This is a genomic window from Mesorhizobium sp. SP-1A (assembly GCF_032460275.1).
In the GTDB taxonomy this organism is placed as follows: Bacteria; Pseudomonadota; Alphaproteobacteria; order Rhizobiales; family Rhizobiaceae; genus Mesorhizobium.
Genome location: NZ_JAVXZD010000008.1, coordinates 114,512 through 169,806, shown reverse-complemented (window position 1 = coordinate 169,806; position 55,295 = coordinate 114,512). Strand labels below are relative to the sequence as shown.

General features: G+C 60.6%; 54 protein-coding genes (1 of these 54 cut by a window edge). 42 read left to right on the top strand and 12 right to left on the bottom strand.

Annotated features, from left to right (window positions below; all coding sequences use genetic code 11):
• Both QU595_RS26510 and QU595_RS26505 read right to left on the bottom strand, forming a co-directional pair.
• On the bottom strand, positions 1 to 213 hold a 213-nt coding region (locus QU595_RS26510; protein ID WP_315927633.1), incomplete at its 3' end, for a hypothetical protein.
• A gap of 284 nt (positions 214 to 497) precedes the next feature.
• The gene (locus tag QU595_RS26505; protein ID WP_315927631.1) at positions 498 to 1,175 is read right to left on the bottom strand and encodes a helix-turn-helix domain-containing protein; all 678 of its coding nucleotides are present in this window, start codon (positions 1,173 to 1,175) and stop codon (positions 498 to 500) included.
• 438 nt (positions 1,176 to 1,613) lie between these two features.
• Here QU595_RS26505 and QU595_RS26500 point away from each other — a divergent pair, with 438 nt between their 5' ends.
• From QU595_RS26500 to QU595_RS26350, 31 genes are all read left to right on the top strand, one after another.
• On the top strand, positions 1,614 to 2,513 hold the full coding sequence (locus QU595_RS26500; RefSeq protein ID WP_315927629.1) for an ABC transporter permease: 900 nt from the start codon (positions 1,614 to 1,616) through the stop codon (positions 2,511 to 2,513).
• Positions 2,510 to 3,481 carry an ABC transporter permease gene (locus QU595_RS26495; protein ID WP_315927627.1) on the top strand — a complete coding sequence of 324 codons (972 nt, stop codon included), beginning with the start codon at positions 2,510 to 2,512 and terminating at the stop codon, positions 3,479 to 3,481. The genes QU595_RS26500 and QU595_RS26495 overlap by 4 nt, the downstream gene beginning before the upstream one ends.
• A gap of 130 nt (positions 3,482 to 3,611) precedes the next feature.
• Complete coding sequence (locus tag QU595_RS26490) at positions 3,612 to 5,156, top strand: sugar ABC transporter ATP-binding protein (protein ID WP_315927626.1); 1,545 nt, start codon at positions 3,612 to 3,614, stop codon at positions 5,154 to 5,156.
• Positions 5,157 to 5,262: 106 nt separating this feature from the next.
• Complete coding sequence (locus QU595_RS26485) at positions 5,263 to 5,463, top strand: hypothetical protein (RefSeq protein WP_315927623.1); 201 nt, start codon at positions 5,263 to 5,265, stop codon at positions 5,461 to 5,463.
• Positions 5,464 to 5,518: 55 nt separating this feature from the next.
• Positions 5,519 to 6,016, top strand: a complete 498-nt coding sequence (locus QU595_RS26480) for a GNAT family N-acetyltransferase (RefSeq protein WP_315927621.1) — start codon at positions 5,519 to 5,521, stop codon at positions 6,014 to 6,016.
• 136 nt (positions 6,017 to 6,152) lie between these two features.
• Positions 6,153 to 6,548 (top strand): hypothetical protein, encoded by a 396-nt coding sequence (locus QU595_RS26475; protein WP_315927619.1) that lies wholly within the window; start codon positions 6,153 to 6,155, stop codon positions 6,546 to 6,548.
• Between the two features lie 2 nt (positions 6,549 to 6,550).
• Entirely contained in the window at positions 6,551 to 6,868 is a 318-nt protein-coding gene (locus tag QU595_RS26470; protein ID WP_315927617.1) for a hypothetical protein, read from the top strand.
• 11 nt (positions 6,869 to 6,879) lie between these two features.
• Positions 6,880 to 7,278, top strand: coding sequence for a cupin domain-containing protein (locus QU595_RS26465; RefSeq protein WP_315927615.1), 399 nt, complete (start codon positions 6,880 to 6,882; stop codon positions 7,276 to 7,278).
• The gene (locus QU595_RS26460; protein WP_315927613.1) at positions 7,275 to 8,123 is read left to right on the top strand and encodes a nitrilase-related carbon-nitrogen hydrolase; all 849 of its coding nucleotides are present in this window, start codon (positions 7,275 to 7,277) and stop codon (positions 8,121 to 8,123) included. Before QU595_RS26465 ends, QU595_RS26460 begins: the two co-directional genes overlap by 4 nt.
• A gap of 30 nt (positions 8,124 to 8,153) precedes the next feature.
• Positions 8,154 to 9,044, top strand: coding sequence for a cyclase family protein (locus QU595_RS26455; protein ID WP_315927611.1), 891 nt, complete (start codon positions 8,154 to 8,156; stop codon positions 9,042 to 9,044).
• Between the two features lie 10 nt (positions 9,045 to 9,054).
• On the top strand, positions 9,055 to 9,579 hold the full coding sequence (locus QU595_RS26450) for a carboxymuconolactone decarboxylase family protein (RefSeq protein ID WP_315927609.1): 525 nt from the start codon (positions 9,055 to 9,057) through the stop codon (positions 9,577 to 9,579).
• 130 nt (positions 9,580 to 9,709) lie between these two features.
• Positions 9,710 to 11,938 (top strand): malate synthase G, encoded by a 2,229-nt coding sequence (locus QU595_RS26445; protein ID WP_315927607.1) that lies wholly within the window; start codon positions 9,710 to 9,712, stop codon positions 11,936 to 11,938.
• Between the two features lie 74 nt (positions 11,939 to 12,012).
• On the top strand, positions 12,013 to 12,339 hold the full coding sequence (locus QU595_RS26440; protein ID WP_410000575.1) for a phosphoribosyl-ATP diphosphatase: 327 nt from the start codon (positions 12,013 to 12,015) through the stop codon (positions 12,337 to 12,339).
• 98 nt (positions 12,340 to 12,437) lie between these two features.
• Complete coding sequence (locus tag QU595_RS26435) at positions 12,438 to 12,887, top strand: carbon monoxide dehydrogenase subunit G (RefSeq protein WP_315927603.1); 450 nt, start codon at positions 12,438 to 12,440, stop codon at positions 12,885 to 12,887.
• A gap of 47 nt (positions 12,888 to 12,934) precedes the next feature.
• Positions 12,935 to 13,882 (top strand): nitrilase-related carbon-nitrogen hydrolase, encoded by a 948-nt coding sequence (locus tag QU595_RS26430; RefSeq protein WP_315927601.1) that lies wholly within the window; start codon positions 12,935 to 12,937, stop codon positions 13,880 to 13,882.
• Positions 13,883 to 14,077: 195 nt separating this feature from the next.
• The gene (locus QU595_RS26425; RefSeq protein WP_315927599.1) at positions 14,078 to 15,175 is read left to right on the top strand and encodes an aromatic ring-hydroxylating dioxygenase subunit alpha; all 1,098 of its coding nucleotides are present in this window, start codon (positions 14,078 to 14,080) and stop codon (positions 15,173 to 15,175) included.
• Positions 15,176 to 15,195: 20 nt separating this feature from the next.
• A complete protein-coding gene (locus QU595_RS26420; RefSeq protein WP_315927597.1) occupies positions 15,196 to 16,200 on the top strand; it encodes a PDR/VanB family oxidoreductase in 1,005 nt (334 codons plus the stop codon).
• Between the two features lie 54 nt (positions 16,201 to 16,254).
• Positions 16,255 to 16,521: a hypothetical protein gene (locus QU595_RS26415; RefSeq protein WP_315927595.1), complete on the top strand. Its 267-nt coding sequence runs from the start codon at positions 16,255 to 16,257 to the stop codon at positions 16,519 to 16,521.
• A gap of 305 nt (positions 16,522 to 16,826) precedes the next feature.
• On the top strand, positions 16,827 to 18,251 hold the full coding sequence (locus QU595_RS26410; RefSeq protein WP_315927593.1) for an aminomethyl transferase family protein: 1,425 nt from the start codon (positions 16,827 to 16,829) through the stop codon (positions 18,249 to 18,251).
• 74 nt (positions 18,252 to 18,325) lie between these two features.
• Positions 18,326 to 19,192, top strand: a complete 867-nt coding sequence (gene purU / locus QU595_RS26405; RefSeq protein ID WP_315927643.1) for a formyltetrahydrofolate deformylase — start codon at positions 18,326 to 18,328, stop codon at positions 19,190 to 19,192.
• Between the two features lie 87 nt (positions 19,193 to 19,279).
• Positions 19,280 to 19,870, top strand: coding sequence for a methylenetetrahydrofolate reductase C-terminal domain-containing protein (locus QU595_RS26400; RefSeq protein WP_315927591.1), 591 nt, complete (start codon positions 19,280 to 19,282; stop codon positions 19,868 to 19,870).
• 58 nt (positions 19,871 to 19,928) lie between these two features.
• A complete protein-coding gene (locus QU595_RS26395) occupies positions 19,929 to 21,011 on the top strand; it encodes a methylenetetrahydrofolate reductase (protein WP_315927589.1) in 1,083 nt (360 codons plus the stop codon).
• A 79-nt stretch (positions 21,012 to 21,090) separates the two neighbouring features.
• Positions 21,091 to 23,085 (top strand): acetoacetate--CoA ligase, encoded by a 1,995-nt coding sequence (locus QU595_RS26390; protein WP_315927587.1) that lies wholly within the window; start codon positions 21,091 to 21,093, stop codon positions 23,083 to 23,085.
• Positions 23,086 to 23,141: 56 nt separating this feature from the next.
• Complete coding sequence (folD, locus tag QU595_RS26385) at positions 23,142 to 24,080, top strand: bifunctional methylenetetrahydrofolate dehydrogenase/methenyltetrahydrofolate cyclohydrolase FolD (protein WP_315927585.1); 939 nt, start codon at positions 23,142 to 23,144, stop codon at positions 24,078 to 24,080.
• 167 nt (positions 24,081 to 24,247) lie between these two features.
• Positions 24,248 to 25,195, top strand: a complete 948-nt coding sequence (locus QU595_RS26380; RefSeq protein ID WP_315927583.1) for an ABC transporter substrate-binding protein — start codon at positions 24,248 to 24,250, stop codon at positions 25,193 to 25,195.
• Positions 25,196 to 25,269: 74 nt separating this feature from the next.
• Positions 25,270 to 26,097 carry an ABC transporter ATP-binding protein gene (locus QU595_RS26375; protein ID WP_315927581.1) on the top strand — a complete coding sequence of 276 codons (828 nt, stop codon included), beginning with the start codon at positions 25,270 to 25,272 and terminating at the stop codon, positions 26,095 to 26,097.
• Positions 26,094 to 26,891, top strand: a complete 798-nt coding sequence (locus tag QU595_RS26370; RefSeq protein WP_315927579.1) for an ABC transporter permease — start codon at positions 26,094 to 26,096, stop codon at positions 26,889 to 26,891. Before QU595_RS26375 ends, QU595_RS26370 begins: the two co-directional genes overlap by 4 nt.
• Positions 26,892 to 26,909: 18 nt before the next feature.
• A complete protein-coding gene (locus QU595_RS26365; RefSeq protein WP_315927577.1) occupies positions 26,910 to 27,767 on the top strand; it encodes an FAD binding domain-containing protein in 858 nt (285 codons plus the stop codon).
• Positions 27,764 to 30,097: a xanthine dehydrogenase family protein molybdopterin-binding subunit gene (locus tag QU595_RS26360; RefSeq protein ID WP_315927575.1), complete on the top strand. Its 2,334-nt coding sequence runs from the start codon at positions 27,764 to 27,766 to the stop codon at positions 30,095 to 30,097. The genes QU595_RS26365 and QU595_RS26360 overlap by 4 nt, the downstream gene beginning before the upstream one ends.
• Position 30,098: 1 nt before the next feature.
• Complete coding sequence (locus tag QU595_RS26355) at positions 30,099 to 30,599, top strand: (2Fe-2S)-binding protein (RefSeq protein WP_315927573.1); 501 nt, start codon at positions 30,099 to 30,101, stop codon at positions 30,597 to 30,599.
• Positions 30,596 to 31,351, top strand: a complete 756-nt coding sequence (locus QU595_RS26350) for an ABC transporter permease (RefSeq protein WP_315927572.1) — start codon at positions 30,596 to 30,598, stop codon at positions 31,349 to 31,351. Before QU595_RS26355 ends, QU595_RS26350 begins: the two co-directional genes overlap by 4 nt.
• Positions 31,352 to 31,489: 138 nt before the next feature.
• On the opposite strand, the gene QU595_RS26345 is transcribed toward QU595_RS26350, so the two are convergent.
• Positions 31,490 to 32,089 (bottom strand): cupin domain-containing protein, encoded by a 600-nt coding sequence (locus QU595_RS26345; RefSeq protein WP_315927570.1) that lies wholly within the window; start codon positions 32,087 to 32,089, stop codon positions 31,490 to 31,492.
• Between the two features lie 331 nt (positions 32,090 to 32,420).
• Between QU595_RS26345 and QU595_RS26340 the strand changes: the two genes are divergently transcribed.
• The 7 genes from QU595_RS26340 (at position 32,421) to QU595_RS26310 (ending at position 40,454) form a co-directional block, all read left to right on the top strand.
• Positions 32,421 to 33,350 (top strand): zinc-binding alcohol dehydrogenase family protein, encoded by a 930-nt coding sequence (locus QU595_RS26340; protein WP_315927568.1) that lies wholly within the window; start codon positions 32,421 to 32,423, stop codon positions 33,348 to 33,350.
• A gap of 304 nt (positions 33,351 to 33,654) precedes the next feature.
• A complete protein-coding gene (gene cofG / locus QU595_RS26335) occupies positions 33,655 to 34,764 on the top strand; it encodes a 7,8-didemethyl-8-hydroxy-5-deazariboflavin synthase CofG (RefSeq protein ID WP_315927641.1) in 1,110 nt (369 codons plus the stop codon).
• A gap of 20 nt (positions 34,765 to 34,784) precedes the next feature.
• The gene (gene cofH / locus QU595_RS26330; RefSeq protein WP_315927566.1) at positions 34,785 to 36,035 is read left to right on the top strand and encodes a 5-amino-6-(D-ribitylamino)uracil--L-tyrosine 4-hydroxyphenyl transferase CofH; all 1,251 of its coding nucleotides are present in this window, start codon (positions 34,785 to 34,787) and stop codon (positions 36,033 to 36,035) included.
• Position 36,036: 1 nt separating this feature from the next.
• On the top strand, positions 36,037 to 36,996 hold the full coding sequence (gene cofD / locus QU595_RS26325) for a 2-phospho-L-lactate transferase (protein WP_315927564.1): 960 nt from the start codon (positions 36,037 to 36,039) through the stop codon (positions 36,994 to 36,996).
• A gap of 1 nt (position 36,997) precedes the next feature.
• Positions 36,998 to 38,362: a coenzyme F420-0:L-glutamate ligase gene (cofE, locus tag QU595_RS26320; RefSeq protein ID WP_315927562.1), complete on the top strand. Its 1,365-nt coding sequence runs from the start codon at positions 36,998 to 37,000 to the stop codon at positions 38,360 to 38,362.
• A gap of 39 nt (positions 38,363 to 38,401) precedes the next feature.
• Entirely contained in the window at positions 38,402 to 39,409 is a 1,008-nt protein-coding gene (fgd, locus tag QU595_RS26315) for a glucose-6-phosphate dehydrogenase (coenzyme-F420) (RefSeq protein ID WP_315927560.1), read from the top strand.
• Between the two features lie 43 nt (positions 39,410 to 39,452).
• Positions 39,453 to 40,454, top strand: coding sequence for a TIGR03842 family LLM class F420-dependent oxidoreductase (locus QU595_RS26310; RefSeq protein ID WP_315927558.1), 1,002 nt, complete (start codon positions 39,453 to 39,455; stop codon positions 40,452 to 40,454).
• Positions 40,455 to 40,541: 87 nt separating this feature from the next.
• Here QU595_RS26310 and QU595_RS26305 read toward each other — a convergent pair whose 3' ends face one another.
• The 6 genes from QU595_RS26305 to QU595_RS26280 form a co-directional block, all read right to left on the bottom strand.
• The gene (locus tag QU595_RS26305; protein ID WP_315927556.1) at positions 40,542 to 41,030 is read right to left on the bottom strand and encodes a hypothetical protein; all 489 of its coding nucleotides are present in this window, start codon (positions 41,028 to 41,030) and stop codon (positions 40,542 to 40,544) included.
• Between the two features lie 90 nt (positions 41,031 to 41,120).
• Positions 41,121 to 42,347 carry a gephyrin-like molybdotransferase Glp gene (gene glp / locus QU595_RS26300; protein ID WP_315927554.1) on the bottom strand — a complete coding sequence of 409 codons (1,227 nt, stop codon included), beginning with the start codon at positions 42,345 to 42,347 and terminating at the stop codon, positions 41,121 to 41,123.
• A 143-nt stretch (positions 42,348 to 42,490) separates the two neighbouring features.
• Positions 42,491 to 43,372, bottom strand: a complete 882-nt coding sequence (locus QU595_RS26295; RefSeq protein ID WP_315927552.1) for a macro domain-containing protein — start codon at positions 43,370 to 43,372, stop codon at positions 42,491 to 42,493.
• 3 nt (positions 43,373 to 43,375) lie between these two features.
• Positions 43,376 to 43,876: a TIR domain-containing protein gene (locus QU595_RS26290; protein WP_315927550.1), complete on the bottom strand. Its 501-nt coding sequence runs from the start codon at positions 43,874 to 43,876 to the stop codon at positions 43,376 to 43,378.
• Positions 43,877 to 44,159: 283 nt separating this feature from the next.
• The gene (gene gltA, locus QU595_RS26285; protein WP_410000574.1) at positions 44,160 to 45,425 is read right to left on the bottom strand and encodes a citrate synthase; all 1,266 of its coding nucleotides are present in this window, start codon (positions 45,423 to 45,425) and stop codon (positions 44,160 to 44,162) included.
• Positions 45,426 to 45,529: 104 nt separating this feature from the next.
• Positions 45,530 to 48,421: a Tn3 family transposase gene (locus QU595_RS26280; RefSeq protein WP_315927546.1), complete on the bottom strand. Its 2,892-nt coding sequence runs from the start codon at positions 48,419 to 48,421 to the stop codon at positions 45,530 to 45,532.
• Positions 48,422 to 48,546: 125 nt separating this feature from the next.
• Here QU595_RS26280 and QU595_RS26275 point away from each other — a divergent pair, with 125 nt between their 5' ends.
• On the top strand, positions 48,547 to 49,161 hold the full coding sequence (locus QU595_RS26275; RefSeq protein ID WP_315927639.1) for a recombinase family protein: 615 nt from the start codon (positions 48,547 to 48,549) through the stop codon (positions 49,159 to 49,161).
• Between the two features lie 90 nt (positions 49,162 to 49,251).
• On the opposite strand, the gene QU595_RS26270 is transcribed toward QU595_RS26275, so the two are convergent.
• The 3 genes from QU595_RS26270 to QU595_RS26260 form a co-directional block, all read right to left on the bottom strand.
• Positions 49,252 to 50,637, bottom strand: coding sequence for an MFS transporter (locus tag QU595_RS26270; RefSeq protein WP_315927544.1), 1,386 nt, complete (start codon positions 50,635 to 50,637; stop codon positions 49,252 to 49,254).
• Positions 50,638 to 50,698: 61 nt separating this feature from the next.
• Entirely contained in the window at positions 50,699 to 52,726 is a 2,028-nt protein-coding gene (locus QU595_RS26265) for a cation-translocating P-type ATPase (RefSeq protein WP_315927542.1), read from the bottom strand.
• 16 nt (positions 52,727 to 52,742) lie between these two features.
• The gene (locus tag QU595_RS26260) at positions 52,743 to 53,018 is read right to left on the bottom strand and encodes a metal/formaldehyde-sensitive transcriptional repressor (RefSeq protein ID WP_112590812.1); all 276 of its coding nucleotides are present in this window, start codon (positions 53,016 to 53,018) and stop codon (positions 52,743 to 52,745) included.
• 141 nt (positions 53,019 to 53,159) lie between these two features.
• Here QU595_RS26260 and QU595_RS26255 point away from each other — a divergent pair, with 141 nt between their 5' ends.
• The 3 genes in view from QU595_RS26255 to QU595_RS26245 are tightly spaced (at most 46 nt apart) and all read left to right on the top strand, a layout consistent with a single transcriptional unit that may run on beyond the window.
• Positions 53,160 to 53,702: a Chromate resistance protein ChrB gene (locus QU595_RS26255; protein WP_315927540.1), complete on the top strand. Its 543-nt coding sequence runs from the start codon at positions 53,160 to 53,162 to the stop codon at positions 53,700 to 53,702.
• Position 53,703: 1 nt separating this feature from the next.
• Complete coding sequence (locus QU595_RS26250; protein ID WP_315927538.1) at positions 53,704 to 54,966, top strand: MFS transporter; 1,263 nt, start codon at positions 53,704 to 53,706, stop codon at positions 54,964 to 54,966.
• 46 nt (positions 54,967 to 55,012) lie between these two features.
• Positions 55,013 to 55,295, top strand: the 5' portion of a protein-coding gene (locus tag QU595_RS26245) for a phosphatase PAP2 family protein (protein WP_315927536.1). Its footprint extends 275 nt past the window's final position; only the first 283 of its 558 coding nucleotides appear in the window; the start codon lies at positions 55,013 to 55,015; its stop codon lies beyond the right edge, outside the window.

Here is a 55,295-nt window from a genome sequence, read left to right as displayed (position 1 = left end):
GCGGTGCTGGCGAGGCGCGTGGCCGGTCGGTGTCTTGGCGTCTGGCTCGTCGAACCGAAAGGTCGGTGCGAGGTCAGGAAAGGCCGCGAGGATTTGATCGAGGGGAATTTGACGAGGCGCTTCCGCGATGCGCTCGCTTAGCCGCCTGTCGCTGCACGAGCCGGCAAGAGCGAGTCCTCGTAGCAGCATGTTGACCAGACGAGGAAGTGCCATTTGTAATGCCCTGGAATTTTGACAACATTGACATTCATTTCAATGTATGTAAACATCAAATTCGTGATTCAGGCGCAAAGGCAATGGCGGGCCGGGCGTCCTCCCAAGCACAGTCGACCGCAATCCGCCACCTCCTGCGTGTGATCAAGCAGGAAGAGTGCGGTCGACAAGATTCTACGATCGTGTGAGTTTTTCCTTGCGGCCAATTCTTTGGCGCAAGGGAGTTTACTTAGGGCGTTTCGAGGCTGCCGCGATGACGCCTAGTCTAATGATTTCGAGGTTTCTCACGAACCCTGGTCTTCCCCCGTCAGTGGGTCAGTCGCATTCCGGGTCGAGGGACGCCCGGTCGCATACATATTGAACCAGATCGCCCTGGTGATGCGCTTGCCGTGGTTCCAGAACCGATGCGGTCGGCGCGATTGAAATGATATGAAGTCGCCAGGCGAGGCGAGGTAGCTCGTTCCGTCGAGATCGACGGTCAGCTCGCCTTCTAGTATGTAGCCGAATTCTATGCCGGCATGCAGCATCTGGCGGCCGGAACTGCCTGTATCGGGCTCATATTCGTTTATCGTGACATAGACACCACGAGCCGGATCTTCCTTTAGAAGTCGCGTTCGAACATGGTGCTTGGCCTCTACGGCTGCCGAATCCGCCTTTCTCAGAACCACCTTCTCGCTCGCACCGTGACCCACGGGCACCAACTCGGCCATAGTCGCGTTCAAAGCGCTGGCGATGCTGATAAGGGTACCAATCGACGGTGCCGTCAGCCCACGCTCGAGCAAACTCAGCATCGAGGTGCTGACGTCGGTTTCCTGAGCCAAATCCTGAAGCTTCATGTTGCGTGCCGTCCGCAATTCACGGATCTTGGCGCCAACGATCGCCATCACGTCGGCAATCGGCGTCGGTCCCTCAGGTGGCGGCGTTGCGTCCTTTTCAGCGGTCGTCGTCTTTTTTCTCGGCATCAGTCCCAGTCCTAGGCCTTACAGGTGCGTGCAACGATCTCGGGCATTGTTGCGATGTGCATTTTTTCAATCTCATAAAATTCACTTGACGTTTATTAAATCGGAATGCAGTGTCGTTGCCAATCAGCACGTCGCCAGCGGGCGATTGCAATAAATCGGGAACATGTCGCCAACCGTTGTGGCGGTGGTGGATAAATAGTCGTGTTGCGCAACATGATGGTCGACTCAAAAAATAGCTCGCCAGATTGGCAACGTTGCAGGTGGACGAGCCCGTGTCCAGCGATGATGTCGTTTGCGCCTTAAGCGGGTCGCAGCGCTGCACCGAAAGTTAACCGAGACAGTTGGATTTAAGCCTTGAACGCAACGACTTCACCGCAGGCAAATCCCCGCATACGATCGTTGCGCAGCGTCCTCGGTCCCTGGATACAGGGATACGGCGTGTGGTTTGTCCTGGCCCTGGTCGTGGTCGCAGCGTCCATAGCGTCGCCCGAGTTCCGCAATGCCGACAATGCCGCGAACATTCTCAAGCAGTCCGCGGTCCTCGGCATTCTGGCCGTGGGTCAGACATTCGTGGTCGTCGCCGGAATGCTCGATCTTAGCGTCGGTATGGCCGCAGGCCTGGTGGTGGTTATCATCTGCGCGCTGACCGGTGCCAACTCGGCCTTTGTCGCGCCGGCGGTCGGTCTCATCCTGATCGGCGGCAGCGTGCTCGGTTTGATCAATGGCTATCTAATCGAAAAACTGCGGGTCCATTCCGTCATTTATACTTTTGGAATGTTGTCGATCCTGCAGGGCCTTATTTTCACCTATACCGACAGCACCGTCGGTACCGCTCCTGAATTTTTGAAAGAACTCTCCGGCGGCGATCTCTTCGGCTTCCCATTGGCCGCAATCATTCTGCTCGTTTTGGCGGCCAGCGCGCATTGGCTGCTCGAGCGCACGCGCTTCGGCTATCACCTCAAGGCGGCCGGCGGTAACCCTCAGAGCGCGACGCGCTCCGGTTTGAACGTCACGCGGTTGCGCATGCTGGCCTTCGGCATCTGCGGTCTGAGTGCAAGCGCAGCCGGACTGATGCTGGCAGGCCGTCTGGGGGCCGGATATCCGCTGGCTGGCGTGGGCTTGGAGTTGGATACCGTCGTCGCAGTCGTTCTCGGCGGGACCACGCTTGCCGGAGGGCGTGGCAACGTCATCAACTCGGTTGGAGGCGTCCTGGCGCTCACGGTGATGTCCAATGCGCTCAATCTCCTTGAAATATCGTCCTTTGTCCAAATGTTCCTAAAGGGTGCCATCGTCGTGCTTGCTATACTCGCCAACCGATCGGAGCAGAGGCAGTCATGAGTGTCGCAGCTGTTCGAAATGATCGTAAGCCGTGGTTCGCAAGCATTTCCAGCTATGGGATCTTCCTGGTGCTGGCGGCGGTCTATGCCATTGCCATCCTGAGCTCGCACGCATTCCTCAATCCGACATACATCTTCAACATCGTGCGGCAGGCAGCTCCGGTCGGTATCGCGGCAATCGGGGTAACCTACGTCATGATCCTCGGCGAGGTCGATCTGTCGGTCGGCGCCGTGATCTCAGCCGCGGTCTTGGTCGCGGCGGCTCTTATGAACGGCGATGCCTCGAACATTCCGTTGGCAATCATCGGGACCTGCCTCATGGGTGTAATCGTGGGGGGCATAAACGGCTTCCTGGTCGCCTACGGGCGGGTTTCTTCCTTCATCCTGACGCTCGGCACCGGCCTGGCGCTGTCGGGCCTTATACAGGTCTATTCGGGCGGCACCGCCAAGGGCGTCGTTTCGCCCGGGTTCCGCGAGTTCTTCAATTTCAGGGTGTCCGGCATGGTTCCAGTGCTGGCGATTGTCTTTCTTGCACTCGCTGTCATCGGTGCTCTCTATCTGCGCAGGAGCCAGTTTGGGCGGCGCCTGTATCTATGCGGCAGCAACAGGATGTCCGCCACGCTTTCGGGTCTTCCGGTGCGGCGCACCATTCTGGTCGCCTACATGTTTTCGGGTTTTTTCGGGGCGCTTGCGGGATTGGCTCTGGTTGCTCGCTCGGGCGTTTCTTCGACGCTTGCCGGGCAAGGCCTTGAGTTCCAGGTCCTGGCGGCCGTCGTTCTCGGAGGGACCACTTTCGACGGCGGGCGCGGCAATGTTGGCGGCACGATTGCGGGATGCCTTGTGCTGCTCATCGCGTTCAATCTGGTCAACGTCGCGGGACTGTCGTTCTACGCTCAGCTGATCGTCATGGGGGTCATCATCATCGCGGCCTCGACGATCCATGGAAGAGTGTCCGCGCGGTCGACGTGAGCAGGCCGGTCACCTTCGGAAGGCGCCGCGGCCGAACCCCTTCCGCCACACCGGGTAAGTGCCGAATGCCAGCACATGGCGCGGTCATCAGAACAGAAATTCTACCGCTTGCCGTTGGAGTATCGCCAAGATGAGCTCGAAAAATCTGCCCGGTTTCTTGGCTGACCCTCTGCTGAGCGTGCAGGGCATAACCAAACGCTACCCCGGCGTTGTGGCGTTGGAGGGGGTCGATTTCACGGCGCAGGCCGGCGAAATCCATGCTCTGGTGGGAGCCAACGGCGCGGGCAAATCGACACTGATGAACATCCTTTCCGGCGCCATTGTTCCTACGGAGGGGGCAATGAGTATCGGTGGCAAGACGGTTCGCTTTTCGTCACCGGCGGACGCCAAGGCCGCGGGCGTATCGACCGTCTACCAGGAATTCAGCCTCGTCCCGCAACTGTCTGTCGCCCGCAATATCTATCTCGGTCGCGAACCTTTGAACGCCTGGGGCGCGGTTGACGAGAAGAAGCTGTTACAATCGACCAAGGAGCTTTTCGACAAGCATCAGATCGATCTCAATCCGCGCTCAGAAGTGTGCGACCTGACTGTCGCCCAACAGCAAATGGTCGAGATTGCGCGAGCACTTTCGGTGTCGTCGAGGATCCTGATCCTCGACGAGCCGTCCGCCGTGCTGTCGCTGGCCGAACAGGAGAAGCTCTTCAAGATCATGCGGGCCCTCAAGGAAGCCGGGGTCCTGATCCTCTACGTGTCGCACCGTCTCGAGGAAATCATCGCGATGGCCGATCGGCTGACCGTGCTTCGCAATGGCAAGCTGGTCGCCACCCACACGGTGGCAGGCCTGAAGGTCTCCGACATCGTCAAGATGATGGTAGGTGGCGAAGTAGAGCGTTCATACCCGCGCGGAAACAAGGTTGCCGACGCCAAGCGCTACGAAATAACCTACCGGACCGGTCGGGGCGAGTCCCAGCTTACGTTGCATGCCGGCGAGGTCGTTGGTCTGGCCGGCCTTGTCGGGGCGGGACGAACGACGTTTGCAAGGGCTCTCGCCGGATCAAAGATGTCGAACGCATCCGTCCAGCTGCGCGTGGACGGCGCAACGCGTTCCTTCGTTTCGCCGGAGGAAGCGCTGAAGTCAGGTATTGTCTACCTTACCGAAGATCGTAAGAGGGATGGCATCTTCGCCAATCTTGGGTTAGTCACGAATGCCAGCGCGTCCTCGCTTCCTTCGGTTAGCGCGTTTGGTTTCATGAAGCCGCGCCAGGAAAGGAAATCGGCTGGAGATGTGCTCAAGCGACTGCGCTTGGTTGCCCGCGACCTCCAGGTGCCGATCTCGACGCTGAGCGGCGGCAATCAGCAAAAGGTACTGTTTGGCCGGGCAATCCTGGCCATGCCTAAACTGTTGATCTGCGACGAGCCAACCCGCGGTGTCGATGTCGGCGCAAAAGCCGAGATCCACGCCATCCTTCATGAAATGGCGGATCGCGGCTGCGCGGTTCTGATCATCTCGTCCGAAGTGGATGAATTGATGGTGACCAGCAGCCGTATCGTGGTGATGCGCGACTACCGTTTCCTACAGGAATTTGATGCCAGCGCGGCCACCGAACGCATGATCCTGGAAGTGGCTTCGAGCGGACGGGCCATCGAAGGTCAAGGCGTCCAGACGGTGCACTAGGGCCTTGCGACAGTGCGGTTCACAAGACATCGCCATAGGCCCCACGAATGATGAACGAACGGGTTCGACGCACCGTCTTCCCGAGCCCATGACGGGAATCGCACAGATGTCCGAGACCGAGTTCGACAAGGGGTCCAGGTTAGGCGCAGGCCTTGTACAATTGAGAGCATTGCTCCGATCGATGGCCTACCGATTGGAATGGGAAAGCGAGGGCGAGCTGGTGCTTTGCACCCCGCTGAGCGGCCGCAAGACGGCCGTTGCGCCGGAACACGTCGACTATGTTCTTTCCCGGCTGTTTTGTCCGTGACGGTGGTGTCCGCATGTGCTGCCGAACCTAAGCCTCGAATCTAGCAGAGGGCTTGATGGGCGAAGTTCATGTCAAGGTCGCGGACCGCAACGATGTCGACGGGATTCTTCGGCTGCAAGCGGCAAACCTCCATTCCGCGGGCGGAATGCTCTCAGCCGAATTTCCTCGGGCCTGGTTTGAGAGGTGGCTGGACGTCATGCCGGTGCTGGTCGCACGCGATGGGGTGAGCGTCGTGGGCTATCTCATATCCTCGACAGTAGCTGCCAACAGCGACGTCGGAATCGTACAAGCCATGCTGCGCGAGGTTGATCTGGAAGAGCAGCATTTCATCTATGGGCCGATCTGCGTTGACGAATATTACCGACGCAAGGGGATCGCGGCGGCGCTTTATAACAAGCTGCGGGAGATCCTTCCGGGAACGACCCCTATAACCTTCATCCGACGGGACAATTCGAAATCACTCGCGGCACATCTGGCCCTTGGAATGATTGAGGTCGCGACCTTCACGCACCTTGGCCGGGCCCACGCCATCTTGCAGGCGTCTGAGGCTTGAACGGTTATCCCTCACGGGCTGGTCCAGTTGCATAGCAGCGATCATCCAGCCACTCAAAGATCCATTTTTCGCTTGCCTCCCGTCCTCTTTGATACTACTAAATAGTATGTAAATAATATTCAATATGGTGAAGCCGATGAGTGGGACGACTGAAGGCGCGGTGCGCGTCATCGACAGTGCAGTTGACTGTCCTCGATTGCCAATCATCGTAGGGGAGGGAACCGCTGTTGCGGCGATGTGGCCGGGCAACGGCGCGAAATGGCGCACTTTCAATGTGCTGGATATCAAGGCGGGTTCGCAAACCATCGACCTGCAGCATCCATCCGATTCCGTCTACTACGTCAGGGCCGGGGCAGGTGTCGTAATCGACATTGCCACGGGGCGTGCCACCCAACTCGCCGAAGGCACCATGCTGCACATCGATCGAGGCGACGCTTATCGCTTCGAGGCGGCCAGCAATCACGATCTGTTGGTGATTGGTGGACCCTGCCCGGCTGACGAGCGCCTTTACCAGCACCTCAAGGGGGCCTGATCATGTCCGTTCGAGCTTTCGAAGAGGGTGATCCGGCGGTGCCTTTGTCGCTGATTCCGGAATTTGAGATCATCGATTTGGCGTCCGGCGCATGCACCGCGGATATGAAGCACTCAGCAGGCTCCATCTACTATGTCGATGACGGCGCCGGCGCTGTCATCGATGTGACCAAGGGCATCCAGACCCCTCTGTCGGAGGGAACGGTGGTGCATATTGAACGGCATAGCCGCTATCGGTTCGAGGCTGCCGACGATCAGCCGCTGGTGTTGATCGGCGGGCATGGGCCGACGAATTCAGGCGCGAACGAGCAACATCTCTAGGCGGTATCAAAATGGCCATCCGAGCGTTTCATCGCGACAATCCTTCCATGCGCTTGCCTTTGATCTCCAAGGACGCGCGGTTCATCATCTGGCCAGGCACCGACGCCTGGGTCGCAAATCTGAACTACGTCCTTCTGGAGCCAGGCGAAGCCAACAAGCCGCACGTTCACACGGAGTCTGAAGACACGATCTTCATCCTCGACGGCGAGGGAACCATTTACGACTATACCAACGACATCAGCCTGCCTTTCCATGCCGGCTGCGTAGTCCACGTACCGGTTGGCGTGAAGCATGCCGTCCACGCTGATCGCGGCAAGGGCATCGTCAGTGTCGGTGGTCCAAGCCCCGCTGATGTTCCATTGCTGAAAGCCGTCGGGGCGCTGCCAAAAGATGCGCTTCCTCCAGAATGAGCACGCTCGTCGCGGCAGCCCAGTTCACGGCCGAGCCTGGTCGCTGCGATGAGAATCGCACCCGGACCCTTCGGCTTGTCGAAGAGGCTGCGGGTCGTGGTGCGAACCTTGTCGTTTTGCCGGAGCTGGCCGTGTCCGGCTATACGCTCAGAGGCGAAATACTTTTTGCTGCGGCCGAGCCCTTGGATGGACCCACCTTGCGAGCATGGACGGATGCCGCCCAGAAGCATTCGCTGCTCATAGCGGGGGGCTTCTGCGAGGTTGAAGGAGACCGCCTGTTCAATTCAGCCGTGCTCGTCGGTCCGCAAGGCATGCTTCTGCACTACAGGAAGCTGCATCTCTTCGATCGCGAGAAACTGGTATTCGCCAGGGGCGACAAGGGTCTTGAGGTGGTCGATACGTCTATTGGCCGCATCGGCATGTGCGTCTGTTACGACCTGCGCTTCGTCGAGGTCATGCGCGCGCTGGCTCTTGCGGGTGCCGATATCGTCGCCGTGCCGACGGCCTGGGTCGGAGGTTTCGACAAGGTTCCGCGCGACGGCGACGGGCTGATCGGGCAGGCGCGGGGCGCGATCGTCCAGGCAAATCTCAACCAGACCTATGTGGTTTGCGCATCGCAGGGCGGTAGCGCGGACGAGATCAATTTCCTGGGGTCATCGCTTATCTGTGATCCCTATGGCGCCCTTCTGGCCGGCCCGGCGTCGGATGACATCGAGGAAACCATCATCGCGCCGATCGACATCGCGAATGTGCAGAAGGCCCAGCTTCGCAGCGATCTGATCAGGCCGCGGGCGGACCGGCGGACCGATGTCTACGGGTTGAAGCTAGGCGACCGGAATCTCTAGTCAGTAACACCAAGGAAAAGGACCGCGTCCATGAAAATCACCGATATGTCCCATCTCATGAACGTGCATACCCCTGGATGGGTCGGCTATGCCGGGAACAAGATGTACTATGCGCAGAACCTGCAGACGATCCACATCGTTGCACAGCGCATCGATTCCGCTCTCCACGTCGGCACTCATATCGACGGCGCGATGCATGGCACGGACGGCATGGGCGACATGGCGTCCTACCCGCTGGACTTCCTTTGCGGTCCCGGCGCCGTGGTCGACGTATCACAACATATGGAAGACTGGGCGGTCATCACCCCGGAGATGATCGAAAGCGCTCCGGTCGAAGTGAAGGATGGCGACATCCTGATCATTCACACCGGCTGGCATCGCTATTGGGAAGGCAAGCCACAGCAGGATCTGGTGAAGTACTTCTGCATGCATCCGGGCGGCAAGCAGGAGCTGCTGGACTGGATGCTCAAGAAGAAGATCAAGTGGTTCGGCATCGATTGCGGTTCGGGCGACCATGCCATGAACACCACAATCCGCCGCATGCGTCCCGACCTGGCTCGCCAGTTCGAGGAAAAGGTCGGCATGAGCTGCGACGAGTTCTTCGGCAAGAACAGCTACACGCACAAGCGCTCCGGCCGCAAGGTCGTGGAGGATTACTTCCCCTTCCATTCGCAGGCGTTCCAGGAAGGTCTGATCCACGCAGAGAATGTGGGCGGCGACATCGAGCTGCTGTTGAACCAGCGCGGCATCATCGGTGCCTTCCCGTGGCGTTATGAGGGCCTCGAGGCCTGCCCGTGCCGCATCGTTTGCTTCCAGGGCGTGGAAGAGAACGTGGAGGCTGTGGGCGACGTCGCAAAGGCAATCTTTGGACCTCGCCAGATCGCTTCCGGCATGATGTCCGGCGGCCCTGACGGACGCTGAGGGCCGGATCATGCTGATCGGTGCCAACGATCTGGGCGCGATGTCGCCTGAGCAGCGGCGCGTCTATGACCAGATCGCGTCGGGACCTCGCAAGGACGTGCCGCTGCCCTTTCTTGCGATGCTCGACGCCCCGCATCTGGCGGATTCGATCCAAGCGGTAGGTTCGGCAATCCGGTTCTCCGGCGCCTTGGCTGACGACCTTCGCGAGGTGGCTATCTTGGCCGCGGCGGCCGCGTTCGGCTCCGGCTACGAATGGGGCTATCACGAGCGGATTGCCAAAAGCATGGGCATGCGAGACGACTGGCTCGCGGCGTGTCGTACCGGTAAGGTGAGCGGCCTCGACGACAGCAACGTCGCCGCGATCGTGGAAACGTGCTGGACGGCAATCAAGGAACGCAGGGTTCCCCCCGAGCGTCTTGCCCATCTCGCGCAATCGCTTGGCCGCGGCGCAGCGAGCGAGGTGGTTGCGATATCGGGCTACTATCCGTTGCTGGCGTTGTTTTTGTCGGCGGGGGAATTGGACTCGGCCATCTGATTGATCCGCATCTCCCCCTCCGGGTACTTCGCTCAACGCATATCCCGGCGGGGGCCTAGCCCCCATCCTTGTGCGCCTGGCATTGCCAGGGGGCCTTGGTCGGCTTTTACCGCACCTAGGGAAATCGCTAATGACAAACGCTCGCCTGGCCCGCCCGCCGCAGGATATCGCTGAGAGCAGTTCCCCAGCGCGAACGACTCGGGCCGGCCTGAGCGTCGAAAAAAGGCTGCACGACTTTGTCGCTCGGGAAGCGGCTCCCGGCACAGGTATCGACCCGGAAAAATTCTGGGAGGGCTTGTCGGCGATTGTCCGCGACCTTTCGCCGAAAAGCCGCGCCTTGCTCGCCAAGCGCGACGCCATGCAGGAAAAGCTCGACGGCTGGTATCGCGCGAATGGCGCGCCAATCGACATGGCGGTCTACAAGAATTTCCTGAAGGAGATCGGCTATCTGGTGCCGGAAGGCCCGGCCTTCAGCGTCTTGACGGAGCACGTCGATCCCGAGATCGCCGTCGTCGCCGGGCCGCAGCTGGTCGTGCCGGTGATGAACGCGCGCTATGCGCTGAACGCCGCCAATGCACGCTGGGGCTCGCTCTATGACGCGCTCTACGGCACCGACGCCATCCCCGAGACTGGCGGCGCTGAGAAGGGCAAGGGGTTCAATCCCAAACGCGGTTCGAAAGTTGTCGCCTGGGTGAACGCCTTTCTCGACGGCGTCGTCCCGCTGGCGTTCGGCGCGTGGCGGGACGTGAACGGTTTGTCGGTTGCCGGTGGGGAACTTTCGGTCGCAATAACTGGCGGCTCGCGCGTCAGGCTCGCAACCAGTACGAAGTTTGTTGGCTATTCGGGCCAACCGGACAGGCCGATGTCCGTGCTGCTTCGAAACAATGGCCTTCATATTGAGATAGTGGTCGATGCGTCGTCAGCCGTAGGTCGAGCGAACCCTGCAGGCATTGCGGACGTAATCGTCGAATCTGCCGTCACGACGATCCAGGATCTCGAGGATTCCATCGCTGCTGTCGATGCCGGAGACAAAGTTGCAGCCTACCGCAACTGGCTCGGCTTGATGAAGGGCGATCTGACGGAAGAGATCACGAAGGGCGGCAGGAGTTTCGTGCGTTCGCTCAACCCGGACCGCCGATATACCGCACCCGACGGCGGCCAGCTGCTGCTGCCGGGCCGCTCCTTGATGCTGGTCAGGAATGTCGGCCACCTGATGACCAATCCGGCGATCCTCGACCGCGACGGCCACGAGGTGCCGGAAGGCATCATGGACGCGGCCATCACCGCGCTGATCGCGCTGCACGACGTCGGCGACAACGGCCGCCGTGCGAATTCCCGCGCCGGCTCGATGTATGTGGTGAAGCCCAAGATGCACGGGCCGGAAGAGGTCGCTTTCGCCGTCGAGATCTTCGACCGCGTCGAGGCGCTGCTCGGCATGGCCAGGAACACCATCAAGATGGGCATCATGGACGAGGAGCGGCGCACCACCGTCAACCTCAAGGAGGCGATCCGCGCCGCTAGGGAACGCGTTGTGTTCATCAACACCGGCTTCCTCGACAGGACAGGCGACGAGATCCACACCTCGATGGAAGCCGGCCCGATGATCCGCAAGGGCGACATGAAACAGGCCGCCTGGATTTCCGCCTACGAGGCCTGGAATGTCGACACCGGGCTGGAATGCGGGCTCGCCGGCCATGCCCAGATCGGCAAGGGCATGTGGGCGATGCCGGATTTGATGGCGGCGATGCTCGAACAGAAGATCGCCCACCCGAAGGCCGGCGCCAACACCGCCTGGGTGCCTTCGCCGACGGCCGCGACGCTGCATGCCACGCATTATCACAAGGTGGATGTGCACGCCGTGCAGGCGGCGCTGAAGAGCCGGCCGAAGGCCAAGCTCGACGACATATTGTCGGTGCCGGTCGCCGTGCGGCCGAACTGGACGCCGGACGAGATCCAGCGCGAGCTCGACAACAATTCGCAGGGCATCCTCGGTTACGTCGTGCGCTGGATCGACCAGGGCGTCGGCTGCTCGAAGGTCCCCGACATCAACGATGTCGGCCTGATGGAGGATCGCGCCACGCTGCGCATCTCCTCGCAGCACATCGCCAACTGGCTGCGCCACAAGGTGTGCACATCTGACAAGGTCATGGAGACCATGAAACGCATGGCGGCGGTTGTCGATCGCCAGAACGCCGGCGACCCGCTTTACCGGCCGATGGCTCCCGATTTCGACAATTCCGTCGCCTTCCAGGCGGCGTGCGATCTGGTGTTCAAGGGAACGAGCCAGCCAAACGGCTATACCGAGCCGGTGCTGCACAAGCGGCGGCTGGAGGCGAAACAGAGCTTGCCGCCACAATGAGCAAGGAAGGCGACACGGCGCAGGCAGCTGCCGAAGCTGGTCCCTGGACGCGCGCCGCCCAGGAGAGACCCCGCATCCTCCCCAGTTTTTCGCTTGCCGAGCTCGAAACGACGATCGCGCGGCGAGGCAGTTCCGGCGATCCAAATTCATGGACCGCCAAGCTCATCGCAAAGGGGATGGCCGCTGCTGCCCAGAAACTCGGTGAAGAAGCTATCGAGACTGTTATCGCCGCCGTCGCCCGCGATCGTCGCGAGTTCGTCAAGGAGAGCGCGGACCTGCTTTATCATTGGCTTGTAGTGGCTTCGATTGCCGGTGTGCCGCTGCAAGAAGTCCTGGCCGAGCTGGAGCGTCGGATCCATAGGTCGGGTATCCAAGAAAAAGCAGCGAGGCCTCCGCGCTGACGTTGCGTTGGACTGGACATTAGCTCATTGTCACTTTATACTCATTAAAAATGATTGATAATAGTTAAATAGGCCGTCATTGGGAAGGAGCTGGTCGCATGGCGCTGACGATGAGAGGGCAGGTCGATCTGGACGCTGATCGCAATCGCGTCTGGGATGCCCTGAACGACCCCGAAATTTTGAAGAAGTGCATCCCTGGCTGCCAGGAGCTCGAGAAAGCGGACGATCGTCGGTTCAACGCCACGACCAAGGTCGCGATCGGCCCGATCAAGGCTACGTTTTCGGGCAGCGTCGAGCTCACGGACATCGACGCTCCGAATGGCTATACGATCTCGGGCGAGGGGCGCGGCGGCATCGCGGGCTCGGCCAAGGCTGGCGCCACCGTCAAGCTGACGGACCGGCCGGAAGGCGGGACTTCGCTTGTCTACGACGTTAACGCCAATGTCGGCGGGAGGATTGCCCAACTCGGTGCGCGCCTTATCAATGGTGTTGCCAAATCCTACGCCGATCAGTTCTTTTCGAGCTTCGCAAAAGAAATCGGCAGCTAAACCAAACCGCGCAAAACGCGCATTCTGTTCGAAACTGGGGAACTAAGATGGAAAATCACCAGAGACAAAACTTCAAGAAGATCCGCGTTGCCGGCGTCCAGGCCGAGCCAGTCTTTCTCGATATCGATGGGACGACCAACAAGGCCATAAGCCTCATCGAGCAGGCTGCAGCAGGTGGCGCCGACCTGATCGGCTTTCCCGAAGCGTTCATCCCAACCTTCCCCAATTGGTACGAGTCGATCGGCGAGGGAATGCAGGCGCGTAACTTCGACAAGGAATTGTTCAAGCATTCCGTCGAGGTGCCCGGAGATCACATTCAGGCAATCGCCGAAGCTTGCCGTAAGGGCAACATCAATGCGGTGGTCGGCATCAACGAGCGCCTCAACTCGACGACCGGCACCATGTACAACACCCAGGTCCATATCACCCGGGATGGCACGATCGCGGGCAAGCATCAGAAGTATGTACCCACGACCGGCGAACGGATGGTCCACGGTCCTGGAAAGACCGGTTCCTACAACGCGTTCAAAACCGATTTTGGGACCGTGTCCGGACTGATCTGCGGCGAAAACTCCAATCCTCTCGGGCAGTATGCCGCCGCCCAGCACTATCCGGTCGTACATGTGTCTTCTTGGCCGCTGTACTTCCACCCCTACTTCCCGATGCATCATGCGATCGTTACCGCATCATGCGGCCTGGCCTATTCGTTGAAGTGCTTCGTGGTGAACGCGGTTTCGCGCATCCCGACAACTTACATCGATGCCGTCGGCACGGCCCCCGAAGTGAAGAAGTTTCTGGAAGAGCAGCGCAAATTGAAAAAGGGCGCGGTCATCGTCGATTGCCTGGGCAAGGTCATCGCCGACGGCTCCGGCCAGGACGCGGAAGTCCTCTTCGCCGACATCGATCTTGAGGACGTCATCATCCCGAAACTGGTTATCGATTTCGCCGGTCACTACAATCGGCCGGACGTCTTCGCTCCGCTGTTTTCGAAGTAAGGCGACTACCGCGTAACCATGGGTCAGACGGGGCCGGTGCATGCCGGCCTCGTCCGCCTTTGCGGCATTGTGCCGCCTCTGTGACACCTTTTTTGTGTCGAGCCCGGGTCTGCAAACGATTTAATGCCACTAAATTTTCTTTGAAAAATACAAATATGATGCTAGCCTGATCGCAGCCACTAGAGGGAGGTTCCCATGTCCGCCGCACTGAAAAGCAGCAACACCAAATTCCGGCAACCCGAGACGAGGATGTACGCTCCCGCCGCCATCCCGGATTTCGAGGCCCTGCGCGCCTGCTGGCATCCCGTCGCGTTTGCCGCCGATGTTACCGACAAGCCGTATTCTTCCCGGCTTCTCAGCGAGCAGATCGTTATCTGGCGCGACTCTACCGGCAAGCCAAATGCGATGGCTGATCTGTGTATTCACCGCGGCACGGCGCTGTCGATCGGCAAGGTCATCGGTGACGAGATCATGTGCCCCTATCACGGTTGGCGCTACCGGGGAGACGGACGTTGCAGCGCTATTCCGCAGCGTGAAGATCCGCGCAACGTCCCTTCCAAGGCAAAGGTGGATGCCTATCATTGCCAGGAGCGCTATGGGCTCATCTGGGTCGCGATGAAAGAGCCGCGCTTCCCGTTGCCGGAAGTTCCCGAGCTGGAAGCTCCCGAATACAACAAGGTCTCGGCCGGCCCCTACGACTGGCTGTCGGATTCTTCTCGCCAGGTGGAGAATTTCACCGACTTCGCTCACTTCCCCTGGGTACATGAAGGCCTGCTTGGCGACCCCAACCGCACGGTGGTCGACAAATACACCGTCGAGGTCAAGGACAACGTCCTTCATTACAGCTACGACCGTCCCGAGGTGAACAACACCGAGGAATTTCCGGTGTTCGGTGGTCTGGATGACCGCGATGCACCGATCCGTCATTCCCGCTATGAACTGCATGCCCCTTATACGATCGTTCTGCGCCATACCTGGAGCGGCAATGACCACGAGATGGTGCATATCTTCACCTCGCAGCCGATCGGCAAGGACAAGTCCCGCGGCTATATCCGTACCGCGCGGAACTATGCCCACGATCAAGATCCAAGCGTGATGATCGAGTTCACCAACGTCATCTTCGAGCAGGACCGCAATATCGTGGAGAGCCAGCGGCCGGAACATGTGCCGTTCGACCTGGCGGATGAGCTGCACCTGGATTTCGACAAGGTGGCCGTCAACTACCGCAAGACAATGCGTGAGACGGGGCTGGCCAAGGCCAATCCCGACGGTGAAACCAAAACCGCATCCTGATTAGGTGGGAGGGCGCCGAGATGTACCGCGAGGCGCCCCTTCATGCTTTGGATGGAGAGAGCACCGCGGTGAAGACAACGCTTACCGAATATCAGGACGTTCTTGCCGTCAGTGCGAAAGAGCTGATGTGCAACGGGGTGATGTCTTTGACGCTTCGGCGGCCCGACGGCGGCGACTTGCCCCGTTGGGCGGCCGGAGCCCACATCGATCTACAATTGCCCAATGGACTGACGCGCCAATACTCCTTATGCGGACATCCCGACAACAGGACCGAGTTCCGGGTCTGTGTGCTGAACGAAACCGTCAGCAGGGGCGGTTCCAGATACGTCCATGACAACCTGGCGGTAGGCGATCGGGTCCAGATTCGCGGCCCGCGCAACAATTTCAGCTGGGTTCCGGCCCCCAGGTATCTTTTTATCGCGGGCGGAATCGGTATTACCCCGATCATCCCGATGATCATCGCAGCCGAGGCCAGCGGCGCGGACTGGAAGCTTGCCTATGCCGGCCGCCGTCGCGATTCCATGGCGTTCCTCCCGCAGCTTTCCGCGTTTGGCAAGAGAGTGCATGTTGCCGACGCCGATGGCGCCGGCCGTCTTGACCTCGGCAAGTTGCTCGGCAGCGTCGAGCCTGAGACCCTGGTCTATTGTTGTGGACCGGAACGTCTGATGATCGCCGTCGAGGCGCTGGCCGCCGGCTGGCCAGAGGGCGTGCTGCACCTCGAGCGCTTCAAGCCTGTGGACCCGGGCGAACAGGAATCCAGTGGCTTCGAGATCGAGCTACGCCGCTCAGGCAAGACGCTCAAGGTTTCTCCGGACAAGTCGATCCTGAAGACCATCCAGGACGCCGGGCTGATCGTGCCCTGCTCATGCGAGGAAGGGACCTGCGGAACCTGCGAGACGAATGTGATCGAGGGAATTCCCGACCACAGGGATTCGGTCCTGAGCGCCGCTGAAAAGGCATCCAACCGGGTGATCATGATTTGCGTATCGCGCTCCAAGACTGAACGGCTTGTGGTCGACCTTTGAGTGGCGCCTGGCGGTGCGATGAGTTCGAAGATCGGTTATCGGAGGAGAAGCAAAATGAACTTCAACGCGATGACTGCCAGAGCAGCCACCTTCATAGACAAAGCCTGGATCTTCCTGAACCAGCCCGTCCCGTTCTGGTGCTATGACGAAAGGGCGCTTTGCGTGGCGCGCATGCTTGTCGCAAGGCATGGCCGCGACGGTGCGATCGAACAGAGCAAGGCTTTCGCGAAACGCTCGACCGGGCCTGAACGCGCGCATTGGAAGAAGGTATCGAGCGCGATCTGGGATATCACCACGCCAGAAGTGCTTTACCACCTCTAGGCACTCACCAAGGCATCTTCTTCGCCGTCGCGTGGCATCGACGGCACCTCGATGTTTGGCGCTCAGGACCATGTGACGCCAACATTCGACCAATGGCAATTGGACCGTCTTTTCGCACGGTGGCATGTTGACCGTCTTTGATAACATGTGATACCGTTTTAATGTAATTAAAGTTAGAGCGCGCGGACGGCCTCTTGGTCGGAGCGGTTCCCAGCTTTGGCGGCGCTGGCATCCAAGCGATCCGCCAGCCAGCTTTCTTGCAATCGAACGGCGTCGCGACAGGCGGGCCTGAAGGGAGATTTGAAATGAAAAAGAGCGAAGGCGGACAGTCGCTGCAGGACGTCGTCAACCGGGAAAAGAACCTGGTTGAATATCTTTACAACGATACGATTGCGCCTCACTTCAAGGCGAGAACGAGCCTTCTCTCTTCCGTCATCCCCCAGGAATACACGAATTGGCGCGAGGAGCAGCGCGCCTGGCGCGAGACGGCCTATTTCTTCAACCAGTCGCACCATATGCCCGTCATGGTCCTGAAGGGGCGCGACGCGCACAAGCTGCTCGCCGGCCTGTGCATCACCAATATCGCCGAGTTCGGCATCGAGCGGGCCAAGCAGTTCATCGGCGTGACGCCGCGCGGCCATATCATCGGCGACTGCATCACCTATCGCCACGCTGAAGACACGTTTGAGATGATCAGCGGCATGCCGGTGCTCAACTGGGTCCACTACAACGCCGAGGCTGCCGGCTACGACATCGAAGTCATCCGCGACGCCCCCACCGCGTATAACAAGACCGGCCGCCGCCTGCGCTACCGGTTCCAGCTGGAGGGTCCGAACGCCGCCAAGATCTTCGACGAGGTCGTGGAAGGCGGGGCGCCGGAGATCGCCTTCTTCCGCACCGCGAAGGTTCGTATCGCCGGATGTGAGGTTCTTGTGCTGCGTCACGGCATGTCGGGTCACCTGGGCGTCGAACTGTCCGGGCCCTACGACGACATGGAGCCGGTCAGGGACGCATTCCTTAAGGCCGGAGCCAAGCATGGCATGCGCCAGGGTGGCCTGAAGTCGTATTTCAGCACCGTGTACGAGTCCGGCTGGATGCCCTATCCGATGCCAGGCATTTACACGGGCGAGGAACTGCAGCCTTACCGCGAATGGCTTTCAGACGACAGCTGGGAAGCCAGCGTCCAGCTCGGCGGCAGCCACTACTCCAAGAACGTCGAAGACTATTATGTAACGCCGTGGGATCAGGGCTATGGCCGCCTGCTGAAGTTCAACCATGATTTCGTCGGCCGCAGCGCGCTCGAGGCCATGAGCAAGGGGCCGCTGCGCAATCGCGTCACCCTGGTGTGGAACAAGGAGGACGTTCTCAAGGTCTTCGCCTCGCAGATCGGTGACGGCCCTCGCTACAAGTCCCTGGAGTTCCCCGTCTCGAACATCGGTTGGCCGCATTTCGACGTGGTGCGCACGCTTGACGGTCGCCCGGCGGGCCTCTCAACGCATTGCGGCTACAGCGCCAACGAGCGCGAGGCGCTGTCGCTTGCGATGATCGACGCCGAGCATGCGGAGCCCGGAACCGAACTCGTCCTCACCTGGGGCGAGGTCAATGGCGGGTCCAGGAAGCCTCACGTCGAGCGGCACGAGCAGATCGAGATTCGCGTCACCGTGGCACCGGCGCCGTACACGGCAATCGCTCGGGAAAAGAGAGCCTCGCCCTCAGCCGTCAAGGCCTGACGGCAAGGCTGCTCGGACAAGGATGACAGTTGCGGGCCGGCTCGCTCCGACATTCCAGCAAAAAGGACAACGACGTGCGGAAGGCGCCAACCTATCTTCTAACGCTTCAGGCGCAGGATCGCGGCGGTATCGTCTCCGGGGTCACCAGCTTCCTGTCGGAACGCGACGGCTTCATCCTGGACAGCCAGCAGTTCGCGGATACCGAAACGGGCCGATTTTTCATGCGGGTGGAATTCATGGCCTCGGGGCCACGATTTTCAGCGAACGTCGAAAAGTTGCGCGAAGAATTTCGTCCAGGCGCGGAAAGACTCGGCCTGGAATGGTCCCTGATCGAAAAGACGACGCGACTGAAAGTCATGATCGCCGTCTCCAAGGGCGGACATTGTCTCAACGACCTGCTTTATCGCTGGTCGACCGGTGATCTGCCGGTGGACGTCACCGGTGTCATCGGCAACCATGAAAGCCTGCGAGCGCTGGCCGAATGGCACCGCGTTCCATTTCACTATCTGCCCGTCGACAATCAAAACCGCGACCAGCAGGAAGACCGCATCCTGCAGCTGATTGACGAAACCGGAAGCGAGCTCCTGGTCCTGGCGAGATACATGCAGGTGCTGTCGGACGGATTGACCAAGGCGCTCAAAGGACGCTGCATCAACATTCATCATAGCTTCCTGCCAGCCTTCAAGGGCGCGCAACCCTATCACCGCGCCCACGAACGCGGCGTGAAGCTGATCGGCGCGACTGCCCACTACGTCACGGCGGACCTGGATGAAGGCCCGATCATCGAGCAGGCGGTCGAGCCGGTCGATCATCGTGCGACCGTCGATGTCATGGTGCGGATCGGGCGCCACACTGAAGCGGCAGTCTTGTCGAAAGCGGTGCGTGCAGCGGCCGAGCGCAGAATCTTCCTGAATGGGAAGAAAACGGTCGTCTTCAGATGAGGATCGTGAACCCGCCTTTGTCGGCGAGGTGACGCGAAAGGCCCTGCCTGTCTTCAGGCAGGATCGTTTGCCACAGGAGGTCGCGAAATGACGGAGGCCAGTAAGCCAGACGACGCCAAAGTCACCCAGGCCACGCTTGTCAAGAAAGCGGCGCCGAAATCCGACTACAAGCCGGCCGACGTGTCGCCGCAGCGGCGCGTCCAGCGCAGCTTTGCGGTGCGGCTGTGGTCGATCCGCCATTCGCGCCTGCTCGAATGGTTTTACGCCCGCTTCGCCGACGTTTTCCTTTTGCTGCACCCCGTGTGGAAGGGCATCGGCTACGGCCGCGTCGAGGCACCGGTGAAATTCGTCGAGAAGCGCGCCAAGGGCTTCATGTTCGACTGCCGCATGTGCGGCCAGTGCATCCTGTCGTCGACCGGCATGTCCTGCCCGATGAACTGCCCCAAGCAACTGCGCAACGGTCCGTGCGGCGGCGTGCGCGCCAACGGCAATTGCGAGGTCGAGCCGGACATGCCCTGCGTCTGGGTCAAGGCCTGGGAAGGGTCGCGCAACATGGTCCATGGCGACAAGATCCTGGCCGTGCAGAAGCCGGTCGATCAATCGCTGCGCGAAACCTCGGCCTGGTTGAGGGTGACAGCGCAGGCAGCGGCAGCGAGGGACACGACCGAGCGAAATTGAGCGCCGGCGGGGAGCGCAAGGCTGCGCGCTATCACGACGGACGAAGAAGAGTGCGACAATGCAAAATGACGTAAATCCGAATGGCGCCCATCTGCCGCTCGATCCGCTCGCGGGCCATTCCTCGCGCGGTCGGCTGGAGCGCGTGCTGCGCCGCGGCGAGTTCGCGGTGACGACCGAGCTCAACCCGCCCGACAGCGCCGATCCGGAAGACGTCTACAACAGGGCGAAGATCTTCGACGGCTGGGTCGACGCCATCAACGCGGTCGACGCGTCCGGCGCCAACTGCCACATGTCGTCCGTCGGCATCTGCGCGCTGCTGACCCGCATGGGCTATTCGCCGATCATGCAGATCGCTTGCCGCGACAAGAACCGCATCGCCATCCAGGGCGACGTGCTGGGGGCGGCGGCGATGGGTGTCAGCAACGTTCTTTGCCTCACCGGCGACGGCGTGCAGGCCGGCGACCAGCCAGGCGCCAAGCCGGTGTTCGACCTCGATTCCATGTCTCTGCTCGAAACCATCCGCATCATGCGCGACAACGGCAAATTCCTGTCCGGCCGCAAGCTGACCACACCGCCGCAGGTCTTCCTCGGCTGCGCGGTCAATCCGTTCGCGCCGCCCTACGATTTCCGCCCGATCCATCTCGGCAAGAAGATCGCCGCCGGCGCGCAATTCGCGCAGACGCAATATTGCTTCGACGTGCCGATGTTCAAAACCTTCATGCAGAAGGCGCGCGATCTCGGCCACACCGAAAAGCTTTTCCTGCTCTGCGGCGTCGGTCCGCTCGCTTCCGCCAAGACGGCGAAATGGATCCGCTCCAACGTGCCGGGCATCCATATCCCCGACGCGGTGATCAAGCGGCTCGAGGGCGCGCAGGATCAGAAGAAGGAAGGCAAGCAACTCTGCATCGACATCATCAACGAGGTGAAGGAAATCCCGGGCGTCGCCGGCATCCATGTGATGGCCTACCGCCAGGAGGAATATGTCGCCGAGATCGTCGATGAATCGGGCGTGCTGAAAGGCCGCCAGCCCTGGAAGCGGGAGATCCGCCGCGACGACCAGCTCGTCGCCGAGCGGCTTGATCATCTGCTGCACGATGATGGAACCGAAAGCCAGGTCGAGATGATCAAGACGGCGCATTAACAACCGGCTGCGCTGGGGACTGGCCTTGGCGCCAGCCCAGCAAGGCGTCGCAACGTTGGATTTGTTGAGGCGAACGAAAATGAACAAAGGACAGACTGTCGCATCGACCGAGATTGGTGATGCATCGGCTCCGCTGTGGGCTCCCTCGCCGGCGGCGGTCAGGCATACGGCTATGGATGCTTTCCAGACCGCCGCGGCGGCCGTTGGCGGCCATGACATGGCCAGCTATGGGGATTTGCACTGCTGGTCCGTTGACGACCGATCCGCGTTCTGGAGCCTCGTCTGGGATTACTGCGGCATCATCGGCGACAAGGGGGCCCGTGTGCTGTCGGATGGGGCTGCCATCACCAAGGCCCGCTTCTTTCCGGATGCACGCCTGAACTTCACCGAAAATCTGCTGCGCTCCGATGGGGCAAGCGAGGCGATCGTGTTCAGGGCAGAGAATGGCGAGACACGCCGCGTCACACGCGAAGAGTTGCGCGGCACCGTCTCGAAGATCAGGCAGTTCCTGGTCGAAGGCGGCCTCAGGGAGGGCGATCGCGTCGTCGCGGTGATGCCGAACCTGCCGGAGACGATTGCGGTCATGCTGGCTGTCGCTTCCCTAGGTGCCGTCTGGGCGTCCTGTTCACCTGACTTTGGGGCGCAGGGAATACTGGATCGGTTCCAGCAGGTCGAGCCGGTATTCCTGGTGAGCTGCGATGGCTATTACTACAATGGCAAGCGTCACCAGTTGCGCGACAAGATCGCCGAGGTCGCGGCCAGCATCCCGAGCCTGAAGCAGACAATAATCGTAGATTTCATTGGCGAGGCAGAAGCCGCGAGCGCTGCCATCGCGAACTCAACGACTCTTGAGAGGATCATTGAGGGTCGTAAGGATCGGCAGATCGTCTACGAGCGGTTCCCATTCTCCCAGCCGCTCTACATCCTGTTCTCTTCGGGCACAACGGGCAAACCGAAATGCATCGTGCATTCGGCGGGAGGCACGCTGATCCAGCACCTCAAGGAGCATCGACTCCATTGTGACATTCACAGTGGCGATCGGCTGTTCTACTTCACAACCTGCGCCTGGATGATGTGGAACTGGCTGGCCTCGGCGCTCGCCAGTGGCGCCACACTGATGCTTTACGATGGCTCGCCATTTCACCCGAACGGGGAGACACTGTTCAAATACGCGCAGGAAGAACGCATCACTCACTTCGGAACGTCCGCCAAGTTCATCGAGAGCGTGAAGAAAGGCGGCATCGAACCCGGCAAGTGTTTCGATCTGTCGAAATTGCGGGTTCTGATGTCGACGGGCTCTCCGCTGTCGATCGACAGTTACGCATTCGTCTATGAAGCGATAAAGCCGGACATCCACCTGGTTTCGATGTCGGGCGGCACCGATATCGTCTCCTGCTTTGTGCTTGGTGCGCCGATCCTGCCGGTCTGGGCGGGTGAAATTCAGGCGGCGGGGCTGGGTATGGCCGTCGAGGTCTGGGACGACGACGCAAAGAGGATATGGCAACAAAAGGGTGAGTTGGTCTGCACCAGCGCGTTTCCTTCGATGCCATTGGGCTTCTGGAACGACAAAGACGGCCAGAAGTACCTCGAAACCTACTTCTCCCGCTTTGACAATGTCTGGTGTCACGGCGATTTCGCCGAGCAGACAAGCCATGGCGGCTTCGTCATTCACGGCCGCTCTGATACGACGCTCAATCCCGGTGGCGTGCGTGTTGGCACCGCGGAAATCTACAATCAAATAGACAAGATGGTGGAGATCGCCGACGCTGTCTGCGTCGGCCAGGATTTTGACGGCGATGTTCGCGTCGTCCTGTTCGTTCGCCTCAGCGATAATTGCGTCTTCGACCAGGACCTTGTCGCCCGGATCAAGGCGCGGATTCGTCAAGGCGCTACGCCTCGGCACGTGCCGTCCAAGATCGTCGCCGTTGCCGAAATACCGCGAACCAAGACCGGTAAAATTGCAGAGATTGCCGTCCGCGATACCATTCACGGCCGTGTGGTGCGCAACGTCGAGGCGCTCGCGAATCCTGAATCCCTGAAGCTGTTCGAAAGCCTTGCCGAGCTCTCGGCGTGAGCGTGGCCCCGCTGTTCGGGTTCTGCGCGAACATTGATCCAGATACGGAGTAGCAGATGCTTCACGAAAGCAAAAAGATCCTTTCGGGAAAGGAGGTGGCAGAGGAAGTGCTGGATTCGCTCGAACGCCGTATCACAACATTAAGGGGCGAGGGGGTTCAACCAGGCCTGGCCGTCATAATCGTCGGCAGCGATCCAGCGAGCCAAGTTTATGTCGGCTCCAAGGCCAAGGCAGCGCAAAGATGCGGGTTTCTGTCGCGCAAATACGAGCTGCCTGAGGAGATCACCCAGCGGCAGCTTGTCGAGGTCATAGCCACTCTGAACCAGGACGAGGCCATCCATGGCATCCTCGTGCAACTTCCGCTTCCAAGCCACATCGACAGCGATGTCGTCATACAGGCGATCGCGCCGGCCAAAGATGTCGACGGCTTCCACTTTACAAACATCGGCAAACTGAGCGCTGGCCACACCGCAGACGCATTGTTGCCTTGCACGCCGCTCGGCTGCATGCGCCTAATCGAGGAAGTGCATGGCGCCGACCTATCAGGTTTGTGCGCCGTCGTGGTGGGCCGTTCAAACATTGTCGGCAAGCCGATGGCGAGCCTCTTGCTAGCAGCCAACGCCACCGTAACGGTTGCCCACAGCCGGACGCCCGATCTCGCGAAGATTTGCGCGCAGGCCGACATTCTCGTCGCTGCGGTCGGCAAGCCTCAACTGATCATGGCTGATTGTGTGAAACAGGGTGCGACGGTCATCGACGTCGGCATAAACCGGATCGCCAACCCGGCTGCAGGCGTTGGCGCGACACGTCTCGTTGGGGATGTCGACTTTGAAAGCGTGAACGCCGTGGCAGGAGCCTTGACGCCGGTTCCCGGAGGTGTCGGCCCGATGACGATTGCAATGTTGATGCACAACACGGTCAGAGCCGCCGAGGCGCACCATGCGCGGGCGCGGTATCCCAGAAGCTCTCCCTCCATGATCCTGCCACATGTTTAACAAAATGAAATTCGTTTTAATGTCACTTGAATGAGTGAGATTAAAGCGATATGATGATGAGGCTGGCGAAATGATGCTCGACCAGCTGGAGGAGTGCGCGGCTCAATTGCCATTCTCAGGCAATGAGACAAGTCTTTTTGAAGAAAAATAGCAAAAAGGGGAATAAAATGAACAAAAAGAATTCATCGAATACTTGGGTGATGGGCGCGTTGGCGGCCCTAATTCTGGCGTCGTCCGGTGGAGTCGCTACAGCAGCTGATAAGGTGCGCCTGGCGCTTCCGACCAAAGGCTACTGGGGAACAGTCGTTGCAACCGCGGCCCAGGAGAAAGGCCTTTTCCAAAAAGCCGGCGTGGAGGCGGAGATTACCGTCTTCCGCAGCGGCGCTGACGCCTTCCAAGCATTGGCAGCTGATGCCGCCGATGTTTCCCTCGCCTCTCCTACGATCGTTGCCCAAGGTCTGAAGAAGGGTGTCTCAACCAAAATCGTTGGCATCGCGTGCCAGGCGCCTCTTGGTTGGCACCTCGTTGTCAAAGCTGATTCTCCAATCAAGAACGTCAACGAGCTCTCCGGGAAGAAAGTCGGGATGAACAGCGCAGGCTCGCTTTCCGATCTTCTGGGCAAATGGGCGGCCAGCAAGGCTGGTATTGCTTACGAATTGGTGCCGCTTGGCGGTGGGGGCGTGGCACCAAATCTGCTCGCCGGAAACATCGACGCGACCGTCCTCTACGCACCGATCACCTATGACATGCTCAATAAGGGGCAGATCCGGTCGCTCCTGGATTTCAGCAAGGAAATGCCGAAGGCGGCCACCGATACATGGACTGCTTCGGATAAGGCGCTTTCCAGCAACGGAAAGGCGATCCGAAATGCTGTTTCTGCGTTGTTCGATGCCGTCGGCCTGCTGCAGAAGGATCGTGACTACGCCATCGATCTAATATCGCGCAACGACGATGTCTCGAAGGACATTGCGACCTTTGAGTACGAGCGGACGATCATGAATCTGCCCTCCACAAACAGCCTCGATCCTGCGCTCATCAACCAGTATCTCGACTTTGCCAAGCCCTTCGCTCCTGACTTGGCGCGCGCGGACAAGATTACGGCCTCAGCCCAGTAGCACAGCAACGGCGGCGGCGGCGACTTGCCGTCGCCGCCCATCGCCTGTCGCATAGTGTTCGTCAAGGAATCGTCATGAACGAAACCGTCGCAAAGCCAAAGCTTGTGTCGATCTCAGGCAAATCAGATACCAAGTCCAGTCAAAAGGGCCAGGTGCTGATTTCCGGTTTGCGGCATCGCTATGGACAGTTGATCGCGCTGGAGCAGATCGACATCGATATTCAGGGTGGAAAGTTCGTTGTCATCGTCGGTCCGTCGGGCTGTGGCAAGTCATCACTGTTGATGATGATGGGCGGCTTAGCATCGCCAAGCGAAGGCACGATTTCGTGCGCTGGACAGCCGATGACGACTCCGGACCCGAGCCGTATCGGCATCGTATTCCAGGAAGCCAGCCTGTTTCCCTGGCTCACCGCTCAGGCCAATGTGGAGTTTCCGCTTCTGCTGAGGGGAACTGGCAAGAGCGAGCGCGCCGAGCGTGCGCGCGCGGAACTCAAGCGCGTGGGGCTTTCCAATTTTGCCGAACGCTATCCCCATGAACTGTCCGGAGGCATGAAGCAGCGTGTCTCCATTGCGCGCGGTCTGGTCCAGGATCCGCCGATCCTGTTGATGGACGAGCCTTTCGCTGCGCTCGACGAGCAGACCAGGCTGACGATGAGCGACGAGCTCCTACGTATCTGGGAATCGACCGGCAAGACTTTGGTCTTCGTCACCCACAGCCTGACCGAGGCGGTCTACCTTGCCGATGAGGTCATCGTCATGAGTGGTCGGCCCGGCAAGGTGGTCGACCGCATTGATATCGAGCTCGATCGGCCACGAAGCCTGGCGATGATGTCATCGCCGAAATTCGCCAAATACCGGGAGCGCATCTGGGAACAGATCCGCTCGGCTGGAGAGCAGCAATGAGGATCGCGCCCGGCACCATGCGCCTGCTAATCGTCGCGGCGATCTTTGGCGCCTGGGAGCTCCTGCCGCGCGCCCTTGACCTGCCGCTCGTCCTGTTGCCGCCGTTGTCGACATCGCTCGACGCCGGTGTGGAAAATCGCCTGGTCTTTTTCCAGCACTTTGGAGTGACGCTTGGCGAGGTAGCGATTGCCGTGCTGATCGCCTGCGGGCTTGGCCTGATAGCCGGCATGCTGGTCGGTGTGTCGCAAGCGCGCGCCCGAAAGATAGCACCACTTGCCTCGACGCTGTACGCAATACCGATCGTGATGCTCTATCCGCTTTTCACTGTCTGGCTCGGCATCGGATCGTCCTCGAAAATCGCCTTCGGAGCGTTCTACGGCTTCGTGCCGACGTTCCTGACGACAGTCGCCGGCGTCGCGACGATTCCGGATTATTATCGCACGGTGGCGCGCAGCTATGCGGCAACTCCAGCCCAGCAGATCCTGCGAATTCTCATCCCCGCCGCCATTCCCACGGTGCTGTCGGGAATCAGGCTTGGCGGCGCGCTCGCAATCGTTGGTGTGATAGCCGCCGAGATGCTGACGTCCACCGCCGGGCTGGGCTTCCTGATATCGCAGTTCCGCACCTCGCTCGAAACGCCGGCGGTGTACTTCTCAGTGCTTTGCGTGATCTTCCTGGTCGTTGCCTTCGAAGTCGCCATGTACGGCCTCGATCTGGTTTGCCAGCAACGATGGGCGCCGTGGAAGCGCGATCGAACTGGAACCAGTGACCCGGCGCAACTTGCTGTGACGTGACTTCTACAGGGGTATGATATGAAGACAGCGGCCTTTCAATTGCACAAGCCATCCAGCACAAAAGAAGCTGTCGAGCTGTTGGCGCTCCATGCCGACGAGGATGGCCGCGTCATTGCCGGCGGGCAAAGCCTCGTGCCTTCGATGATGTTTCGCATGGCGGTTCCGCCACACCTTATCGACATCAATGGCATCAAAGAGTTGTCCGAGCTGAAGGTAGAAAAGGACAGTCTGCTGATCGGCGCCGCAGTGCGCCATTTGCGTTTCGAGAAGCCTGTTGAGCCCGGCCCGACGGGTAAGCTCCTGGCACGGGTCGTGAAGCATATCGCGCACTATCCCATTCGCACGCGCGGAACGTTCTGCGGCAGCTTGGCGCAATCCGATCCTTCTTCTGAATGGTGCCTGACGGCCGCCACGCTTGGGGCGGTGATGATCGCCCAGAGCGTGCGGGGAAAGAGGGAAATCCAGGCCAAGGACTATTTCAAGGGCATCATGGAAACGGCGCTTGAGCCGGACGAAATCCTGGTCGGCGTCCGCTTGCCGTTGCTGCCTGACGACGCCGTCTTTGGCTTTACGGAGTTCAGCCGTCGGCAGGGCGACTACGCAATGTCGATGGGACTTGCCACCTGGCAGGTCGTCGGTGGTGTGATCGCGGGAGCCCGCCTTGGCATCGGCGGCGCAGAACCGCACCCGCGCCGGATGGTTGAGGCCGAAACCATGCTGAATGGCCAGGCGCCAAGCCTCAAATTGATCGCGTCTGCCGCAGCGGCTGCGGCAGACGCCATCGATCCACTTGAGGACGTGCAGGCAGACGCGGAATATCGACGAGATCTGGTACGCGCCATGGCGCGTAGAGCGATGGAGCAGTGCCTGTCATGAGCGATACACCGGTTCACATTCCCGGAGGCAACTGGGTCGGGCGTTCGTTACGCCGGGTTGAAGATCCGACACTGGTGAGTGGCAAGGGCCGCTTCACGGGGGACCTTCCCGCCGAAAAATGGATGAAGGTCGTCCGCAGCCCGTATGCGGCCGGAAAGATCATCAGCATTACCGGTCCGGAAGGCTGCACCCTTCTCACCGCCAAGGATGTGACGGAGATCAAGCCGATTCTGGCGGTGCTCAACGCCTTCAACTACGCCAAGATTGCCCAGCCAATCCTGGCAAAGGACGAAGTACGATTCCAGGGCGAGCCCGTTGCCGTCATCATTGCGGATTCGGAGGCTGAAGCAGAGGATATCGCGTCCTTGGTAGACGTGGAGATAGAGCCGTACGAGGCAATCGTCACCGCAAAGCAGGCGCTGATGCCGGGAAGCCGAGCGATCCACGAAGAGGCGCCGGAAAATGTGATCATCGAGGGCCGGAAGAAGTCGGCAGGCTTCGATGAGGCAATGAAGGATGCTTACAAAATCATCAAGTTCGACATGCGGTCTGGTCGACAGAATGCCACGCCGATGGAGCCGCGCGGCGCGCATGGCGCGTATGATCACACGACCGGACGGCTGACCCTCACGCTACCGACGCAGATGCCCCACGTCATGCGATCCGCAATCGCGAACTTTGTCGGCATACCCGAGGCGGATCTGCGCATAGTCGCACCCGACGTGGGCGGCGGCTTCGGTCAGAAGATGTCTCTGAGCCCGGAATACGCTCTAATTGCGTGGCTTTCCTATACTAGGAAGATGACCATCGCCTGGCGCGAGGATCGGCGAGAGAACCTTATCGCAAGCTATCATTCTCGCGAGCAAAACGTTCACATCGAGGGTGGTTTCGACAAGGACGGCTACCTGCTGGCCCTGTCGTGCGACATCGTAGTGAACGTCGGAGCATATTCGTGCTTCCCCACGACCTGCGGGGTAGAGCCTCTTATGGCCATGCATGAGATGCCGATGTTTTACGTCGTCCCCCAGTACTCGGCACATACTCGCGGCGTCATCACGAACACCTGTCTGATCGCCCCCTATCGTGGGGTTTCCAGGCCGACCATGGTGTTTTGCCTGGAGCGATTGATGGATCTTGCCGGTAAGGAACTAGGGATCGATCCCTTTGAGATCCGCCGGCGAAACGTCATAACCAAGTTCCCACATGTCGCCGTCACCGGAATGGTCTACGACGAAGGCACCTATCTTGAGTCGATAGACCTAGCCGAGCAGGTGATCGACGTCCCGGCATTCCGAAAAAAGCAGCAGGAGGGGTGGAAGAACGGACGCTATCTCGGCCTCGGCGTTGCATCGTTTGCTGAGCGCTCGGGATTTGGTACGCCGGCCTTCGCTGAGCGCGGCATGGCGATGACCATGGGGTGGGAGTCTTCCGATGTCGCAATGGATCCGGGAGGATTTGTTGAGGTGAGGATCAGCACTGGTCCGAGCGGCCAGGGACATCGTACCGCCCACATTCAAATCGTGGCTGATGAACTCGGTGTACCGCCCGAGAAGATCAAGGTCGTGCACGGAGATACCGATCGGGCACCCTATGGGTATGGCACGTTTGGCAGTCGCTCGACAGTTATCTCAGGGGGGGCGACCTTGAAGGCGGCACAGAAGGTACGCGAGAAGCTTCTGTCCTTGGCGTCCATTCTCCTGGAAGCTGCCCCCGACGAAATCGATTTGAAAGATGGGTATGCTCGTGTGAGGAACTCGAACCGAGCCGTAACCATCGACCAGATCGCGCGCGACGCATACCATAACACTCCGAAGTTCGGCGCCGGCATGGAGCCGGGCATCATGGGACACAGCGCATACGACCCGCTCGGCACATTCTCCAATGCATGTCATGTCGTGACCGTCGAGGTCGATATCGAAACGGGCGCGACCAAGATCGACCGATACGTGGTCATTGAGGATGCTGGAAAGTTGATCAACCCCATGATTGTCGACGGGCAGATCCATGGCGGCGTCGCCCAAGGCGTGGCCAACGCGTTGCTCGAGGAAATTCTCTACGATGACACGGGCAACATCATTACGGCTACGTTGGCCGAGTATCTGGTCCCGACATCTCACGAGATGCCGCATATCGAAATCCACCATTTCGAGACCTTGACAGACAGGACGATCCTCCAGGCCAAGGGCATGGGCGAAGGCGCTATCATCGGTGGCCCCGCCGCGATCCTCAACGCCATTGCCGATGCACTGACACCCTTCAACATCGAGCTGAACGAGTTCCCCGCAACCCCGCGCATGGTGCGGGCAGCTATCAGAGCCACGGGTCATTGAGATGAGCACACAACAAGAGCAGCCCCTTTCGCTCAACGTCAACGGACGCACCTACAAACTTCTGGTCGAACAGCGTGACACGCTCGCCGATACCTTGCGCAATCAGTGCAAGCTGACTGGCACGCATATCGGATGTGAGCATGGCGTGTGCGGCGCGTGCACCGTCATCGTCGATGGCGAACCTGTGCGCTCGTGCCTGATGTTTGCCGTTCAGGCGGAAGGCAAGACCATCAGGACGGTGGAAGGGCTCGCCAGTGGAGAAAAGCTCAGCCCGCTGCAGCAGGCGTTCATCGAGAACCATGGCCTGCAATGCGGTTTTTGCACGCCCGGGTTCTTGATGCTCACGACCGCGGCGCTGGAGCAGAACCCGGACCTGGATGATGATCAGATCAAGGACCTGGTTTCCTCCAATATCTGCCGCTGCACCGGTTACCAGAATATCCTTGCGGCGGTGCGCCAGGCGGCTGGTGTAATGCAGGCTTCGAGACAGGCCGCGGAATGATCCAGCGCCTCGCTCCGCTGCTGGTCCAACTGACGGCCTTCGCCGCGCTAGTCGCGGTATGGTGGGGCCTCAGCGCGGGCGGTATCGTCGACCCCTTCCTTTTGCCGCCGCCCTGGCAAGTGGCCCAAACCTTGGTTGGGCTCGTGGGCCGCTCTGATACCTGGAATGATCTCGGTCAGACCCTGTCAGCCGTGCTTGCTTCGGCCGCGATCGCGGTTCCTGCCGGCGCGCTGATCGGGTTTGCCAGCGCCGCCAGCCCTTACTGGAAGGAAGTTCTCAAGCCGATACTTTATTTTCCGCTGAGCATCCCGAAATCGATTTTTCTGCCGCTCTTCATTCTGGCGTTTGGAATTGGACCGACCGAGACAATTGCCTTCGGCACTTTTTCGATCCTGTTCCTGATGGTCGTGACCGCGATGGCTGCCGTGGAGGCGGTCACCGATGACCATCGCCGCGTCGCCCACTCCTACGGGGCAACGTTCCGACAGACGGTAAGATATGTTTATCTGCCCAGCATGATGCCGGTTCTGCTCGAGGGAGTTCGCCTGTCGTTCATTTTCGGCTTCACGGGCGTCCTTGTGGCGGAGATGTATGCCTCGCGTGGAGGCATCGGCCGCTCGCTGGCGTCATGGGGCGAAAGCTTCCAGGTCGACATGCTGCTTGCCGGCGTCATAATCGTTGGCGTCGTGGCCATCGCAATCAATGAGATCGTACGATTTGCCGAGCGACGTGCCGAACGCTGGCGCGTCTGATGCGTCGAGGTCGACGCCAGTGTCGCAAACAGGAATTCGTGACTATCGCAATTGAATGAAGCCGCAGTTCCTGCCCCTAGCCGGAGCGGACGCAAGGATACCCTGCAAGCGCCGGGTACATTCCCGACGTAGGGGTCGCTAGTCCAACGAGGTGTTGAACCAGATCGTGCGGGTTGTCTTTTTGCCGTAATTCCAGAAGCGGTGAAGCTTGCGGGACTCGAACGAGATGAAATCCCCTTGCTCAAGCTTGTATGATGCGCCCTCGAGTTCGACGGTCAGTTCGCCCACCAGAACATAGCCATACTCGAAGCCGCGATGCAGATGCGGATGAACGCCGCTGCCAGTATTGGGCCGGTATTCGTTGATTGCAACCGATACACCCCTTGCCCGGTCTTCCTTCAGGATGCGGCGAAGTACATGCTGCCCGGTTTCAACCGCCACGATGTCGGACGAGCGAAGGATGACTTTCTCCTCCTCCGGCGGCTCCAACGGAATAAGATCCGACATCGTGACGCTCAGCGCGTGGGCAATGCCGATCAACGAGCCGATCGACGGAGACGCCTTGCCGCGCTCAAGCAGGCTCAGCATCGATGAGCTCAGCCCGGTGGCATCGGCCAGTTCCTGCAGCTTCATGTTGCGGGTTTGCCTCAGATCCCGAATCTTGGAGCCGATGGCGACGACTGTATTGGCAAGCAATGTGGCGCTTTGCGTGTCTGACTGACTCGTTTCGGAATTCACGGGATCGACCTTCGTCTGCCTATTGCGTTGCCTGGGAAATCTCGCGGATCGAGCGGCACCGGGATCGGACTTCAATCATCTGTATGCCCTTGGGTCACGTCCTAGCACGTTCCGGGAAAAGCGAAAATCAGGGCGAGCGACAATCAATATACGGTCAGCCTCCGACCAATCCGCGAGCCTCGCATGGTCCACGCCTGAACCTTGCACGATTCGCCGTCAGACACTTCCCCCAAGCACTTTCTATCACAGGTCGCTGAGAAAGGGTATTGAAATTTAATACGATTAAACGTGATATAGCGTCGTTGTGAATCTGGACAAGGTAATCCCTGTAATGCGCGCTGCGATTTTGAATGACACCGCCTTCCCGACCTTCGGCGACTTCCGCTTGCCGGACCTCCAGAATGGGGAAGACATTGTCACGGTTTCCGCCGCGGGGATCAATCCGATCGACCTCATCCTGGCACGTGGGCGCTTGGCCGATCCGAAGCGCCAGCAGGTGGTTCCGGGTCGAGAGGGGGTGGGAATCTTTCGGAAGCGCAGGGTCTATTTCTCAAGCGCAGGACCTGTGTTCGGTTCAATGGCAGAATTGAGCACCACGACGGAGAGCCGCACAATTCCGGTCCCGGACAATGTCAATGATGCCGACGCGGTCGCAATGGGCATTGCCGGTCTCACCGCATGGCTGTCACTGTCAAAGGCGGCAAGCCTTCACAAGGGAGAGCACGTGCTCATTCTTGGGGCAAGCGGCGCCGTAGGGATGCTGGCTGTACAAGCGGCCAGGCTTCTGGGAGCCGGGCGGATCATCGCCGCGGCGCGCACCCAAAGCGGCCTGCAAAAGGCCATGGAGGTCGGTGCCAACGAAGGCGTTCTGCTCCAGGAAGGCGCAGACATTGTCGCCCAGTACCAGGCAGCCGCCGCAAATCGCATCGACGTCGTCATCGACCCGATCTGGGGCCCGTTCGCGATCGCCGCGCTACAGGCCGGCTCGGCAGGGGTACGGATGATCCAGATCGGAAACAGCGCCGGCGGGGAAGCCTCGTTCAACCCCGCCTTCATGCGCATGGGCGAGAAAAAGATGATCGGCTTTTCAAGCAGCTCGGCGTCACAGCAAGAGCGGGCCGATGCCTATGGCCTGCTATGCCGGCACAAGGCCGCAGGCGAAATCCGGGTGGAGGTTGAAACAATCCCGCTGTCGTCGGTGGACGAAGCATGGCGAAAGCAGGCGGACTTTCCTTATAGGAAGTTGGTACTGACCGTATAAATGAACCATCCAGCGTAGGCGCGAGTGCATTTATGAGAAAAATGCATCGAATGCTTCGCAAGGAAATCAACCGCAGAGCTCAGATCGGCTTTATCATAGCCTTTCTGGTCTGCGGCTTTTTGCTCAATTACATTATCTATATGCCATCATAGAAAGTGAATATTGAAGAATATTAGCGGTCACAGTGGTGCGCCTCTTGACAAGTTAGGCCGCTCGATCAAAATTTGATCAATCGGTAAAATGTTGGTGACGCCAAACATGATGTTGGCGCCGTCAACCTGGTTGGGAGCGCCGCTTGGGTCTGATGACGGGTGCGGAGGCATGGTCCCACGGGGCTGCTGATGTCGACGAGCGGGCCGTTCTTCGAGAGCGCGCCTGCGATATCCGCGACCGGTATTGGGGCCGCGCCGTCAGCTATTCACGCAAGGTCTTCATTCCGCTGACCACGATGTGTCGCAACACCTGCGGATACTGCACCTTCGTCAAACATCCAGACCAGCCCGGCGCCAATTTCATGACGCCGGACCAGATCCTCGCGGTGGCCGCCGAAGGCGAAAGGCTTGGCTGCAAGGAGGCCTTGTTTTCGCTGGGGGAGCGTCCGGAGCGGCGCTACGTGGAAGCGCGCCAGGCACTGGCCAGGCTCGGCCATGTTTCGACCGTCGACTATCTGGTCGAGGCCTGCAAGCTGGTGCTCGCCAACACGAGCCTGGTACCGCACGTCAACGCCGGCACGCTGAGCCGCGAAGAGGTCATGCGGCTGCGCGAGGTCTGCGGCTCGATGGGCATGATGCTCGAAAATGTAAGCCGACGCCTGACCAAGCCAGGGATGGCCCACCATGCCTGCCCGGACAAGGCGCCGCTGATCCGGCTGCGCACCATCGAGGTCGCGGGTGAACTGGGTGTCCCGTTCACCACCGGAATCCTCATCGGCATAGGCGAGACCTGGCAGGAACGGATCGACAGCTTGTTGGCCATCAATGAGTTGCATGCCCGCTTCGGACATGTCCAGGAGGTCATCGTGCAGAACTTTCGCGCCAAGCCCGGCACGGCGATGGCCGACTGGCAAGAGCCGTCGCGCGATGACATGCTGAAAACCCTGGCCGTCGCGCGCGTGGCGCTCGATCCTTCGATCAGCCTCCAGGCCCCTCCCAACCTTGAGCAGTCGTTCGAGGATTATCTTGACTGCGGCATCAACGACTGGGGCGGCATTTCTCCCGTCACGGCCGACCACATCAACCCGGAACGCGCTTGGCCCGCGGTCGCCGAACTCGCCCGCCGCACCGAGCGCTGCGGCTATCGGCTGGTGGAGCGACTGACGGTCTACCCTGCCCATCTCGAAACGGCGCCCCTCCATCACAGATTGGCCGGCCTTGCCCGCGCCGACGGGCTGGTGCGCGATCAGCTGGTGACATGATGTCCATTCACGAGAACGATATGCCCGCCATTGGCAGCCCGATAGAACGAGTGCTCGCGGCCGCCTCGTCGCCGATACGTCGCACTCTCGAACTTGCATTGGAGGGGCGCGAAATCAGCTGCAGCGACGGCGAGCGGCTGTTCCTTGCCGAAAACGAGGACCTGACGGCGTTGATTACCCTTGCCGACGAGGTTCGCCGTCGGCGCGTTGGCGAGCGCGTCAGCTTCGTGACCGTGCGCAATATCAATTTCACCAACGTCTGCTACATGGCCTGCCAGTTCTGCAACTTCGGCATCCGCAAGGATGCCAAAGGGGCTGAGCTTCTGTCGCTGGAGGAGGTGGCAAACCGTGCCGAGCAGGCCTGGTTGCGTGGCGGCACCGAGGTTTGCATCCAGGGCGGCCTCCATCCCGATCTCCCGGCCGATTACTATTTCAGGCTCGTTCAGGCCGTTAAGGAGCGCGTGCCGGGCATGCATGTGCATGCTTTTTCGCCCTTCGAGATATGGTACGGCGTCAACAAGACCCGCATGCCGTTGAGGGACTATCTCGATGCGCTCAAAGATGCCGGGCTCGGTTCGATGCCCGGCACCGCGGCCGAGATCCTCGATACCGAAATTCGGCTCCAACTTACCCGCAACAAGCTTTCCGCCGACGAATGGGAGCGCATCATACGCGCTGCCCACGGCCTGGGCATCCGCTCGACCGCGACCATCATGTATGGCCATATCGACGGACCGGCCCACTGGGCCGCGCATATCGACAGGGTGCGCACGATCCAGAAAGATACCGGCGGCTTCACCGAGTTCGTGCCGCTAGGTTTCGTGCATGAGCAAACGCGGCTCTTCCGCGACAATGCGCAAACGCGCCCTGGACCGACCGCGACCGAGAACATTCGCATGCACGCGGTGGCGCGACTGATGCTTGCTGGCTTCATCGACAACATACAGGTGTCGTGGGTCAAGCTTGGGCCGCAAACCGCTCGCGCCATGCTTGCCTGCGGGGTGAATGATCTGGGCGGCACGTTGATGAATGAAAGCATCTCGCGTGCCGCCGGTGCCAGGCACGGGCAGGAAATCACCCCGGCCGAGATGGTGCGCATTATCCGTTCGGCGGGTCGCGTCCCAGTGCAGCGCAACACCCTCTATGGCATCGTCGAGGATTTTTCCGATCACGATCCAGAGCCAATGGCTCCCTTGGTGGAGCGCGTCGTCGGTGCAAATCCCGTGGCGTTCCTCGATCGGCCGGCCGCGCCGACGGTGGCGGGGCAGTAGGATGTCGGCGATACCGGGCAAGGTTGTCATGCTCGCCGGCGGCGTCGGCGGCGCCCGCATGGCGGAAGGATTTGCTCGCGCGCTTCCGCCGGGCAGCCTTAGCGTTATCGCCAATGTCGGTGACGACGAGGAGTTCTACGGACTGCGGGTGTGTCCCGACATCGACACGCTGCTCTACACGCTGGCCGACCGAATTGATCGCGCCCAGGGATGGGGCGTGGCAGACGACACGGTCAAGGCGCTGGACGTATTGCGCGAACTTGGTGCTCCTGCCTGGATGAAACTTGGCGACTCCGATTTCGGCTTGCATATCTGGCGCTCCTGGCGCCTGGCAGGCGGCGCCAGCCTGTCCGAGATAACGGGGGAGGCGGCATCGCGGCTTGGCGCCCGCGCCGGCATTGTTCCAGCCAGCGACGACAGGTTGCGCACGAAGCTTCTGACCGACCAGGGCTGGATGGATTTCCAGCCCTGGTTTGTCGGCAAGCGCTGTGAACCCAAGGTCACGGCGCTGCGCTACGAGGGCGCGACCGAAGCCCGGCCCAGCCCACATGCGCTCCAAGCCATCGCCAGCGCCGACCTGATCGTGGTGGCGCCGAGCAATCCCCTGCTTTCGATCGAGCCCATCCTGGCGGTTCCTGGTCTCATCGACGCGCTCTCGGCGTCACGGGCTCCATGTATAGGCGTTTCGCCTCTGATCGGCGGCAAGGCCGTCAAGGGGCCGCTGGCGCGGCTGATGCGCGACATGGAGATCGAGCCGACATGTGCTGGCGTCGCATCTCGCTATGGGGATCTGTTGGACGCCTTTGCAGTCGCCAATGTCGACGCCGATAGCGTCGTCGATCTGCAATGCAGGGGCCTCGCTATCTTGCCGACCGACATCCTGATGGACGGGCCTCACGGCGCGGAACGATTGGCGCGGGAGATCCTGGCCTTCTCGCAAACGCTGAAGGCCGGGGTCTGACATGACGGTCGCCGCGGCAATCTTGATGAAGGATCCCTCCGAGGCCAAGTCGCGCCTTAAGCCAGCATTGCCGAACGATGCCCGCGAAGCGCTTGCGCTGCTGTTGTTCGACAACACTCTCGACTTCCTGACGGCTGAGCATGATGGGCCGATCGCCGTCGTCACGCGGTCGGCTTCGATCGCCGATCGGGCAGCCGCCAAGAATGCATGTGTCATTGCCGAGACCGCAAACGGTGACATCAACACTGCCGCCATGCGGGCTTGCGAGTGGGCACGCGACATCGGCGCGGCCAGCCTGTTGGTGCTGCATGCCGACATTGCAACGCTCGCCGCGGACGAATTGCGCAGTCTGCTCGCCACCGCGGAACGGGCCGAGATCGTCATTGCCCAATCGAGCGATGGCGGCACCAACGCATTGCTGGTTTCGCCGCCCGGTGCCATTCCATTTCTGTTTGGTCCCCAATCGGCAGCACGGCACGAGGCCGCGGCGCGTGCGCGGGGGCTTAGCGTCGAGCGACTGCTATTGCCCCATCTTTCACGGGACGTGGATCATCCGAGCGATCTTGCCGGTGCACTCAGCCTGCCAGACACAAACGGGCAACTGAAGGTCTTCGCCATCCCAGGCATTGCCGAAGTCACTGCCGGCGACGATCTGGCATCGATGATAGCTGCGGCCGCCGACGCGGCAGCGCTGCCATTGTCGCCTGGCGACATTGTGGTGGTGGCACAAAAGATCGTGTCGAAGAGCGAAGGCCGGATGGTGCCGCTGGCCGGCATCACGCCCTCTCGCGAGGCCCAGCGCCTGGCAGCCGAGATCGGGAAGGAAGTTCGCAAGGTCGAGGCAATCCTGCAGGAGTCGACCGCGGTGATCCGCGCTAGACGTCAGCAACCCGACGGCCTTCTCATTACACGTCATCGGCAAGGGTGGATCTGCGCCAACGCGGGGATAGACGAGTCCAATCTCGGCGCCGGCGGGGCAGGTATGCTGCTCTTGTTGCCGCAGGATCCAGACGCTAGCGCGCGGGCCATCCGGGCGGGGATGGAAGCCCATTTCGGCGGCCCGATAGGGGTCGTGATTTCCGACACGTTCGGCCGCCCCTGGCGCAACGGGTTGGTCAATGTCGCGATCGGGGTTGCCGGCGTGCCGGTGCTTGTCGACTGGACGAAGCGAACCGACGCCTACGGCCGTCGATTGCAGGCGACATTTCCGGCATTCGCCGACGAAGTCTCGGCCGCCGCCGGCCTGCTGATGGCGAAGGACGCAAGCCTGCCCGTCGTAGTCTTGCGTGGCCTTGCCTGGCGAGAGGATGCCGCCTCAAGCGCGAGCCAGGTACTGCGTCCGACTGAACAGGAATTGTTCCTGTGACCGGGGCTCTCAGACCGACGCGCGAAGGGTAGAAAACCCATGGCACTGACACTTGGCTACAAGGCTTCGGCCGAGCAATTCGGTCCGGCGGAGCTCCTGGAAAATTCAGTTGCGGCAGAACACGTAGGGTTCGATTCCGTTTTCATCAGCGACCATTTCCAGCCATGGCGGCACACCAACGGCCATGCGCCATTCGCTATCGCATGGCTGGGCGCGCTCGGTGCGCGCACATCGCGTGTGGTGATGGGCACCAGCGTTTTGACCCCGACCTTCCGCTACCACCCCTCGATTGTCGCTCAGGCCTTCGCCACGCTTGGCGCGCTGTTCCCGGGCCGCCTGATCCTCGGCGTCGGCACGGGCGAGTCCCTGAACGAGGTGCCGGCGACACGCATGGCCTGGCCCGAACTCAAGGAGCGGTTCGCCAGGTTGCGGGAATCCGTGGATCTCATGCGACGGCTGTTCAGCGAAGAGCGAGTCACCTTCGACGGGCAGTACTATCAGACCGAGAACGCCACGATCTACGATCGGCCCAACGATCCCGTTCCGATTTATGTCGCCGGCGCCGGACCGCAGATCGCCAAATATGCCGGTCGGATCGCGGAGGGTTTCATCTGCACCAGCGGCAAGGTGCCCGAACTCTACAGCGAGACGCTGCTCCCCAACGTCGCCGAGGGACTTCAAATAGCAGGGCGTTCCAGCGAGGCAATCGACCGCACGATCGAGATGAAGGTCTCGTTCGACACCGATGCGAAGCGGGCTCTTGAGGATACGCGCTTTTGGGCAGCGCTGTCGCTATCGCCAGAGGAAAAAATGTCGGTCGAAGACCCGCTCGAGATGGAAAGACTGGCCGAGGCGCTGCCGATCGAGCGGGCAGCCAAGCGCTGGATCGTATCTTCAGATCCGGATGAGCACGTGGAAAAAATCAGGCCCTATGTCGAGCTTGGGTTCCGTCATCTGGTTTTCCACGCGCCGGGCCATGACCAGCGGCGCTTCATCAAACTTTATTCGGAACTCGTCCTGCCGCGGCTTCGCGCGGCATTCGACTGAACCGGCGCAAAACGCCGCGCGATCAAAAGGGAAGGAGATGTAGATGGAATTCGGAATTACCTTCAAGGGCGCCGTCGAGGCCGACAGGGCCCGTTACCTCGTGCGGGCGGCCGAGTTCGCGGGCTTCAGTCATTGCTGGTTCTACGATTCCCATATCCTGTGGCGCGATTGCTATGCCGCGATCGCTATGTGCATGGAGCATACGAAATCGATGCGCTTCGGACCACTCGTCACGAACCCGGACGTGCGCGACTGGTCCGTGGCCGCCTCGCTGTTCGGATCCTTGTCAAAGCAAAGCGGGGGCCGTTTCGACCTGGGCGTCGGCCGAGGCGATTCCTCGCGCCGCGTCATGGGCTTCAAGCCCGCTCCATTGGCACGCGTGGCGGAATTCATCCACAAGACGAAGGCCATGGTGCGCGGCGACGAGGTCGTCTACGGGGAATCGCCCGAACCCGTGAAATTCCCTTGGGCGACCGGAAACGAGATGCCGGCCTGGATGGCTGCCTATGGCCCGCTGGCGCTGAAGACTGCCGGTGAAAATGCCGATGGGGTCGTGCTGCAGATCGCCGAGCCGGGGCTCTGCAAGTGGTTTACCGAGCAATGCCTGGATGCAGGCAGGGCGGCTGGCCGTAACATGTCGGGATTTCGTTCAATGTCCTGCGCCCCCGCCTATTTCGGCGACAAGGAAAAAGCCATAGAGGCCACGAAATGGTTTCCGGCGATGGTCGGCAATCATGTGGCCGACATCGTCGAGAAGTACGGAAAAGACACCAGCCTCGTGCCCGCCAGCCTCACCAGCTACATCGAGAAGCGCAGGGGCTACGACTATTCAAAGCACGGCCAAAGCAGCAGCGCCTATCTGGATTTTATCACGCCCGACGTCGTCGAGAATTTCTGCGTCCTTGGCGAGCCGGACGAGCACATCGCCAAAATCGGAAAGCTCAAGGATGCCGGCGTGACGCAGTTCAACATCTATCTCGACAGCGGCATGGAGGAGGAGATCATAGCCGGCTACGGTCGGGACGTGATCCCGGCCTTTCGCTGACGCCGTGCACCCTTACACATGGGACGCCGAGGCATCATTTGAGGTCATGCCCTTCCTTCCTGCTGGCGAGTCGCGCCGGGAGTGCAGCTACTGCACGTCAATCTTCACTACGTCGCGCACAAAGCGCGCACCGCGTTTGTCGCCGGGCACAATAAGGCGGTAGCCCTCGGTCGCGGTCATTGGCTTGCCGTCGTGTTCAATTGCGAGTTGGATCGGAGCATTGCCGAAATTCGGATCAATCTCGCCGACCGAGAATATGATGCGGTAGCCGTCGCGTCCCTCGACCACAAAGCTGTGCTTGAGTTGCTCGTTGTGGCCAGGAAGATTTGCAATGCCCTTCGCTTTGAGGATGCTCCAGACCAATGGCCCCGAATAGCGACCGTGCTCCTCGCCCTTGGAGGTCTGGTAGCGAACCTCCTGATCGACGGAAGGGAGACGTGAGAGTTTATCAGGACTGATCTTGCCCGAAGGAACGATCCGCCCCGATATCTCAACAGACGGTTGGGCTTGTTCCTGGGCTAAAGAGGTCTGCAAGAAGGCCAGTTGGAAACAAGCCGCTATTGCCAACGTTTTCAACATACTCTCCCTTGGCTCCGATTAACCGGTACGGGCATCTCTGTGTGGCGCTGCCTCGGTGCGATCATAGTTGCTCCAACCGGATGTCGATCAGAAGGGCACGAACTCGACGGGCTCCCCAACCGCCAATTGATGCCTGTGCTCAGGAAAGAGGATCAAGCCGTCGGCGCTGCCAATTGCCAGCAAGCTCGCCGACCCTTGCTGTCTGAACGGCTCGACAGTTGTCACCCCCGCATCCGACGCTGCCAATTTACCGGCGAGGACCTGGAGATAGCCACCTTCCTTGGTGATCGTGCGTGCTAAGGGAAGTCTAAGCGGCAGGGTTTCCACGGTGCCCGCAAGGCGCCTCACCAGGAAACGTCCAAGAAGCGTGAAGGCTGCCGCTGCGGCGAACGGGTTGCCAGGCAGTGCAAGGATGGGGCAATCGTCGATATCGCCAAAACCCGCCGGCTTGCCTGGGCGCATGTTGAGCTTCCAGAATTCAAGAGAGCCGCGACTGACAATCAAACGTGGGAGGTAGTCAGCCGGCCCGATCGAGGCTCCGCCGCTCGTGATGATCAAGTCGACATTCGTGGCAGCATCGATCAAGGCTTGAAGAACTAAGCCGGAGGTGTCCGAGATGATTCCCAGGTCAACCGCTTCGCATCCAAGCTCCTCCAGCCAGCCTCGAAGCATCGGGCGATTGCTGTCGACGATGCCACCGTGTTTGGCCGAACTGCCAGTTTCCGCCAATTCGTCACCGACCGATAGCAGTCCTACGCGAAGGCGGCGCCGCACAGTCACATGCTCAACCCTAAGCGCCGTAAGAAGTGATATTTGGCCGGGGCCAAGTCTCGTACCGGCCTCCAACACCTTCTGTCCCGAGAGTATGTCCTCGCCGCTCAACCTGATGTGAGGTTTTCCTCCGATGCGCGCCCTGACAGCCACGTGCGTGGAGCTGCGAACGCAATGCTCCTGGGGGATGATCCGATCGACCCCCGGAGGGATTACAGCGCCGGTGTAGATATGTGCCGCTTCACCGGCGCCGAGCTCCCGATAGCTTGGATGGCCCGCCGCGATCTCTCCAATGACGCGGAGGTCAGCCCGTCCTTCGGCGTCAAGATCAGCCGACCTCACCGCGTAGCCGTCCATTGCTGCCACATTGTAAGGGGGAATATCGATGGAAGCGACGACACCTTGAGCCAGGCAGCGGCCGGCGCAAACTTGCAAAGGGAGCGTTTCCGCGCTTGTGACGCATTGATGAATTGAGGCGATACGATCCTTGGCTTCGGCGAGCGTCTTCGGCGGGCTGGTCGGGTGCGCCGAAGGCAGCAGCATCTGAAAACTCCGAGTGAAGAGAATTACTTGTGAACCCGGCGCACCCTTGTTGGCGCGACATCAAGAGGACGCGACCGTTGTATTAGAGCGGATATTGCGAATTTGAAAGTGAACGGGCAACGTTTAGGAGCCCGAGCGAGGCGTCAGACCTGCAGGCTTTGAGCGAGGTAGTCGCGAACCTCAAAGAGATTCACCCCGAAGCGTTCCGCATCACCGGGGAAGACAACGATCGAGAGCTTGTTTGAAAACACCTTGTCATACGAAGCGTCCGCAAAAGATTGCGCGATCTTCTCGATGACCTTCTTTCGCGGCAATCCAACGCGTCCGCGACCGGTGCCGATCAAACCGATCGCTGTATCACCGAGCTCGCCCTTCGTAGCCAGGAACTCCCAAAGGGCTTCCAGCGCTGCGTCCAGCATCTTGGGCGTCGACTTGGCGGTACCTTCCTCGTTCAGTTCGGCCATCGCCGACAGGTAGAAGGTCTTGCCATGCGTGCTGACCTTTGCGACCGTCCCGACAGGATATCTGCGTTTTTTCCCCTTGCCAGCCGAATGCTCCGCGAATGCCACACCTTTGAGGGATGCAGTCACTTGCTTGTCCAAATCAACCGTGTTTCCTAAAAAATATTTGTTCGTGAACTTTCCCTGCAAGCTATCTGGATTGATAAGGCCGCTGGCTATGTCGGTATCAAACGTCGTGTTGGTGCTGATCACTATATTGGTAGCCGGTGAGTCCAGAAGGTCTCCGATAAGGACCTCGTAGCTAAAATCCTTCTTTGGAATGCGATACGAAATTCGGGAAATTGGCCGCCTGGAAAGGAGAGCTGCCACGACGGCAAAGCTCAATACCACGAAGAAGCTATAGGCGCTGTATTTGTCTCGAGTGTACATGCTGAAGAAATCCAGCATATCCAAGAGAAGGTATATTCCCCCGAGAACGGCGAGAATCCTTGCCAGGCCGTCAATCGACAGGAGTGCATACCGCCAGTATGACCAGGTTTGGATCGAGCTCAAAAAATACTTCACGACCTAGAGCCCGAGGTTTTTGTAAGTCTGGTCGGTGTAGTAATAGGGTCCAGCCTGCCCCTCTTTCCGATACTTGGCGTGGACGTCTGGCCAATTGGCCATGGCATACTCTACGATCTTGACCCCAAACGGAACGTAGACAGCCAGACTCTCTCGAATTGCCGGGGGGCAGCGTTCGTCGCGATGCCTGGTGCCATTCAGGTTCACTCCAATGATTGGCAGGCCAAGCTTGAGCGCGACCTCCATCTCCCACTTGACGAATTTCGTCAGCAGTTTTGTTTTTTCACCGATAAGGACAACCATAAGCTTCGAGTTAGCAAAGCGCTCGCGAAGTTGGCGCTTGATGCTTTCTTCCTGGCTTGTGTCTCTGGCTGTATTCAGGTCGTGCGCATTGTGGAAATCGAACGTGAATTTTTCGTTTTCCGCCCACGCAGTCATAAGGCGATAGTAACGCATGTCCGTATCGCCGTCGAAGCAGATGTATGTCTTATTTCTGTATGCCATCTCTTTCCACCACCTTATTGTGCGGAAAGACCTGTCACAGAACAGGAGAGTCGTCTAGCCTGAGAATCGCGCCGTTTTCCACAAATAACAACCCGCTCTCAATTCAGCGTGGCACAATTGTCATTTGCGTAGCCAGAGCACGTCTGCTCTAGAAGTCGCCCAGCTGCCTGCGTAGCCAATCACCTCGGCAACGTTCCTGGCGCACTGCAATCCGAGTTGTGCCGTGCAAAACCAGTTGGGCCGCTAACCGGTCCCGGTTTGGTCATGCTTGCTTCGCAGCGTCTCAGTCGCGACGCGCAATCGGCACGTAGTCGCGTTCCGTGGCGCCGGTGTAAAGCTGACGCGGGCGGCCGATCTTCTGGTGCGGATCCTCGATCATTTCCTTCCACTGCGCGATCCAGCCGACGGTGCGCGCGACCGCGAAGAGCACGGTGAACATGGTGGTGGGGAAGCCCAGCGCCTTCAGCGTGATGCCGGAATAGAAGTCGACATTCGGGTAGAGCTTCTTTTCGATGAAGTACTCGTCGGTCAGCGCGATCTTTTCCAGCTCCATCGCGATGTCGAGCAGCGGATCGTCCTTGATGCCGAGCTCGCCCAGCACCTCATGCGCGGTCTTCTGCATGATTTTCGCACGAGGATCGTAGTTCTTGTAGACGCGGTGGCCAAAGCCCATCAGCCGGAACGGATCGTTCTTGTCCTTGGCGCGGGCGATGAACTCCGGAATGTGGTCGACATGGCCGATCTCGCCCAGCATGTTCAGCGCCGCCTCGTTGGCGCCGCCATGCGCCGGACCCCACAGACAGGCGATGCCGGCTGCGATACAGGCGAAGGGGTTAGCGCCCGACGAACCGGCGAGGCGAACGGTCGAGGTCGAGGCGTTCTGCTCGTGGTCGGCATGCAGGATGAAGATGCGCTCCATGGCGCGCGCCAGCACCGGATTGATCTTGTACTCCTCGCACGGCACGGCAAAGCACATATGCAGGAAGTTGGCGGCGAAGCCGAGATCGTTCTTCGGGTAAATAAAGGGCTGGCCGATGTGGTATTTATAGGCCATTGCCGCGATCGTCGGCATCTTGGCGATCAGCCGCATCGAGGCGACCATGCGCTGTTCGGGATCGGTGATATCGGTCGAGTCGTGATAGAAAGCTGATAGCGCGCCGACCACGCCGCACATGACCGCCATAGGATGCGCGTCGCGGCGGAAGCCGGTGAAGAAGCGCGACATCTGTTCGTGCACCATCGTGTGGCGCGTGACTTCGTACTCAAAGTCGTCCTTCTGGGCCTTGGTCGGCAGCTCGCCATAGAGCAGCAGATAGCAGACCTCGAGGAAGTCGCCATGCTCGGCGAGCTGGTCGATCGGGAAGCCGCGATGCAAGAGGATGCCGGCATCGCCGTCGATGAAGGTGATGCCGGACTCGCAGCTCGCCGTCGAGGTGAAGCCGGGATCATAGGTGAAGGCGCCGGTCTGCGCGTAGAGTTTGCCGATATCGATTACGTTTGGCCCAATCGTGCCCGCGCGTGTCGCGAGCACATGCCTCTGCCCGTCGATCTCAAGGACCGTCCCCCCGCATTGGGCCGCAGTCTCCGCCGGGTTTCGCTCAACAGCGTGCAGGGCCGCTGATCTTGGGGTCGTTTGCGGGAGGGGGCGGAATCCTACGCTAAGGTTTTTGGCCAACGATATTCTCCGGTGAGATTGATATGTTCCCATCCGAGCGGCGAGACATGAGCCAGCAGATCAGGCGATAGCAGTTTTCCCTCGCATTTCTGGTTGGCAACGACTTGGCCGAGCTTCATGGTGTTCCAGAAGATAATGATCGCGGCGAGCAGGTTCATGCCGGCGATCCGGTAGTGCTGGCCTTCGGCGGAACGGTCGCGGATTTCGCCGCGCCGGTGGAAGCTGATGGCCCGCTTCAGCGCGTGATGTGCCTCGCCCTTGTTGAGCCCGATCTGGGCGCGGCGTTGCAGTTCGGCATCCAGAATCCAGTCGATCATGAACAGGGTCCGCTCGACGCGACCGACCTCGCGCAAAGCTGTGGCCAGTTCGTTCTGCCGCGGATAGGAGGCGAGCTTGCGCAGAATCTGGCTGGGCGCGATGCTCCCGGCCGCGATGGTGGCGGCGATGCGCAGGATATCGGGCCAGTTGCGCTCGATCATGGCCTGATTGATTTTTCCGCCGATCATGGCCCGCAAGTGGGCTGGGGCGGCCGACGGATCGAACGCATAGAGCCGTTTGGATGGCAGGTCGCGGATGCGCGGAGCGAACCGGTAGCCGAGAATAGCGCACGCAGCAAAGACGTGATCTGTGAAGCCGCCCGTGTCGGCGAACTGCTCGCGGATATGGCGGCCGGCATCGTTCATGAGCAGGCCGTCGAGAATGTAAGGGGCTTCGCTCGCCGTTGCAGGAATCACCTGGGTCGCGAACGGCGCGTATTGGTCCGAGACGTGGCTATAGGCTTTCAGGCCCGGGGTAGTGCCGTATTTCGCGTTGACCAGGTTCATGGCCTCACCTTGCTCTGTGGCGGTGAAGAACTGGCCGTCACTCGAAGCCGAGGTGCCCATGCCCCATATCTGGGCCATGGGTAATGCCGCCTGCGCCTCGACGACCATCGCCAGCGCCCGGTCGTAAGCTTCGCCCTCGACATGCCACCGTCCAATGCGGATCAACTCCCAGAAGGTATGGGTGTTCGTCGCGTCGGCCATCTTGCGAAGACCGAGGTTGATCCCTTCCGCGAGAATGACGTTCATCAGGCCGATCCGGTCGGCGCAGGGCGCTCCCGTGCGCAGATGGGTGAAGGCCTCGCAGAAGCCGGTCGCCGCATCCACCTCCAGTAGGAGGTCGGTGATCCGCGTGGGTGGGATCTGTTTGTAGAGATCGAGAACCAGATCTTCGGCGCCGGCCGGCGCGGCAGCTTCGAGCTTGTCGATATGCAGAACACCGTTTTCGATCGATCCGCCGGGAATCGTACCCGCGCGTGCCGCACGGCTCAGCTCGCGTAGCCGGACGGCAAGGCGAGCTTGACGATCCGCCAGCCATTCCTCCGGCCGCAATGGCACGGCGAGGCGACCGCCTTCCGCGACAGCCTGCGCCGGAACGAGTGCATGTTTCAGATCGCCATAGCGCCGTGACCTGGCCAGCCAGATATCTCCGGAGCGGAACGCGTCGCGAAGATGGAACAGAACCGCGATTTCCCAGAGGCGGGCGTCACCAGCCGCCTGAGCCCGAAGATGGCGATGCCATTTCGAGCTCGGACGCAGGAAGCCGGTCAGCGCGGCATCGTTCAAACCGGTGCGCAAAGTCATCACCGCTTCGAGAAGCGGGAGCGCGACAGGCGCAGCCCGCAGATCGAGCAGGCGCAACATGCGCGGAGCATAACGGCGGAAACGGTGATAACCGTCGAGCACATGATTGAGAGGGTCGTCCGCCATGGTAGCGGTTAGCCGGGTTGCCATTGCAACAAGGGTCTTGAAACCGTCCCACCCTGATCCGCTCGCGATGACGGCGTCCAGTGGCTGGCCATCATCCTGTGCATCGACTAGGGCGCCGCCGATTTCGGCAAAGGATTTCAAGGTGTCGCGCACTGCGCTTGCTTCGTCGGCGATCTTTGCCTGGCAAATGCGCTCTGAAGCACGGTAGAGCCTGCCGACGATCCGGTCATGGGTTTCGACAACGGCGTCGGCGAGCATCGCCTGCCATTCCGATGCGCAAACGGCCAGAATCGCCAGCCGTCTGTCCTCCGGGAGATCACGCATGCCGTCGGCGTAATATCGCTCGCCCTGCCTGCGCAGACGTGTCACCCGATGGGCAGGAACACCGGCCAGCAGATCCTCGGGAAGATCGACACGTTGCAGGTATTCAAACCGGTCGAGTAGCCGGTTGGCCGACGACGAGTTCGAGCCAGGCTCGAACTGACGCAGCCACACGAAGCGGGTGACCCGATCGTCAGCCGTCTCCTCGAGCAATGCCAGTAACTGTCCCCGGATCAGCACCGATAAGCGATCGGCGATCCTCGTCTCGATTTGCCGCTCCGCATCGACCAGAGCCGTGGCGCAAAGTCGCTCGATCGTGGATGTCGCGGGAAGAACCGTGCGGGTGCGACGGCACTCGGCCACGAAGCGACGGGCAATGTCCTCGTTTGACACCGCCAGCTCGGCTTCCCGGAACAGCCAGTCCTTCAGCTCGTGTGCTCCACGTCCGGAGAAGGCACGGAATCCGTAGAGCGACCGCAGCTCGGCAAGATGCTCGTGCCGCGTCTCCTCACGGGAGGCATAGTCGACGAGATCGTCGGCAAGTAGGCCAAGCTGCGCTCCGATGAACTCGACCACCTCCGCCGGTATCAACTCGCCAGGAGCGAGCACCCGACCGGGATAGCGCAGGACGCACAATTGCAGGGCGAAGCCGAACCTATTGTGAGTGCGCCGACGCTGCCTGATATGCCCGAGATCTTCATCGCTCAGTGTATAATGCTTCAGCAAATCCGCCTGCGAGGTCGGCAGGCGCAATAACGCGTCCTTCTGCCGATCGGTTAGAGTGACACGACGCGGCATCCATGTTCCTTTTTCAAAATGGGGTAGCGTTCAAGACGCTTTGTTTATGAAGCTGGTTGAGATACATTTCCAGCGAACAAATCATTCGTGACCACCGCGCCGCCTCAAACCAACGTTTAAGATACATGCTGATCGGATACGCACGTGTCTCAAAAGCCGATGGCTCGCAGTCCCTGGACCTGCAGCACGACGACTTGCGCGCCGCCGGCGTCGACCAGGACAATATCTATGAGGATCGCGCTTCCGGCAGCCGCGACGATCGGCCCGGACTGGCCGCCTGCCTGAAATCCTTGCGCGACGGCGATGTGCTGGTGGTCTGGAAGCTCGACCGCCTCGGTCGGTCGCTTGCTCACCTGATCAACACTGTGAAGGATCTGTCGGATCGCAATATCGGTCTACGGGTGCTGACTGGGAAAGGCGCTCAGATCGACACAGCCACCGCATCCGGGCGTATGGTGTTCGGCATTTTCGCCACGCTAGCCGAATTCGAGCGGGATCTGATCCGAGAGCGCACTATAGCCGGCCTCGCCGCCGCACGGGCACGCGGCCGCAAAGGGGGCCGGAAATTCGCCCTGACCAAAGCACAGGTGCGTCTCGCCCAAGCCGCCATGGCGCAGCGCGACACTTCCGTTTCCGATCTGTGCAAGGAACTCGGGATCGAGCGCGTCACTCTATACCGGTATGTCGGCCCGGAGGGTGAGCTCAGGGATCATGGTAAGCGTGTCCTCGGCGTTGCTTGAGTTTGGTATAGAAATCGCTGCTGGATAACTGCAGAACAAAGCTCATCGCCAGCCCAACAGCGACGTTTCTTCGTCGCGCGTGTCATACAGTCAATGCCTCGGCCAGGCTGGATGATGGTCGTCTATCACGAAGGCGTGGATATGTCGGGTTGGTGCGTGGCGATGCGGATGACGATGTGGCTCTGGCCCCTCCCAGCCCTCATGCTCGTGCTGATGATGCTCGTCATGAACATGCAGGTGGTCGTGCTGATGCGGTTCGTGTGAATGGGCGATCTCCGCCGGATCGACGCTCGGCCAAAGCATCAACGCGAGGGTCGAGGCAATCAGGACCACTGCAACCATGGCCGCGAACGCCGTTGCGAGGCCGAACGTCGCGCCAAGCCAGCCCGCGGCCGGATAGGTTAGGAGCCAACAAGCATGTGATAACGCAAATTGCGCGGCAAACAGCGCCGGGCGGTCTTCGCTCTGCGAGGAGCGGCGCAGGAGGCGCCCACCTGGCGTCTGTACCAATGAGGAGCCGATGCCGAGGAGCAGCCATAGGCCGGCTGCGACGGCAAAGCCTGGCAACGTCGCCGCCGCTGCGAGACCGAGCGCCAGCAGGCCAGCGCCGCCGATCATTGCCGTGCGCTCCGGGACCCATGTCAGGACACGCGGCAGGAGGAGTGCCGCGAGCATCGATCCGCCGCCGGAAGCGGCCATCAGCCAGGCGACCGCGCTGTTGTCGCCGCCGAGAATGCTGCGGACATAGACGACGGTGTTGACGATCACCATCGAGCCCGCTGCGGCCACGGCAAGATTGAGCGCCAGCAACCCGCGCAGGCGCGGCGTCGCCAGATAGAGCCGCATCCCGTAGGTCGTCTTCGACCAGATGCCGCCGGTGCGCTCGACCGGCTTTGCCGCCGGCAACACCGTCGACAGCACCAGGCCGGCCGAGACGAAGAAGGTCACGGCGTCGCCGACAAACAGCGTGCTATAGCTGGTGATCGTGAGCAGCGCGGCAGCGAGCGTCGGAGAAAGCAGCGCCTCCAGGTCATAGGCAAGCCGCGAGAGCGAAAGCGCCTCGGTGTAGCGCTTCTCGTCAGTCAACACATCGGGGATCGTCGCCTGGAAGGTCGGCGTGAAGGCGGCCGAACACGACTGGAGTACGAAGATCAGCACGTAGATCTGCCAGATCGCGGTCACGAAGGGCAGGAACAAAACAATGCCGGCGCGCACGAGGTCGAGAGCGACAAGAAAGCTCCGGCGCGGCAGCCGGTGGGCGATCGCGCCGACCAGGGGTGCGATGCCGACATAGGCGACCATCTTGAGCGCCAGCGCCGTGCCAAGCACCGCGCCGGCATCCTTGCCGGCCAGATCATAAGCAAGCAGCGCGAGCGCAACCGTCGTCAGGCCCGTTCCGACAAGGGACAGAGCCTGCGCCGCAAAGAGGCGGCGATAGGTTCGATCAAGCAGCGGTTCTAAAAGGGCCGGCCGCATGTCGCCTCCATCAGTTTCGCGTCACCGGAGGCGAGGCCAACGGTATTGCTCTCATTCAACATCACCGTCCCTCCGCCGCCATCATAGTTTCGGAGGCCACCTTCGCATTATCTGCGCCCTCATTGGCGCGGGCCGGCAGGAGTCGCGCCGAGTTGAGGATGAAGACCAGCTCCGAGACGACATGGATCGCAGCGGCGAGCAACGGGTTGAGGAAGCCGAAGGCAGCGAGGACGATGCCGAGCGTGTCGACGCCGATCGTGCCGGCGAAGTTCTGCCAGATGATTCCGCGCGTCCGTCGCGCGACGGCAAGCGTTTCGACGAAGCGTTCAAGGTCGTTTCCGAGCAGCACCACGTCGGCGCTCTCCTGCGCCACGTCCGTGCCGGACCCCATGGCGACACCGACATTGGCCTGAGCCAGCGCCGGGGCGTCGTTGACGCCGTCGCCGACCATGGCGACGACACGCTTCTGCGCCACGAGGGCATCGATGCGTTTCAGCTTGTCCTCCGGCAGCAATTCCGCTTCGATCTCCCTGATGCCGAGAGCTCCGCCGACTGCGCTCGCCACGCGCTCGGCGTCACCCGTCAGCAGAATGGTCCGAATGCCCATGCGCTGCAGGGATGCGATAGCATTCCTCGCTTCCGGCCGGACTGTATCCGCAACGACGATGCTGCCGAGGAGAATGCCGTCACGGGCAACGAGGATCTCCGTTCCCGCGCCGCCGCTGGCATGGCTGGGTGTATTCGCCTCGCCGACGTTCCCGATGCCATTATCCGCCATCCAGGCACGGTTGCCGACGAGGATCACGGCATCATCAACCTTGGCGGTGATGCCGCGCCCCGGCGTGTAGCCGAAGCTGCCTGGCTCGGCGATCTCGCGGCCCTGCTGGCGGACGTAGGCAAGAATGGCCTTGCCGAGCGGATGCTCGGAGCGCAGCTCGGCCGTTGCCGCCGCATCGAGCAGCTCCTCTTCCGTTCTGCCGGCGACGGGCACCACCTGCTGTACTTCCGGGCGTCCGAAGGTCAGCGTGCCGGTCTTGTCGAGCACGACGGTGTCGACCTGGCCCAATGTCTCTAGATGCACACCGCCCTTTACGATCGCGCCAAGCCTGGCCGAGCGGCCGATACCGCCGAGGATCGCAAGCGGCGTACCGGCAGCGATGCCGCAGGCGCCGGCGACGATAATGACCGAGATCGTGGAATAGATGTCGCGTGTTAGAAGGAAGGTCAGCACAGCAGCGCCGAGCGCAAAATAGACGAGGTAGCCGGCCAGGCGGTCGGCGAGCCGCTGCACCGGAGCGCGCGACTTTTCCGCCCGCTCGACTGCCTCGATGATCTTGCCGTAGCTGGTGTCGCGGCCAATCCGCTCGGCTGAAACTTCGAGCGCGCCGGACTGATTGATGGAGCCGGCGAAGACATGCGTGCCCGCGACCTTCTCGACGGGCATCGATTCACCCGTGATGCGCGATTCATCGACGAAGGAGTGGCCCGACAGCACCGCGCCGTCGACCGGTATGCGACCGCCCGGCGCAACCAGGATCGCGTCGCCCACCGAGAGTTCCTCCGCCGAGACCGACCGGATCGCTCCAGCCCGGCGCACGGAGACTTCGCGCGGCAGGAATTCGAGCAGGTCGCGAATGGCCTTGCGGCCGCGGCCAACCGTCAGCCCCTCCAGCACCTCGGCGACGAGGACGAAGAGCGTGATGACGAGTGCGGTGAAGAACTCGCCGATCGCCGCAGCAGCGGCGATGGCGATCGTCATCGACAGCTCCATCGTCATGCGCCGCTCGACGATATTCTCGAATGCCTCCTTCAGGATCGGCCAGCCGCCGATCAGAAGGCCGGCGACGCCGATGACGCTGACAGCCTGGAATGGCTCCCAGATTTGGAACCAGACGGCCGCCGCCGCGACCGCGACAAGCGCGATCCGCACTGCTTCCGGCCATTCGAACGGGTGGTCGTGATCGTGGCCGTGCTCATGATCGTTGTGCTCATGATCATGATGGTGATGCGCATGAGGATGGGGCTCAGCCGCATGCCCATGAGGCTCATCGGCAAGCCTGCGGCGGTGGGTGGTGTCGTGAACGACCATGGCGCCAACTCCGGTTCTATTTGAGGTAGGCGCGCACGACATCGATCAGTTCGGCGGCGCCCTCATTGCGTTGTTTCTGGTCGAGATCGGCATCGGCCACATGATGCTGGATGTGGTCCTCCACCACCTCCGCCATCAGGCCGTTCACGGCACCGCGTACGCCCGCGATGAGCTGCAACACTGCGGCGCAGCCCTTTTCCTCTTCGAGCGCGCGTTCGACCGCCTCCATCTGGCCGCGAATACGGCGCACGCGATTGAGCAGCTTCTGTTTCTCACGGGTCGTATGCGACATGCGATCCTCCAGTTTCATTCCATATAGCATACCCCCCTATATCATAATGACAAGAACTGGCGAATGAGGCGGGCCGAGAATCGTCGCTTACGCGATGACGTTTCTCTTGATATGTTACCGTCGTTTCATTATGGATGAACCGTGACCGCTCCATCCTGGCTTCTTTTGACCTACAAGGTCCCACCCGAGCCGGCCGCCAAGCGCATCGCGTTATGGCGCCGGCTCAAGGGCATGGGCGCGGTCTATCTGCAGAACGGCGTGTGCCTCCTGCCGAAGACCGACGATCATGTCCGACGGCTCAAGATGCTGGAGAACGACGTGGCGGAGATGGGCGGTGAAGCCGTGATCCTGGAAACAGTCGCCCTCGACCGCGCCCAGGAAGACAAGGTGATCAACCGCTTCAAGGCCGATCGCGACGAGCAGTATCGTGAGTTCCTTGGCCGCTGCGGCGATTTCGAGGCCGAGATCGCCAAGGAGATCGCGATCAACAAGTTCACTTATGCCGAACTGGAGGAAGAGGACACAGACCTCAAGAAGCTTCAGGGATGGCACGAGAAGATCAGCAAGCTCGACTTTTACGGCGCGACATTGGCCGAAGAGGCCTCAGAGCGGCTGCGCGCCTGCGAGGCGCTGCTCGACAGCTATGCCCAGCGCGTCTTCGACGCCCAACACGAGAACCGCTGAAATGAGCGACCAGGCCGGGAAGCCCACAATCACCGTCGAGAAAACGTCTTCTGCCGAAACCCGTCGCGGTATTCCGGCAGGCATCTGGGCGCTAGGCTTCGTCTCCCTGCTGATGGACACCTCCTCGGAAATGATTCATGCGCTGCTACCCGTCTATATGGTGGCGGTGCTCGGCACGTCGGCGCTGGCTGTCGGCATCATCGAGGGGATTGCCGAAGCGACCGCCTCGATCACCAAGGTGTTTTCCGGGGCGCTTAGTGATTGGCTTGGCAAACGTAAGTTCCTTGCAGTTCTCGGTTATGGCCTTGCCGCCTTCACCAAACCGATCTTTCCTCTGGCTTCTTCGCTCGACTGGCTGATCGCTGCCCGCTTTATCGATCGGGTCGGAAAGGGCATTCGCGGCGCACCGCGTGACGCGCTCGTCGCCGATATCGCGCCGCCGGAGCTGCGCGGCGCGAGCTTCGGCCTGCGCCAGTCGCTCGATACGATCGGAGCTTTTGTAGGGCCGCTCCTCGCTATCGGTCTGATGTGGCTCACCGCGGATCACTTCCAAACGGTTTTCTGGATCGCTGTCATTCCGGCGTGTCTCTCCTTGGTGCTCATCATCGTCGCCGTCAAGGAGCCGGAGCGCCCGAAGGCATTGCGCAAGGTTCGGATGCCCTTGCGACGTGAGGAACTGCGCCGTTTGGATGCTGTTTACTGGTGGGTCGTGGTGATTGCCGCGGTCTTCACGCTGGCTCGATTCAGCGAAGCGTTTCTCGTCCTCCGCGCGCAATCGATAGGCCTGCCGCTTGCGCTGATACCGGTTGTGATGGTCGTCATGAGCCTCACCTATTCGCTCTCGGCCTATCCGATTGGCATCCTGTCTGATCGCATGGACAAGGTGATGATCCTGATCGTCGGACTGGTTCTGCTCGTTCTGGCAGATGTCGTGCTGGCGTTTGCGTCCAGCATTGTCGCGGTCGTAATTGGCGTCGTACTCTGGGGCCTTCACATGGGCTTCACCCAGGGCCTGCTTTCGACGCTCGTCGCCGAGACCGCGCCGTCGGAACTGCGCGGTACCGCCTTCGGCATGTTCAACCTGATCTGCGGTCTCGCGCTGCTCGCCGCCAGCATCATCGCGGGGATCTTGTGGGATGCCGCCGGACCCCAGGGGACATTTCTGGCGGGCGCGGGCTTCGCGACGCTGACCGTACTGGGTCTCCTTCCCATTCGACCAAGGCTCGTAAAGATCGCCGTGCCCGAAGCAAAACGGGATCGCTGACGCGCGTCAACGCAAGCGGTGCCAACAAAAAGAAGAGGATACAGCGTTGCAACTCTACGATCTCGATGCCGCCGCGACCCGCGCCGTCAACAGCCTTGCCGGAGCTAGCGCCTCGGTCGATTTCCTGATGATCTGGGTGTCCGCCATCGGTGTGCCGCTGCTCGTGCTGGCGGTCGCCGCGCAATGGTGGCGAGGATCGGATAGGCCGCACAACAGACACGTTCTCGTCGCGACGGGACTCTCTTTGCTGCTCGGCCTTGCTATCAATCAGCTTATCCTGCTGTTTGTTCATCGCATGCGACCCTATGACAGTGGCATCTCCCATCTGC

Bases quoted from the DNA above. Each gene is read 5' to 3' on its own strand.
- QU595_RS26505 (WP_315927631.1), bottom strand. From the start codon at position 1,175: ATGCCGAGAAAAAAGACGACGACCGCTGAAAAGGACGCAACGCCGCCA.
- QU595_RS26495 (WP_315927627.1), top strand. From the start codon at position 2,510: ATGAGTGTCGCAGCTGTTCGAAATGATCGTAAGCCGTGGTTCGCAAGC.
- QU595_RS26490 (WP_315927626.1), top strand. From the start codon at position 3,612: ATGAGCTCGAAAAATCTGCCCGGTTTCTTGGCTGACCCTCTGCTGAGC.
- QU595_RS26485 (WP_315927623.1), top strand. From the start codon at position 5,263: ATGTCCGAGACCGAGTTCGACAAGGGGTCCAGGTTAGGCGCAGGCCTT.
- QU595_RS26480 (WP_315927621.1), top strand. From the start codon at position 5,519: ATGGGCGAAGTTCATGTCAAGGTCGCGGACCGCAACGATGTCGACGGG.
- QU595_RS26475 (WP_315927619.1), top strand. From the start codon at position 6,153: ATGAGTGGGACGACTGAAGGCGCGGTGCGCGTCATCGACAGTGCAGTT.
- QU595_RS26470 (WP_315927617.1), top strand. From the start codon at position 6,551: ATGTCCGTTCGAGCTTTCGAAGAGGGTGATCCGGCGGTGCCTTTGTCG.
- QU595_RS26465 (WP_315927615.1), top strand. From the start codon at position 6,880: ATGGCCATCCGAGCGTTTCATCGCGACAATCCTTCCATGCGCTTGCCT.
- QU595_RS26460 (WP_315927613.1), top strand. From the start codon at position 7,275: ATGAGCACGCTCGTCGCGGCAGCCCAGTTCACGGCCGAGCCTGGTCGC.
- QU595_RS26455 (WP_315927611.1), top strand. From the start codon at position 8,154: ATGAAAATCACCGATATGTCCCATCTCATGAACGTGCATACCCCTGGA.
- QU595_RS26450 (WP_315927609.1), top strand. From the start codon at position 9,055: ATGCTGATCGGTGCCAACGATCTGGGCGCGATGTCGCCTGAGCAGCGG.
- QU595_RS26445 (WP_315927607.1), top strand. From the start codon at position 9,710: ATGACAAACGCTCGCCTGGCCCGCCCGCCGCAGGATATCGCTGAGAGC.
- QU595_RS26435 (WP_315927603.1), top strand. From the start codon at position 12,438: ATGGCGCTGACGATGAGAGGGCAGGTCGATCTGGACGCTGATCGCAAT.
- QU595_RS26430 (WP_315927601.1), top strand. From the start codon at position 12,935: ATGGAAAATCACCAGAGACAAAACTTCAAGAAGATCCGCGTTGCCGGC.
- QU595_RS26425 (WP_315927599.1), top strand. From the start codon at position 14,078: ATGTCCGCCGCACTGAAAAGCAGCAACACCAAATTCCGGCAACCCGAG.
- QU595_RS26420 (WP_315927597.1), top strand. From the start codon at position 15,196: ATGTACCGCGAGGCGCCCCTTCATGCTTTGGATGGAGAGAGCACCGCG.
- QU595_RS26415 (WP_315927595.1), top strand. From the start codon at position 16,255: ATGAACTTCAACGCGATGACTGCCAGAGCAGCCACCTTCATAGACAAA.
- QU595_RS26410 (WP_315927593.1), top strand. From the start codon at position 16,827: ATGAAAAAGAGCGAAGGCGGACAGTCGCTGCAGGACGTCGTCAACCGG.
- QU595_RS26400 (WP_315927591.1), top strand. From the start codon at position 19,280: ATGACGGAGGCCAGTAAGCCAGACGACGCCAAAGTCACCCAGGCCACG.
- QU595_RS26395 (WP_315927589.1), top strand. From the start codon at position 19,929: ATGCAAAATGACGTAAATCCGAATGGCGCCCATCTGCCGCTCGATCCG.
- QU595_RS26390 (WP_315927587.1), top strand. From the start codon at position 21,091: ATGAACAAAGGACAGACTGTCGCATCGACCGAGATTGGTGATGCATCG.
- folD (WP_315927585.1), top strand. From the start codon at position 23,142: ATGCTTCACGAAAGCAAAAAGATCCTTTCGGGAAAGGAGGTGGCAGAG.
- QU595_RS26380 (WP_315927583.1), top strand. From the start codon at position 24,248: ATGAACAAAAAGAATTCATCGAATACTTGGGTGATGGGCGCGTTGGCG.
- QU595_RS26375 (WP_315927581.1), top strand. From the start codon at position 25,270: ATGAACGAAACCGTCGCAAAGCCAAAGCTTGTGTCGATCTCAGGCAAA.
- QU595_RS26370 (WP_315927579.1), top strand. From the start codon at position 26,094: ATGAGGATCGCGCCCGGCACCATGCGCCTGCTAATCGTCGCGGCGATC.
- QU595_RS26365 (WP_315927577.1), top strand. From the start codon at position 26,910: ATGAAGACAGCGGCCTTTCAATTGCACAAGCCATCCAGCACAAAAGAA.
- QU595_RS26360 (WP_315927575.1), top strand. From the start codon at position 27,764: ATGAGCGATACACCGGTTCACATTCCCGGAGGCAACTGGGTCGGGCGT.
- QU595_RS26355 (WP_315927573.1), top strand. From the start codon at position 30,099: ATGAGCACACAACAAGAGCAGCCCCTTTCGCTCAACGTCAACGGACGC.
- QU595_RS26350 (WP_315927572.1), top strand. From the start codon at position 30,596: ATGATCCAGCGCCTCGCTCCGCTGCTGGTCCAACTGACGGCCTTCGCC.
- QU595_RS26340 (WP_315927568.1), top strand. From the start codon at position 32,421: ATGCGCGCTGCGATTTTGAATGACACCGCCTTCCCGACCTTCGGCGAC.
- cofG (WP_315927641.1), top strand. From the start codon at position 33,655: ATGACGGGTGCGGAGGCATGGTCCCACGGGGCTGCTGATGTCGACGAG.
- cofH (WP_315927566.1), top strand. From the start codon at position 34,785: ATGCCCGCCATTGGCAGCCCGATAGAACGAGTGCTCGCGGCCGCCTCG.
- cofD (WP_315927564.1), top strand. From the start codon at position 36,037: ATGTCGGCGATACCGGGCAAGGTTGTCATGCTCGCCGGCGGCGTCGGC.
- cofE (WP_315927562.1), top strand. From the start codon at position 36,998: ATGACGGTCGCCGCGGCAATCTTGATGAAGGATCCCTCCGAGGCCAAG.
- fgd (WP_315927560.1), top strand. From the start codon at position 38,402: ATGGCACTGACACTTGGCTACAAGGCTTCGGCCGAGCAATTCGGTCCG.
- QU595_RS26310 (WP_315927558.1), top strand. From the start codon at position 39,453: ATGGAATTCGGAATTACCTTCAAGGGCGCCGTCGAGGCCGACAGGGCC.
- glp (WP_315927554.1), bottom strand. From the start codon at position 42,347: ATGCTGCTGCCTTCGGCGCACCCGACCAGCCCGCCGAAGACGCTCGCC.
- QU595_RS26290 (WP_315927550.1), bottom strand. From the start codon at position 43,876: ATGGCATACAGAAATAAGACATACATCTGCTTCGACGGCGATACGGAC.
- QU595_RS26280 (WP_315927546.1), bottom strand. From the start codon at position 48,421: ATGCCGCGTCGTGTCACTCTAACCGATCGGCAGAAGGACGCGTTATTG.
- QU595_RS26275 (WP_315927639.1), top strand. From the start codon at position 48,547: ATGCTGATCGGATACGCACGTGTCTCAAAAGCCGATGGCTCGCAGTCC.
- QU595_RS26270 (WP_315927544.1), bottom strand. From the start codon at position 50,637: ATGCGGCCGGCCCTTTTAGAACCGCTGCTTGATCGAACCTATCGCCGC.
- QU595_RS26265 (WP_315927542.1), bottom strand. From the start codon at position 52,726: ATGGTCGTTCACGACACCACCCACCGCCGCAGGCTTGCCGATGAGCCT.
- QU595_RS26260 (WP_112590812.1), bottom strand. From the start codon at position 53,018: ATGTCGCATACGACCCGTGAGAAACAGAAGCTGCTCAATCGCGTGCGC.
- QU595_RS26250 (WP_315927538.1), top strand. From the start codon at position 53,704: ATGAGCGACCAGGCCGGGAAGCCCACAATCACCGTCGAGAAAACGTCT.